Source organism: Tenuifilum sp. (genome assembly GCF_037481895.1).
Lineage (GTDB): Bacteria > Bacteroidota > Bacteroidia > Bacteroidales > Tenuifilaceae > Tenuifilum > Tenuifilum osseticum.
On the sequence record NZ_JBBFKU010000027.1, the window covers coordinates 1 to 48,127 of the forward strand.

The following is a 48,127-nucleotide window of genomic DNA, read 5'->3' on the forward strand; positions in this document are numbered from 1 at the left end:
GTTGGCAGCAAAATAAAATCAGACCCGATTTTGTTGCTGCAAAAAAGACAGCCGATAATCATTTAGAATTGGTTTACATCATTGAAAGTAAAGGAGAACATCTTCTTGGAAACATTGATACGACCTACAAAAAGAAAGTTCTCGATATTATGACAGAGCAGAAACAACTCAAAAATATTAAAGCATACCAAACACAGATTCCATTTGAGGAATACGTGATTAATGACAAAGTTGAGTGCTATTTGATTGAGCAAGGAAAAGAGGAAGAAAAAATTAAGGAGATTTTGAAATAACCAGTTTATTATCAACTTAAATCCAATAATTATGGCACGTTGTACAAGAACCAGAAACTTAGAAGTCCATCATAAAAGAAGAGATGGCGGAAATGGCATAGACAATGCAGAAGTATTATGCTCAGACTGTCACACAAATACAAGTTCTTATGGTACTTCAGGACCATCTCCTGAACCTTTTAGTCAAGACACCAAAGACAGAGCATTAAAAAGAGCAGGTTATCAATGCGAATGTACAAGATATACATGTTCACATCATTAGAAAGCCGACACGCACCGTCCCTTCGCTTTCAGGCACATTTGGCATTCCCACAAAGCTTTCCCTCAATCCAAAAATGCCAAAAGAGCCTTCAAGCCCGTCCCACTCCTACGCACGGACAGAAAGACAGTGCAGCAAAAATTAAAGAATGAATAACGGAGGACAAGAACGGCCAGCTTGTAACAGGCGGTATATTTTATTGCCGAGATAGTGACTATTTCAGCGTTTTAGCATCTAATAAACGTTCGTTTAACTTGACAGGACAGTGCTTCGAAATCGGCAACAAAAACATACCGCCAATCCGTTAATTCAAAAAGCCGGCAACTCAGGCCGGCTTTCATCATTATAGAATTTCTCTTTACTTCAGGGCATTGGTCTTAATTATTTCGTTGGAGCGGAGCAGGATATCCACATACTGGGCACGGCGGTATGCAAATGGGTCGTGTAGGTTCTTTTTGGCCAGCTTTCCCCTGAAATCGTCAATGGACTTATACCCCTTTTTGTTCATCCAGCCCTCAATTTGGGCGAGCATCTCGGTAATGTGGTCAATGCCATTCCTGTAAAGCGTACTAACAACCTGGAAAGCATCGGCACCAGCCAGAATCATCTTAACGGCATCGTTACCATTCATAATGCCGGTGGCAGCACATATATCGGCAGCAATATTGCCGTAAAGCAATCCGGTAAACCGCAAGGGTAACCTGTGGTCGGAGGAGTCGCTGAGGATAATGGTTTGTACCAGCTCCTCCTTTTCGATATCGATATCGGGTTGAAATAGCCTGTTGAACAGAACAAAGCCATCAACTTCGGTCTCGTCGAACCGCCGAATAACATCCAGCGGGTTGGTATAGAATGGGCTAAGCTTAACGCTAATAGGAATTTTTATTTTCTCTTTTACGCTTTGCAGCACCTCAACCTGCGATTGGATGATTGTTTTTCCCTCAACCTCAAAATCCTTGGGGGTGGTGTAAAAGTTTAGCTCAAGGGCATCGACACCGGTATCGGCAATGGCCTGAGCATACTCAGCCCATGTATCGGGGTGCATGGCGTTAAGGCTCCCTATAACCGGAATTCCAAGCGTTTCTTTTGCTTTTTTAAGCTTGGCCAGATGTTCGGCCGGGCCTGCATGCTTAAGGGTTGGAAATAGCTTAACCATTTCGGCATGACGCTCGTTGTATTCCTCAAGCTCATTCTCCAGCTCCAACTCCTCAAGCTGGATTTGTTCCTCAAAAAGCGATTTAAAAACAACGGCACCCGCTCCGGCCTTCTCAATGGCCTTCAGGGTATCGATGTTTGACGTGAGCGACGATGCACCCACTATCAGCGGGTTCCGCAGCTCTATTCCTAGATAATTAGTTTTGAGTTTTGACATAACGATTGGTATTAGGGGTTACTTTTTTCAAATTGAGGTTGCAATTGCTCTGGCAATATCAATAACCGGTTTTGGCCATTGGTAATCGGAAAAGTTTTGCGCGTTTATTGCAATCACTATCTCTTTTTCCGGAACAACAAACACGTACTGGTCGCCGTAGCCTGCCGCATAGTACATTAAAGGCTCGCCGGTTTGATGCTCAACCCACCAGTGTAGGCCATAACCCGTGTTCTGATTATATACTGATTGAATGGTTATGGAATTGTTTATCCAGCTTGCTGAAACTATCTGCATGTTCCTGTACCTTCCGTTGTTGAGCATCAATAGGCCAATCTTGGCCATATCGAGGGTGGTTAGGGATATCCCTCCCCATGCAGGGAATCGATTATTGGGGTATTCATCCCAACGGTATTGGTCAATGCCTAACGGTTTAAAGATATTTTCCACGACAAACTGGTTGAATGACATGCCACTAACCCTGCTTACCACCTCAGCAATTACCTGCGACGATAGGCTGTTATAGTTAAACCTTACACCCGCCAAGGTATCGACAGGCAGGTTGAAAAAATGGTCAATCCAATTCGCTTTACTCTCCAAAAGGGCTATCAGGCTGTTCGACGCATAGTTGTATGGGAAAAACCATTCATCCCACTTTAATCCTGTGGTTTGGTTAAGCAAGTGTTTTAGAGTGATATTTTTCTTGGCCGGATACTCATTGAACTGCTTGTTATATTCAGGAAAATACTTAACAACCGGCTCATCAACTGAGGGTATTAAACCCCTATCGATACAAATTCCTAAGGCTAGCGATGTGATGCTCTTGGTAACTGAGCTAATCTGATTTAGGCTATTCCTGCTGTTAAAACCATAGTATTGCTCAAAAATAGGTTTGCCTCTCATGTTAAGCACAACTACTGAGCTTACCTTACCGTAATGCTCTTGCCTAATCTGTTCATTCAGCTCCACAATTTTAGATGATATTCCTGTAATATCAGTAATACCGGCAACTCCATCCCCTAACGATGAAATAAAAAGTAGTATCGATATAAATACAATCCGCATATAAGTTCCGATTACAGTATAAATATATTCAAAAAAAGGGATAAAGGCAAGAGGATTTACATCATAAACCGATGTAAACGCCTTTTGGTTCAATGAAACGATTAAATATTTTTAACTCTGATTAACGGTTGGCCTTCTACTCTAGGTATCGTGCTATTTTAGCAAGCCTTTTTAAAGCCAACTCAATGGTTTGATTTGGGCAAGCTATGTTGATTCGTTGAAAGCCCTTTCCCTCCGCACCATACTCAGTTCCCGGGCTAAAACCCAACCCGGCCTCATAAACTAAAAGCCTATTTAGCTCGTCATCGGGTAGGTTGGTGTTACGGAAATCGGCCCAAACAAGGTATGTGGCATCGGGTTTACGAACCTTAACCTTGCCATACTTAGCAAGCCCCAGGCTGAGCAGTTCCCAGTTTGAGTTAAGGTGTTGCATGAGTCCGCTTAGCCACTCCTCACCTTGCGGTGTAAATGCCGCTTTTAATGCCTCAAACCCAAAAATATTTCCCATGCCTGCTCCGCTTGCCTCCAGCTCAGCAGCAAACCTTGCCTTGAGCGTAGGGTTAGGAATAATAACAAAGCCGCTGGCTAGCCCTGCAAGGTTAAAAGTTTTGCTCATGGATGCAAACGTAATAGTAATGCTGGCAAGCTGCTCCGATAACGAAGCAATTGAGAAATGCTTTTTACCATCAAAAACCAAATCGGAGTGTATCTCGTCCGATACAATAATCAGGTTGTACTTGGTACAGATTTCACCAAGCTTAAGGAGTTCCTCCTTGCTCCAAAGCCTTCCAACCGGGTTATGGGGATTGGATAGGATTAGCATCCTGGCACCCTGTGAGGCTTGCTTTTCAAGTAAATCGTAATTAAAGGTGTATTCACCATCGTTCTCAACCAAGGGGTTAAAAGCAAGTTCCCTTCCATTACCTGTTACGGTTGTAAAAAATGGACGATAAACCGGTGGCTGAATGATTACTTTGTCGCCTGGGCTTGTGAACGCCCTTATAGCGTGGCTTAATCCTGAAACCACACCGGGACAAAAATCAATCCATTCCGCTTTTAAATCCCAACTGTGGCGATGCTTATACCACCAAGTTATTGCATTATGGTATTCGGTATCGCGGAAGGTGTAACCCAAAACGGGATGGTTTAGCCTTTCACGGATAGCATCAATAATAAAATCAGGGGTTGGAATATCCATATCGGCTACCCACATGGGTAAAACGTGGGGGTTTCCAAAAATAGCCTGCCTTAAATCGTACTTCACACACGATGTGTTTTCCCTGCTGATGAACCGATTGAAATCAAAAGCCATGTTTAAAGATTTAGAAGATGATTTGCAAACCTACCCGAACCCCAAAGGGCTGGATGTTTGGATTATCCAAATGGGTTAGGCGCCAAAGGGCATCGACCCGTATTACCTTGAAAATATTTTCAACTCCCACGCTTACCTCCATGTAAGGTTTTGAAACCTCACCCAAGCCTGCCGGGAATTGAAGAACCTGCATGTTCTGGTTGCTAATGCTCCCTATCAAGTACTTGGCAGTAGCCACCTCGCGCCACTTTAACCTCCGGAGTATCGGGAAATGGTTAAGGAATATCCCCTGAAAATGGTGCTCATAGTAAAGGCTTACATACTGGTCGGAAGCAAACTCGTAGTAGTTCATCATGTTAAAGGCATACCGGTCAAATGCATAGGTCTCGTTACCCTCATGAAGCTGAAGCAGAGGGTAAGGTACTTTCCCGAAAATTTTGCCTGCATCAAGAATAAATCGGGCATACCCAATGGGGTTGACATTGAATTTATGGTAGTAGTTCAAGTGCAACTTCCAGAAATCGTAGTCGGATCCGGCAAAACCTTTAATTGACCTGGTTATATCAAAGTTGACCTCCGGCCAATTGCTACCCAGGCTAACTTTCTCAAACTCGCCCGAAACATAGCGCTCATCTTTAATCCAACGGGTATTTAGGGTGAATGTGGCATTGGTAATGCTTTTTAAATCGTTACCTCCTAAAACAGGCGTAAATGGGATAAACTCAGTTGGGTAAATGGTACGGTGGCTAAAAGTGAGCTTATTGGATAGGCCAACAAACCACTCTTTCTCATAGTAAGCCGTAAAGTCCTTTACAAGGGTCAGCTTATTGTTAGGGTTACGCCTTAGGAACGATGTAAGAATGTTATCCTCCGTGAGCGCATAGGGGCTTTGCCCTAGCTGTTCAATATCGCTTCTGTAGCTTACACCAACGGCTTCACGTGGGTTTTTATTAATCATGTAAAGTGAGCCCAACCCCCACTTAAAGCGCTCATCCTTATCGCCGTATGCCAAAAAGGCATCGAACATAATCTTTTTACTAAACTTATTGCTTGTTCGTCCCGAAACCTTAAACCGGTTCCCTTCAATCTCATTGAAGCTATAGGTTTGATAGTATGGCCCTATTTCCCAGTAACCAACCGTATAGTAGTAGTTTACAAACATATCGATAATGTCGATAAATGTTTTGTACATTGGAACCTGCTGTATGGAATCGACCATTTGGTAAATTCCTGCCTCGCGTGGGGTAAGCTCAAATGGACGCGCCTGATTCCAAAACTCGTCCTTCTGGTCAAGCGCCCCCTCCTCTACTTTCAGGTTGGTGGGCATTTCAGCAATTTCCTTGGGAAAGTCAGCATTTAGCTTAACATCGCTGTACGATATTGTTTTATGGCCAAAAAATCCGGTTGTTTTATCGGTGAGGTTAAAATCGACAAAAAGGGTCATTTGCTTCGGGAACCAAAGGGTATCGTTAAGCGGCATGAACTCAGCAGTAGCCACCATATCGTTCACAAAGTTCAGGTTCACCATATCCGATAACCTAATCTGGGCTTTAACAATAGCCCACGTGCTATCGTTTACCCAGAAATCGCCCGTAAAGGTTGGTTCCATTTTGCGGCGGGGACGGAACGAAATCTGGTAGCACCAACGGTTATCAATATACATGCTGTCCAGCAGAATGTACTTATAGAAAAGCATCCCGGAGTTGGAAATAGGGCTCACCAGCCCCTGGTCAAAAATGTTGATGTAGTTATCGTAAATATTAACGCTTTGGTATATTTTGCCTGTAAACTGCGCTACGCTCTCGTTGTTAACACCTGACATTTTAGTAGCCCTGATGATTTCCTTTTCCATCTTTGGATTTGCGCGGTAGTAGTAATCCGATAACGACTCGGTAATGAATATTGGCAGGTAAGTTTTACCGGTTACCGCATTGGTATCAACATAGTCCCATATAAACTGAAACTGGTTGAATACCTTGCGTTTCTTAATATCCTCATCAATATTATTGATATCAACCTGAATCTTATTGTAGTTTTTACAGCTATAGCTAAAATTTGCAGGATTGTTTTTATCCTTGTTCGCGATGATATTCCGGATAATGCGATTTGCCTGACTCTCGCCTGGTTTAACAACCACTGCTTCAAGTTCAATGGCCTCTGGCTCAAGGTTTACCGATACCTCCTGGTAAACACCCTTTTTAACCCTGAGCATTGCGGGTTTATAACCCACAAAAGAAACTATAAGTGTATCGGTTGCTATGCGCGACTCAAGAAAAAATTCTCCTTTTTCGGATGTAATGGTACCCTGAGTGGTGTTCTTGAATGTAACATTAACGTATGGCAAAGGCTCGTTGGTTTGAGCATCTAAAACCTTGCCCCTAATCTTGGTTATTTGACCTTGACCGAGAGCAAAATTTGAGCAAAAAAATGCTATAAATAATACTGTTAAAAGGCGTTTCATAGCTAATCCTTAGTTTTAGCCCATTTTGTAGCAAAAATGCTTACCTCGTAAAGCAACCATAGCGGCACAGCTACAATTATCATACTAAATACATCGGGCGGTGTAATAATGGCAGCCAATGTAAGTAACACAACAATAGCTATGGGCCTATTTCGCTTTAAAACTTTAATCTCAATTATATGCCATTTAGTCAGGTGGAAAACTACTAAAGGCAATTCAAAACTTAACCCCATTGCAAAAACAGTTTGCGTAACTGTTCTAATGAACGATTGAACGGTTATTTGGTTCGCAATTGATTCGCTCAAGCTGTAATTAGCCAGGAAATGAACAGCTATGGGTGCAATAATAAAGTAGCCAAATGCCACACCAATAATGAAAAGAACTATGCTGTATATTAAAAATTTTATGGAAACCTTTCGTTCCTTCTCCTTTAAGGCAGGTAGAATAAACCTTGCAATGGCTGTTACGCTATAAGGTGCAATAAGTATTGCTCCTCCAAAAAAAGCAAGCCTGACATGCAGGGTAAATTGCCCGGCTAGTTCAATGTTGTTAAAACTTAGCCTATGGCTATTGATGCACAAATCGGGGGAGTTTAGAATGCCAGCCAGTTTGCATAACCATCGGTTTGTGATAAAGTTGGGATCACTAACCTGCGTAAGTAGCTCAAGAAGTTTATCGCCAAAAAGAAAGGCAACCACACTTGCCAGCACCACAGCCACAACTACTTTTAGCAAAACCAACCGAAGTTCCGCCAGGTGCTCAAGAATGGTCATCTCCGACCTGCTTTTCATGGCAATAAAGGATAGGTTAAACTATACCCTCGCGCAGTATATCGTGAATGTGAATAACTCCCAGGTATCTTTCATTCTCCATTACTAAAAGTTGGGTTATTTTGTGCTGCTCCATCAGGTGGAAGGCATTAATGGCCAGCTCATGTGGGTCGATAGTTTTTGGCGTTCTGGACATAATATCCTTGGCGGTTAACCCCTCAATGGTAGCGTTGTTCTGGAGCATACGACGCAGGTCGCCATCGGTTATTATACCCATGAGCTTTCCGTTATCGTCCAATACGGCTGTAGCGCCAAGTCTTTTCGACGAAATTTCAATAATAACTGAAGGTATTGGGTCGTTTGGGTGAACCCTCGGCACATTATTCTGCGAGAAGATGTCGGAAACCCTCATGTAAAGCTTTTTCCCAAGCGAGCCTCCGGGATGAAAACGGGCAAAATCGGCAGGAGTAAAACCACGTAGCTTTAAAAGGCACACAGCCAAAGCATCGCCAATTACCAGCTGAGCAGTGGTGCTCGATGTGGGAGCCAGGTTATTGGGGCAGGCCTCGCGCTCAACGGTTGCCCGCAAAACGTAGTCGGCCTTTTGGGCCAAATACGAATCAGTATTTGAAACAATGGCAACTACCTTATTCCCTAAATTCTTTATTAAAGGTACAAGCACCTTGATTTCAGGGGTGTTGCCACTCTTTGACAGGCAAATGATAATATCGTCGGGTTGGATAATTCCTAAATCGCCATGGATGGCATCGGCAGCATGCATGAATATGGCCGGAGTGCCTGTGGAGTTAAGGGTTGCAACAATTTTGCTTGCTATTATGGCGCTTTTGCCTATACCGGTAACAATAACCCTACCTTTTCCGTTAAATATTTCGTTAACCGTTTGCTCAAAGTTATCGTCAATGTACTCTGCAAGTTTCTCAATAGCAGCAGCTTCGGACTTAATGGTTTCAACAGCCAGACTTTTTATTTGTGAGTTCATTGTAAGTCAATTTTTACTACTTTTGTAATCCTTTGTTAAAAGACGCTAAACTAAACCTTAATTTAAATTTAATAGTATATCTTAGAGCAAAAGTATTGTTTTTTTATTTGATTGTTTAAACAAACCTATTAACAAAAGTTAAATACCTACCCAGAGGAAACGCAAGGAAATGAAAGTTGATGCATCGGAAATCTCGCTAAAAGAGTACCTGAACAAGTATTTCGGGTTTACCACCTTCAAAGGTAACCAGGAGGCTATCATTAGGAATGTTCTTGCCGGAAACGACACCTTTGTACTTATGCCTACAGGCGGAGGTAAATCGTTATGCTACCAGCTTCCGGCACTCATACTGGATGGTACGGCCATAATCATATCGCCACTCATCGCCCTGATGAAGAATCAGGTAGATAATATGCGTAGCTTTGTAGTTGAAGATGGTGTGGCGCATTTTCTTAACTCATCGCTAAACAAGGCGCAGATACAGAAGGTAAAGGACGATATAATGGCAGGAACCACCAAGATGCTTTACGTGGCTCCCGAGTCGCTCACCAAGGAGGAGAATGTTCAATTCCTCCGTCAGGTAAAAATATCGTTCTATGCCATTGACGAGGCTCACTGTATCTCGGAATGGGGGCACGATTTTAGGCCGGAATACCGCCGTATTCGTCCCATTATTAACGAGATAGGCCAAGCCCCATTAATTGCCCTAACCGCCACAGCAACACCAAAGGTTCAGCACGATATTCAGAAGAACCTGGGCATGCTGAATGCCACAGTTTTTAAATCGTCGTTCAACAGGCCAAACCTGTACTATGAGGTACGCCCCAAGGTTAACGCCGTTAAGGAGATAATCAAGTACATCAAGAATAACCCAGGAAAATCGGGCATTATATACTGCCTTAGCCGCAAAAAGGTTGAGGAGATGGCTGAGGTGCTCAAGGTTAACGGTATAAAGGCACTCCCCTACCATGCCGGTATGGATGCCAGCACCCGTTCCGAGAACCAGGATAAATTCCTGATGGAAGAGGTTGATGTTATTGTGGCTACCATTGCCTTTGGAATGGGTATCGATAAGCCAGATGTTCGATTTGTTATCCACTACGATATACCCAAAAGCCTTGAGGGTTACTACCAGGAAACCGGCCGCGCCGGTCGCGACGGCGGCGAGGGGCAATGTATCACCTTTTACAGCTACAAGGATATCCAGAAGCTGGAAAAGTTCATGCAGGGTAAACCGGTATCGGAACAGGAAATAGGCAAACAGCTACTACTCGAAACCGTATCGTACGCCGAGTCGTCGATGTGCCGCCGTAAAACCTTGCTAAACTACTTTGGCGAGGAGTTCACTGAGGATAATTGCAACTCATGCGATAACTGCCTTAACCCCAAAACCCAGTTCGACGGGCAGGATGAACTTCAAATGGTTCTGGAAACCATACTTGCCGTTAACCAAAAGTTCAAGGCCGACCATATAGTTAACATCCTTACCGGGAATGTTACCGCTGCCGTTAAATCGTATAAGCATAACCAGCTCGACACCTTTGGCGAAGGGGCTGACAAAGACCCCATGTTCTGGAACTCCATAATCCGCCAAGCCTTGGTAATGAAGTACATCGATAAGGACATTGAGAACTACGGTTTGCTAATGGTTACCCAAAAGGGTAAGGATTTCCTTGAGAAGCCTCAGGAGGTTATGTTTACCCTTGACCAGCGCTACGAGGAAGGCGACGACGAAGAGGCCATTGGACTATCGCCCGACAAGGCTGGTGGTGGAGCCGCCGACGATGAGCTGTTGAACATGCTCAAGGAACTCCGCAAGAAAATGGCCAAGAAGCTAAATCTTCCGCCATTCGTAATTTTCCAAGACCCTTCGCTGGAGGATATGGCTATTCAATACCCCATTACAATTGATGAACTGCAGAACATATCGGGTGTTGGAGCGGGTAAAGCGCGACGTTTCGGTAAAGAATTTGTTGAGCTTATTAAGGCATATGTTGAGGAAAAGGAAATTATCCGTCCTCAGGATATGGTTGTTAAATCGGTGGCAAACAAATCGCTCCTGAAAGTATTCATCATCCAAAGCATCGACCGCAAAATGGATTTTGAGGATATTGCTGAGGCTAAGAACCTAGAGATGGACGAGCTGCTCACTGAAATTGAGGCCATTGTAAATTCCGGAACACGCATCAATATCGACTACTACATCAACAAAGTAATTGACGAGGATAAGCAGGAGGAGATATTCGACTACTTCCGTAACGAGGCTCAGACCGAAAGTATTGAGGAAGCAATGGCTAACCTTGGCGATGATGATATCACCGAGGAGGAAATCCGATTGATGCGTATCAAGTTCATGTCGGAAATGGGTAACTAACCCAATTCCCAAGTGGGTATGCATACACTACTGTCAATAAACAACCTAACCAAGAACTACGGAACAACCGAAGCGCTATGTAACTTCACGCTCGAGGTTGTTGAAGGTCAGGTACTGGGAATTCTTGGCCCTAATGGTAGCGGTAAAACTACACTACTATCGATATTGATGGGCTTACGATACCCAACCTCAGGCCACTTCACATGGTTTAACACCCCACCAAACCATGTTCCAACCACCAGGATTGGGGCTCTTATTGAGGTTCCCACATTCTACCCTTACCTTTCCCTTTATGATAATATGCGTATCAGCGCACTGGCTAAGAATATCAGCTATAATGCGATTTTCCCTGCCGTTGAGCGGGTTGGCCTAACCCCCAACCTAAAAGCAAAGGTTGCTACCTTCTCTCTTGGAATGAAGCAACGCATGGCTATTGCACAAGCCTTGCTGGGTAACCCAAAAATTATTGTACTTGATGAACCCACAAACGGCTTAGACCCCGAGGGGATTGTTGAGGTTCGGAACCTAATTAAAGAGCTAAATGCCGGAGGTACATCCATCATAGTTGCAAGCCACAACCTCGATGAGGTTCAACGTACCTGTACTCATGTGGCAATACTTAAAAAAGGTCACCTGCAAGCTTTTGGTGGGGTCAACGAACTGCTCACATCGGCCAAGGTGGCAATTGTTGAGGTTCGGGATTCTGAAAATCTGATTGATTTCCTTAACAGCAACCCCGGTATAGAGGTTATTGAAAGAGTGGGTAATTCATTCAAATTACTGGTAAATAAAAGCGAGCATCAGGTAACCCTTATAACCGATTTTCAAAATCACGGAATAGCAGTTAACTCTTTCGAAATCCGCAACCTGAACCTTGAGGAGCTATTTATTACACTAGTTCGAAAGTAAAAAAACAGCCTATGATACGAGCAGTAAAAGCGGAGCTAATTAAAACCCTTGGTTATGCAACCTTTTGGGTACTAATTTCGCTCCATGCCCTCCTTTTCCTGCTGGTTCTAACAATTGCTAACAAGGCAACACTCAACTTCAATGGAGTAGAATCCAATATATTGCTTTCAAAGCCCTACACATGGGGTACAGTTGCCTGGTTGGCCAGCTGGTTTAACCTTGTATTAGCCCTTTTATTCATTATTCTGTGCGGTAACGATTTTCTGTTTGGCACTTACCGGCGCGGTTTACTCGACGGCTTTAGCCGCAATAACCTGTTTAAGGCAAAACTATCGCTCCTGATGCTAATTGCCATTTACGTGGTTGTTCTGGTAACGCTAATTGCGCTTTTTGCAACCCCTGTCCTAAGCTCTTGGGAAAACCTTTTAACCGGCTACGGTTACATTCTGGTACTTTTCATTCAAATGCTTGGCTACTTTTCCATAGCGCTCTTAATAATTGTACTTACCAGAAATATTGCCCTAACCATTATAGTTTACCTGCTTTACTTTGCGTTAATTGAGCCTATTATTCGCCTATTTCTACCCGACTCAGCAGCTCAGCTTATGCCTGTTAAAATAATTTCAAATCTTACCCCCATGCCCGATTTTTTGGGCATTATGGCAAAGCAGTTCAGCCAAACCGACTCAATAAATGCAAACACCCTGAACACCATTGATGCCATAAATAACAGCACATCGCTCACACAGAATATTTTAGTTGCTTGCCTGTATATTGCTATCTTCACTGTTCTATCGTACTTTGTTTTTAGAAAAAAAGATTTTTAAAGGTAAACGTACCGCAACGCGAAGGGGGATTCAGGGTTCAAGAGCCTGTCCCGCATTAGCGGGATTCAAGGTTTCGATTACTCACTTTCCTTCAGTCTTACTAATACACCAAATTAGGTTCATTCTGAATCATTCCGAGTCACTCCGAGTCATACCAAGTCATTCCACCACACTCACGTTTTACGGCTAACGGCTAACGCTTCACGAACCTATATTTTGTTACCTTCTCCCTTTACTATTCTTCTTGCCCATTTCATAAAATTTCCTATCTTTACTAAACCTTTTAACCACTTATGCATCAATATAAAAAAATGCTATGAAACGATATTTTTTCACATTAGTCCTGGCTATAGCAGTATTTCCCTTGGCTGCACAAACCGAGCAAAACCTTGATAGTAAGGTTGATAAGCTATTAAGAGAAAACGAGGAATTGAACCATAGAATAGATATTCTTGAGAAACAGATTGACGATGTGCTATGGTTTAACCGCCTTGGCGATGTTGCATTTATTGACAAAGTCTTTATATACGGCCCACCACCAGCACATATCCGAAACCCTGAGCAAACCGGTGCAAAAAATCCCTTGAAATTTTGGACCTATGTTTTTATACCCCGCAACATTGACCCATCGAAAAAATACCCGCTTATTGTGCTGCCACATGGGGGCGTTCATGCCGATTTTACCACATATCACACTCACATAGTTCGCGAAATGATAGCCCAGGGATACATTGTGGTTGCGCCCGAATACCGTGGCAGCACAGGCTATGGCCAATCGTTCTGGCGACAAATTGATTATGGCGGGTTGGAAAACGAGGATGTTTTTGCCAGCCGCAATTACATGGTTGAGAACTACGACTTTGTGGATGGGAACCGTGTAGGAATTGTGGGCTGGAGCCACGGGGGTATGATTGCCCTGCACAATATTTTTGACCACCCCGATAGCTACGCTTGCGCTTTTGCCGGTGTGCCTGTATCGGACATGATACTGCGCTATGGCTATGCCGAGGATGAGTACCGTAAGCTCTACGATGCCGATTACCACATTGGAAAAACTCCCCGGGAGGATATAAATGAGTACCGTCGTCGCTCACCTGCATGGCAGGCCCACAAGCTAAAAACCCCACTGCTCATTCACACCAACACCAACGATGACGATGTTTACGTAATTGAGGTGGAATCGCTCATTAAATCGCTTAAGGCTGTGGGGAAAAAATTTGAGTACGAAATATTCCAGGATATGCCCGGCGGCCACTCATTCGATAGGATTGATACAAAGGCTGCACGCCAAATCAGGGTGAAAATCTATAAGTTCCTGGCGCAGTACCTTAACCCGCCTAGACCCATAAAATCGGTTGAGGATATCAATAGAGCAGCGTACTTGCCTATAAAGTAAAAAAAAGGGTGTTTTTCACACCCTTTTTTTATTTTAGCATTCCCGCAACCTCCTCCATACTCCCATCGGTTTTAGCAGGGTTTAGCCCCAGAATATGGGCTAATATGGTGTAAACATTTACATTCAGGAACGACGGGTGAACATAACCGTTTTTGAAGGCGGGGCCTTTGGCATAGAATATCCCTTGCATGTCAGGGATTAGGTTATCGTAACCATGGGTGCCGCCGGAGTAGCTGTCCTTATCGTCGCTCCAGGTTACACTCCAGCCCAGCTCTGCCTCAACCAGAATATCGTTTACCCGTGGATTACTTCCATATACGTAGCGTTTGGGTATCTCGTTTCGCTCCCAAACCTTTAGGTGAGGAATTGATTTTAGCTTGGCAAGAACAGCCTGGTAATGTTCAGGTTGTGGTTGAAGGGTATAAACCGGGTTTCCGCCTGAAATGTACTTGAAATGTTGCTTATCGAGGTAATCGGAAAGGTTAACCACTCTTTGGGATGAAATTTCAGCCATGCCATGATCGGAAAGAATGATTATGTTGAGTTTCCCTGCTATTGGTAATTCCGAAAGACGGTTTAGGAAGTACCCTATTAGGCTATCGAGCTGTTCAACAACCTTTCGGGTTTGGGGCGAAACAGGGCCGTAATCGTGGCTAACCCAGTCTGGTTCGTGGTAGTAAAAAGTAACCAGTCGGGGGCGTTGCTCAACAGGTAGCGTGAACCATTTTAGAACCGTATCGACCCTTTGGGTAAAAGGTACCTTTTGGGCATAGCGTTTCCAGTATGTTGGTTGAATGCCCTGAATGGGAGCCTCGGAACCAACCCAGTAAAACGATGCAGTTTTAACGCCTTGCTTTTCAGCGGTCACCCAAATTGGCTCACCACCGTAAAATTTACCATTTTCAACACTTTTCCTATCGCCAAGTCTGTAGTATCCCAATTCCGGGTCATAGAATGAGTTGTTCACTATCCCATGGTGGTCGGGGTGCAATCCGGTTGCTATGCTGTAGTGGTTAGGAAAGGTTTTTGATGGGTAGCAGCTAATGAGCGACTGGGCCCTAACACCGCTCTGCCCAAAAGCATCGATATTGGGCGTGCTGTAAATATTGGGGTAGTCCCACCTGAATCCATCAAGGGAGATGAGTAAAACGTAGCTATCGGGCGATAGTTTATCCTGTGCCCTTAGCGTGTTGCTAAAAATAAGTAGGATACCTGATGCAATAATCGGGATAATGGCAAAAAATCGTTTCATAGGAATTGTGGTTTATTGTTAAACACCTTCTAGCTACAAAAGGTTTAACCAAGATTCATCCTGATATACTTTTCAACGTCGAACTTACGTTTACAGCCCTCAAAGTTCATATAGCGTATTTTGCCGAAAATTGGCCTCTCAGGCCAGGCCCTGTCGTGCACCCCTCCAATTGACCATGCAATTCCCGTATAGCCATTGGGATCGCGACCATCGAGGCTGTACTTGTCGTTCAGGTAAATGGCAAAACGCATGGCTTCCTCAGGGCAGGTAGTCCACTCCAGTATCTTTTTAGCCCAGTACATACGCATGTAGCCATGCATTTTCCCTTTATTTACCAGCTGCAGCTGCGCAGCATTCCAAAGTGGATCGTGCGTATGAGCAATTTCAAATTCGTTTAGGGTATAGAGGTATTCCCTAACATCGAAACGGTGAATGCGGTGCGATTCCTTAGCCCAATCGGGAAATCCGGCAAATCGGGAATAACCCGGGTTGTAAAAACAGAAATTATCGGAGAGTTCACGCCTAACAATCAACTCCTCCAGTAATGCCTGCTTATCGGTTTCAGGCGCGGGTGCCTTTAGCACCTCAATGGCAACTCGCTGGGCCGAAATTTGGCCAAAATGCAAATAGGGCGATAGGTTCGATTGCCACTCGAGAGTGGGGTCGTTACGTTTTTCGGCATAGCCCTTTAGCCTGAGCGAAATAAATTCGGAGAGCATTGCGTGGGCAGCGTTCTCGCCGGCCTCAAAAGCCTTAACAGGCTTAACCTCATCGGAAACATTGAGCCAAACCAGCACCTCGTGCCAACGCGTAAGATGAGGATTAGGTTCCGATTTACACTGCAACTTTACATCTGGGAAATCGGTCAGGAAGGTTGATAGGTGTTTCTTTATCTTGGGTCGAAGGGTGTACGCCCCAAACTCCAATTTAGGCGAAGCATACCAACAGGGAACCACATTGTGAGCATCAACCTCATGATGAGGTATGGTTATACGCTGGTTAAGCTGCGATTTCCAATCGCGTTTAACCCAAAGCGGGTCAAAATCACTTACAATAAGCGAAGCCTCAACCCTTTCGGCAAATTCCCAAAGCTGTTCAGCGGGTTCGCCCCTTAGGAGGTTGAAAGGGATTCCCTCAAGGGCAAGGCTTTTTTCAACCTCTGCAAGGCCTTTGAGCATGAAATCGTAATGACGGAGATTGGCAGCAGGGAATGCCGAAGCAAGGGTAAATACTACCCGGAGGGGAACCTTATGCTCATTTGCCTTTAGCTTGGCATAAATAAGCGCCCAGTTATCGGCAACGCGTTGGTCGCGCGACATCCAGTAGATAACCGGGCCCTTCCCTTTTACCTCGCCCGCCTTAAGTTCCCTTACCCTATGTTTATTAAAGCTATCCCTGTGGAACATCAATTTACAGCTTTAAGGTAAAAATAGCCAAAAACATTGAGTTCTTGAAATATGTTTAATAAATTTTAGGGAAATGGGTCAATATCATGCCCAAGAACCATGAATTAGCAAGTTCAACCATGCTGATTTTTGAGGAATGAGTCGGAATGAATCGGAATAGAAAGAATATGATGGAGTTAGAGGAAGTTAGAGGAATTGAGAAAAGTGAAAAGTGAAAAGTGAAAAGTGAAAAGTGAGAGGTGAACAGTGAATAGCAAAACCGAAGTACCATGAACTAACAAATTAAAATGGACTGAAAAGAATGGGGATGCGTAAACAATTTAGGGAATACTCACAATTGAATTTTTCGTTTGACGAATCCACTAACAAAATCTAATCGTTCCGAGATCTCGAAATGAAAGATTTTGATAAGTCGGGATTACCTCGATAAACAATTGAAACAAATTGTTTAAATGTATAATTATATTTCTACTTACTAGTCCTGGTTAAAATAAAAGCCGGGATTACCCGGCCTTCAATAAAGATATTTAACATCTATAACTCCAACAGCTTGCGTGTTTCCTCAATTTGACCAACCTTTAGCTTGAGTATGTAAGCACCACTGGTTAAGCCCAGGGACTTTGCTGAGAACTCATAGTGTTTTAGGCCAGAATCGAGGGTGTTGTTCTCAATTTCCTTTACCAGCTTGCCGCTCATATCGTAAATGCTAAGGTTAACCTGATCCCGTTGGGCCATGGTAAACTCAATTTTGACCCTATCGGTGTATGGATTAGGGTAAGCGCTTAAGCTGAGAGCTGATATTTGATTGGTTGGAATTGATGTGGTAGCATTCATCACATTGCTATTATACGCAGCACGTGTACTTACAACTGGTTCTGAGTTCTCGCCTTTGACCTCGCTACGGATTAGGACTAGTACTGGAAACCTATGCTGAGCCACATACCAACGGTAGGTTATATCGGTGATTAAAGCCGAACCGCTACTGAATACCTGCTTGGTGGTTCTAACCTCCTTAACACGAAGCACATTATTAAGAGTTTGACCGTTTGGAAGTATCAACTTTCCAAAGCCATCGCCCTCAACCTGGTAAGTGCCGGAGATTGTACCAATTACATTATCGTTTACAATATAATTACCCTCGTAATTGCCACTGTAAAAATCGCCATAGCTAAATGGGTAACGCATTTTAATAAAGGGTTTGCTATACTCAAAGCGGGTTACCCCATTTGCCGACATGTAACCAACCTGCTCAAGGCTTGCAGGGGTTGATTCAAAAACAAAGAAGTTTCCGAACTCCTCAAGTACCACATTACCCTTGGTAAACTTGCTGCAACACTTTGAAGTGTAAAAACCTTCAATGTTACCGGTAAAAGAATTCTGAACCTGCAACTTGCTGAAGTCCCATACCACGTTGCTTCCCGACTGTCCGGGTTCAACATAGCTAGTTAGAACCATTGGGTTCTTTAAATCGGCAAAGAAACCATGGGTTTCCTGCGTTAGCTTTACCTGGGCAGCTGTAATGGTTACGCCCGATGCAAAAATGGCAAATAGTAAAATCTTTTTCATACGATTACCCTTTTGTGTAAAAACAAATTTAATCATACAGCCAACTCAAATCAATAGATTAAGGCAAATAGTTCTAATTTCATTGTTAATTTTGCGATAATTCCTAAAAGAGATGAAAATTGTATTTATTCTTGTGGAACCTGCTGTACCCGAGAATGTTGGTGCAGCAGCCCGAGCCTTGAAAACAATGGGTTTCAACGACTTACGACTGGTAAACCCCTGCGATTACCTTTCGGTTGATGCTCGCAAGCTGGCACACGCCTCTAACGATATCCTTGAGAATGCTAGTGTTTATAATACACTAGAGGAAGCACTGCACGATATCGACTTTGCCTTTGCCACATCGGCCCGCGATAGGTGGATAAAGCTGGACATTATCGACAGCCATGAAATGCCAAAATTTATCGAGGGGAAAGGCGACACAATCAACAATGTGGCCGTTGTATTTGGCCGAGAGGAGTCGGGGCTTACCAACCACGAGATAAATCTTTGCCAAAGGGTTACTACTATTCCGCTTAAAACTAAATACCCATCGCTAAACCTGGCACAATCGGTGATGGTTTATGCCTATATTCTATCGGGAATTAACTTAGGCGAGAACCAAGCAGCCAAGGCCGACACCACCCAGTCGTTTCAGGCGCTTTCAAAAAAAGTTGATGCAGTGATGAAGGCTATTGACCTTGGACCCGATAAGCTAATATACGGTAGGCTCATGGAGCGCCTCAGCGAACTCGGTGAGCAGGATATTAAACTGCTGCACTCCATAACAACCGAGTTAATTCAGAAACTGAACAGGTAAATGGAAAAACAGGATGGAAAACAATAAATCAGAAGTCATTATCTCAATAATATAAAACCCATTCATCCTTCATCTTTATCCTTTATCCTTCAACTTTATCCTTTATCCTTTATCCTTTAACCTTAATCCCCTAACGTTCAGAATAACTGAGGTAACTAAAGCCACCATAAAACAAATTAGGGTGGCGCTATCAACCAGTGTATCGTCAACTCTTAGCTGTAAAAGCCTATTTAGCAAATAGGATATATACGATGTTTCTTGAGGTGCTCTGCCAAGTTCTTGGAGTACCCTGAAGTGCCAATCAGTTAAAGGACAATAGCCCCAACCGTAGAATATGCCAAGCCCAAACCAGCTGAGACCTGTAAGAATAAGCAAGGCCAGATTCCACCTCCGGAATCTGGCCCATATCCAACCAAAAAGATTAAATAGTACTATGAATGTATGCAAACCAACAAAAAAGTAGTCAAGGATTTGAAGGATTATTTGCATTGTTACTCGCTGGTCATGATGAACAGTGGTTGCATCTCAAAGCTCTTATAGAACGGACGTAAACGTTCAGTATTATAGTAACGCTCCACGTTCACAATCTTCTTCTTGCTGGTAACCACATCAATAGGCATATTATCGTAACGACCATTCTTAAGAACTACAAGCCTTCCGTGAACACCCTTCAGGATAAGATCGAGTGCAAGGTTGCCAAATGCCATGGGGACAATGGAATCAATAGCATCGGGCTCCCCGCCACGAACCAAATAGCCAAGGTTCTGACTTATAATGTTTATGGTTTTACCGTTGTTGAACTTGGGCGTTAGCTCTTTAATCTTTCGGGAAACAATATCACCAATACCGCCGAGTTTAGCATGACCAAATGCATCGCGTTCACTACTCTGGAAAACCATTTGCTCAAGCCCTTCAAAGGTAGCCCCCTCCGAAACCAAAACTGTTGAGTACTTACTTGGGTTTCGATTTCTATCCTCAACTAACAGCTCGGTAAGCCTTTCAATGTTGAATTTGTACTCAGGTATTACGCAGCGGTTAGCCACGCCAGCCATGGTAGGAAGCATGGCGGTAAATCCGGCATATCGGCCAAAAACCTCCATCACCAGTATTCGTTCATGCGAGCCTGCCGAGGTTCGTAACATATCGGTTAATGCAATAGTGCGTGTAACGCAAGTGCTAAACCCTATGCAGTAATCGGTTCCGGGAACATCGTTATCCATGGTTTTAGGGATAGCTATCACCTTAAACCCTTCCTGGTAAAGCCTAACGCCATAGCTGAGGGTATCGTCACCCCCAATGGGTATTAGGTAGTCGATGCCCAAAAAAGATAGATTTTTAATAACCTCAGGTGTTAAATCGTTTATATCCTTGTTATATTTTGCTTTTAGGTGTTCAGGTACATTATCCTTTGCAACCTTAGCAGGGTTTGTGCGCGAGGTGTGTAAAAATGTTCCACCGGTACGGAATGCTTTATTAACACGCTCCTCAGTTAAAACCTCAAAGCAATGGCTATTATCCACATGCTTATCGCGGATAATCTCAATCAAACCAGCCCAACCACGCCGTATTCCAATCACGCTAAAACCTTCGCGTAACGCCCTGATGGTTATAGCTCGTATGGCCGGGTTAAGTCCGGGCACATCGCCCCCGCCGGTAAGTATTGCAATAATTGGAGATTTCTTTTGCTGTTCCATAGCTTTAAATTTTAATTTAAAAACGATTAAATATAAGTTTATTCTGAGCTAAAGTCAATAGAAAAAAAGAGCTACCCATATTGGGCAGCCCCTAAAAATGCTTTAAATAAACTAACTTAAACCCAAGTTCGTCGATAGAAACAGGTAGTTTAACTATTTATTGTGTTCCTATCGATTAATCTTGGTCAAAACTGCAGCAAACTTTCGATATTTACTTTTTCGGCTATTTTATTGGAAAGGAAAACATCCTTGAGAGCCTCAATTGGGTAGAATTTTTCATAATGAACGGCGTAGAAAACAGCATACATGGCGCTATTCTTTGCCCCTACCCTCTCGCGGAAAGGAACTTTAACAATGCGAGCACCGGTTTCAGGCGCATCCAATGTTTCATCAATATAGATAACTCCTCCTTTCATTCTGCCAGCCGCTGCGCGGGCATAGCCCAAACCGTCGGTCGATGTGATTATAAGTACATCGGGAACAGGTGAGCCAGTGTAAAGAATCTGCTTAGGAGAAACAATTACCTCCGATGCCGAGAATCCAACACCAACCGTAACCGGGTAACTCCCTTTTTTGGTACTATTAAGACCCGATACTATGGCAGCCTTTGCCATGAATTCGGCAGCCGACTGAACACCCTCGCCAGCAGAACCCGACAACATTATGCTAACTGGCCTCTCAATACTGCTGGAGTACTTGGGTTTCACCTCAAATTTGTCCGAAATCAAACTCTTAGGTTCACTGTTAATAGGTGTTTTGAACGAATTACCCTTGCCATCGGCATAAACTTTAACGTTCCAACCGGCATCCTCAACGAGCTTGCTAAGCTTCATTCCCGGATTCGATTTTACGCCATAGCTTGGGCAAATCTCCATGACCTCAACAAGTGAGAATCCAGGGGCTGTAAATGCTTTGGCCAGCGAATCGGAATAATCGCCAATACCAATCACACGTTCAACGTACGATGCTCCAGCAGCAACCATTAACTCACAGATGTCATAGCCAGGTTTTGTGCTTCCCTCGGGGAGAGTAGGCGTTTTAAAACCGCACGGGGTAAACTCAGATGGTTGACCACCGGTCATACCGTAAAGCATGTTGTTGTGTACCACAACTGTCATGTCAAAGCCCAAGTGAGCTCCACCAATCAAATGCTGCATGCCAATGGTTGCACCACCATCGCCAGTGAAAACTATCACCTTTTTGCCGGGGTTATTTAAACCCGCAGTAATACCGGCAGCCAAAGCCGATGAGCGACCATGCAGCCCATGAACGGTATGGGTTAGAAAACTCTTATCCACAATTCCATGGCATCCAATATCGGTAACCAGTACCACGTCGAGGGGGTTGACATTAAGTTTTTGTAAGGCCTTCTCAGTATTTTGGGCTACCAACGCATGCCCACAACCCTTGCAAAACGGTAACTGGGCATCGGTTAAGAAACGGGTATTACTCATAGCGCATTACCTCCTCAACTATTTCGGTTGGACTTATCATTTTAGCAATTCCATTTACACCGCTAACGCCCTTACGGCCAGCAGCGCCAAACAGCAGGTGACGCAGTTGACCGGTAAGGTTTTCCTCAACCACCACCACTCTGGGATAGCGGTTAGCAATATCAACATAAATCTGTGGTATTGGAAGAAGAGTTTTTGCTACCAGAAGCGAAACCTTCTTGCCCTTCTCTCTAAGGTGAACAACAGCCTCGCGCGAAGCCTGCGAAGAAATGTCGTAGGTAATAATTAAGGTTTCAGAACCTTGCTGCTCATCAAGCTCATATGTGGTATATTCATCAATATGCCTACGCAACTTTTGCTCAAGGCGCTTGGTGTTTTCAATGGCTTCCGGAAGAACATTTTGTAGGATTCCCTTGGTATCGTGGGTTGATGCTGTAATACGAACCTGATGCTTGTTTTGGCTTACTGGTAAAAAGTCAGGCACCAGGGTTTCATCAGCCTTGTAAGGCAAGTAAGTCCCCTCACCTTTATAGTGCTTAACTTTTTTGGGCTGAATCTCAGGAAGGTTTGACCAGTCGAACGACTGAAGGGTCATCACCATCTCCTTTGAAGTAAGAAGCACAACCGGTGTACGAAGTTCAATTGCAGTATGCACGGCTTTAGCCGATAGTTCCCAGCAATCGTGATAGTTACTAATTGAAAAAGTGGGTATTGAGTAACCACCCGACATAGTACCATAAACCACATTCAAATCGCCCTGTGCGCCACAAGTTGCGGTTCCTGTTGCTGGTCCTAGACGTTGAACTAGCACTATTACCATTGGTAACTCCATCATGGCAGCCATGCCAATTGATTCAACCATCAGGGCATATCCGGGATAAGAGGTAGCTGTAACAGGCACATGACCAGCCACTGCAAAACCACTCATCCATTGTAGCGTGGTAATTTCGTCGGGGGCAGCCAGCATGGTGGGGAAACGCTTGCTAGCATAAAGGTAAAGCAAGTTGGCGGGTGTTATTGGATAGCCCACAAAGGTATCGGCGCCAGCCCGTACCAAGGCTTCGGTTATTAATCTCGAACCATCAATAAAAGCAAGGTTCTTTTTACTTTCGTGCATAAACCACCTTTTTTTCAATTAAACTATTAATTTCCTCAGCTGAGTAGCCCAGCATCTCCTTAAGAACAGACATGGTATGCTCACCGTAATGCGGGGGAGCCTGAAGTTTAATGGGCTTAGTGTTTTCACCCATGCTGAATGCTACTGTTCGTAATCCCTTTATTGGCATACCCGATGTTGTTTTGCTCTCCATCACTAAATCCTGCACCTCAGGGAGTTCAAAAACCTCCTTCATGTTGAACACCCCGCCAGCCGGAATAGCGCGTTTCTCAAACTCCGCCAATAAGTAATCGCGATTGAACTTTGAAATGTGCTCTTGCACAGCATTGTTACACTCCATGCGGTGCTTAACCCTATTGAAATTGGTTGAGAAACGTTCATCGGTAGCCAGTTCGGGTTTTCCGAGTACTGTGCAAAGCTCAGCAAACTGCTTATCGCTACCAATGGCAAGCACTAAGGGTTTTCCATCGGCTGTATAGAATATTTTACCGTAAGGTACAATATTGGGATGCTCAGAGCCCATTCGTTCAGGGATTTTGTTACCAACCAACCAGTTAGTAGCCTGATTGGCCAGAGCAGCAACACCTGATTTTATCAGGCTTGTTTCAATGAAAGCTCCTTCACCTTTTCTCTCCCGGTTAAGTAAAGCCAGCAAAATGGCCTCTTTAAGTTGATGTCCAGCCAGTAAATCCATAAGGGCTACGGGCATCTTAACGGGTTGGCCATCGGGCTCGCCATTCATGTATGTAAAACCGCTTTCGGCCTGAATGATAGCATCATAACCGGCACGTTTATTCTTAAGACCATAGCCTGTTATTTGGGCATAAATAATTGACTTGTTATGTTGCTTTAAGGTGTTGTAATCTACCTTGAGCTTTTCAGCATCGCCGGGCTTGTAGCTGGCTAAAACAATATCGCAAACCTTGGCTAGGCGGTAAACTACCTCAAGCCCTTCGGGCTTATTCAAATCGAGGGCTATTGATTTTTTGCCCCAGTTCACGCAGCTGAAGTAACCCGAAATATCAGTCTTAGGGTCTTCGGTGGTTAACTTCCAGGTTCGTGTAACATCGCCGCAAGTAACCGAGTTTTCAACTTTAATTACGCTTGCGCCCATCTCGGCTAAAGCCACTCCAACACTTGGCCCGGCCAAAACGTTGGCCAATTCAAGCACTTTTATCCCAAATAGTGGACCTCGTTGCATTATCTGCGAGTGTTAATTACTCCTTTACAAAAAACTTTCTGCGGATATATCCAAATACTAAGGCAGCTAAAGCGAAAAGAACTGCTCCATAGGTTTTATCGAGATGGAACCAGTTAAGCTTATCGGCTACAATACATAGGAATACGGCTATTGTACCACCGATAAATGCAAGTTTTACAGTAAAAACATCAATCCACCCTCTGAAATAAATACCGGCAATAATTACAATTGCACCAATAGCACGAATTGCATAGCTTATATAGGCTGAATCGAGCACTCCAGCCTTAAAGTAGTATGCCAGTGGAATAGTAATAAGACTAACAATGATAACCAGGCGACGAGCAATTTGCAGTACCTTTTGCTCATCGGCCTCAGGGTTAATAAAACCATGATAGATATCTTTAGTAGCAATGGTAACTACAGCAAAGTTAACAGGCCCAACAGTTGAGAGAATTGCTGCCAAAATACCTGCCAGGGCTAATCCACCCAAAATGGGATGAATGAACTGTGGGTTTACCAAAAGGTTAGTCATTGCAACTTTTGCTGAGAAAGAAGGAGCGCTAGCGCCAATTTCAAAAACACCAGTAGCTGCAATTAGACCCAGTATAGCAGTCATTACCCCAAACGGAGCAATATATGCACTGGATAGAATTGAAGCTTTCTTGGCAACTTCAGGGGTTCGGGCAGCAAAAATTGGCTGAATGCTTGCCTGAGCGGCCATTCCGCCAAGAACTCCTCCAAGAAGCAAACTGAAAGCCTCGTTAAAGCTAACACCAAAGGGGTTATAGATGCTTCCCACCGCACCTTTAGCGGCAAGCAATTCCTGTAGATGTGCAAAACCTCCAATTTTTACAACACCTATTACCATTGCTGTTCCAAGTCCAACAAACATAACAATTAGGTGAACTATTGAGGTAATGGCTAAAGCATGCATTCCTCCAATGTAGGTATAAAGGGTAATAACACCTGCCCCAATAATTACTGAGGTGAGCCAATCAATCTGGAAAATTGAGCTCATAACACTGGTTGCGGTTTGGAGCTGAACGTATGCCAACGTTATGTATGCAATTAGAAATGCAATTGCCGAAACCCTTTTAGCATGAATGCCAAAGAGATGCTCCAGCATTTCACTTACAGTATGAACATTGTTTTTGCGGTAATGCTTAGCTACGGTAAAACCAATGATTATCATACCTATTGAAGTAGCCACGTTGTAAAGGATAGGCTGAAACGATAGCTTCTGAAAGGCCTTTTCGCTAACGCCAATAGTGCTCATACCGCCTAGCCATTCAGCAGCAACAACCACTGAACATAGCATAATTCCAAGGTTCCGGCCCGCAACCAAGTAATCGGCAACCGAACGCGATGCCACTTTCCGGGTTAAAAACGATACCCCTACTACTATTGCAAAGTATGCAATAACAATCCAAAAGTAAATGTTACCAAGTAAAGCTTCCATAAGAAATTATCAGTTTTTTAGTATTTATGTTTTTAAAATTTGGCTGCCAAATTAATCAAATATTTATCACCCTATCATATATTTTTTAACATTTTTTTACCCATTCCTTAATTTTTGTTTCAAAATGTAACCAAAACTACCTGATATGGAAACTATTCCTAACTATCTAAACAAATGGTTGCTGAATTAAACAAATATTTGACTTGCACTCCTTTTTTCGTAAATTGCTTAAAATATTCATTTGGTATGAAAAGATTGCTTATTCTATTGACAATATTAGCCCTAAGCCTGAATTTGGGGTTTGCCATTCAAAAAGAGCATGTTAAAAACGATAGTTTATCACACAAGAGTCAAACTGAGGCTGTTCATGCAACCAATATGGCTTCTGAAATTGAGAACCAAGGTGAAGTAACAGAAGGCTCGCATGAAGGGCACGGCCTAAACCTTGCCCCTTTTCTTTTCATTATTCTATCGTTGTTTATTGGAACTGCTACTCGGCACCTGTTAAGCAAAGGGCTATTACCATACACCATTATGCTTTTAATTATTGGACTGATTTTAGGGTTGCTTACCCGATTTGATGTTCTACAGGCTGTTGGATTGGGTATTATTGGGCAAGCGGTTCAATGGGCAGGAAATATCGACCCGCACCTGATTCTTTACCTCTTCCTGCCAACCCTTATTTTCGAGGCAGCCTATGCCCTTCACATACACACCTTTAAAAAATCGTTGGTTAATGCGGTAATACTTGCCGTTCCCGGTATAATGGTTGCAATTGTGATAACAGCTTTTGCTCTTCTGCTCATCAAATCGATGGGCATTGGCTTAAACGAGTGGACAATACTACTTGCCTTCCTATTTGGCGCCATAATCAGCGCAACCGACCCAGTGGCTGTTGTGGCTATTCTTAAGGAAGTAGGAGCAAGCAAAAGGCTTTCAACCATTACCGAAAGCGAGTCGATGCTTAACGATGGTACCGCTATCGTATTCTTTATGACCATATTTGGCCTAATTACAGGCGAGGCTGGAGGCAATGCCTTTGTTGAGTTTTTGAAGGTTTCGTTGGGCGGTGTGCTTGTGGGTGCAGTCATCGGTTGGGGAATACTTTCGTGGCTTAAGAAAGTATTTAACGATGCGTTAATTGAGATAACTGTGGTGATTGGGGCTGCTTACCTGTCGTTCTACATTGCCGAATCGGTTTTGCACGTATCGGGTGTTATTGCTGTGGTAACATTGGGTATTTCCATGGCAGGGCCAGGAAAAACAAAAGTCAGCCCTGAGGTTACCCACTTCCTTCATGAGTTCTGGGAGTTGGCAGCATTTATTGCAAACACCCTAATTTTCATCATAGTTGGTGTAGTTATTGCGCAACAGGTTAACTACACTTTAAGCGACCTTAAAGTTTTGCTTCTGGTATATATTTCCATTCATATTGCACGCCTTGGAACCATCTACGTTTTTTACCCCCTGATGCGCCGAATTGGATATGGTATAGCCTTTAAAGATTCAATTGTTCTATGGTGGGGTGGACTAAGGGGCGCTGTAGCGCTTGCCTTAGCACTGATTGTTGCCATTGATAGCCGAATCCCCTTTGAACCCCGCAACCAGCTACTATCACTTACTGCCGGTATTGTTATTTTGACTTCACTTATAAACGCAACTACGGTTCGATGGCTTATTGATATGCTTGGCCTCTCCAAAATTGGCGATATCAAGGCAGGCCTTATGATGCAATCGTTACAACAAATTAGGCTAAGCGGCGAGAAGGAAATTGAAAAGCTCAAAGAAAATAGGTACATGTCCGGAGCCGATTGGGACAAAGTATCGAGTTTCCTTATTGATGCCAATGCGGTGGAGGAAAAACCTCAACACTTTAACCTGGAAGATGCCATTGCTGAAACCCGTAAACGTCTGCTCCAGAAGGAGAAGGAAAGTTACTGGCGACAGTTCAGCATGGGTATGCTTAGCTCCGAAGGGGTAAACCTACTCTCTGACCAAATTGATGCCCTGCTCGATTTTGGCGGAAAAATTCCCCTTTCGGAACGACAGGATATCGAAAATATTTGGACTACACCCAAAACAATAGCTAAGCTTCAGAATCTCCCGCTAGTTGGCAGAATTTGGAAACGTAAATTCCTGAACCGTTTAGCATTGAGTTATGATTGTGCCAGAGCCTTTGTGGCCGCTCAGGAAGAGAACCAAAAATCACTATCGAGCCTTATTATCGGCTTCTCATTAGGGGTAGCGGAGTCGTCAAAAGAAACTGAACTACTTAGCGCCCTTGAAGATGAGCTAAACGAGAACCGCATTACTGGGCAAACCTTCCTCCGAAATTTAAGGGAGAAATACCCAGATATTTGTAGGAGTATTGAAACCTTACTTGCTTCGCGCTCACTCCTGAACCAACAGGAAGAAATGTTAGAACGTTTAAAGAAACAGGGACGCCTGGAACCCGATGAGGTGGAACGAATTCAGGCATATATACACTCCTCAATGAAGCAACTAATTGACACCTCCCTAAAGGAGAACACAGAACTAAAGGTGGCTGCTGCTCTTAGGAATACTCCCGGCTTAAACAATCTATCAAAAGATGCCCAGCAGTTCCTAATCACTAAAGGGCAGCTAAAAATTTACCCCGAAGGAAGTGTCATAGCTAAACAGGACTCTGAGCCCGATGGTATTTATATAATCATCAATGGTACGGTAAATTACTATAAATCCGATACCCTAACCGGCGTAAAGGAGATTTCCGATGTTTTTGGGGCATACGAGTGGCTTATATCTTCTAAGCTACGTTACACCTTTACTGCTGAGACCCCTGTTACACTGATCAAAATAAACACTTCAACCATTAAGTTGCTTACCAGCAAGTTTCCTGAAACAAATCGTTTGCTGCAATTCAGCGCTTCTGCCGATATCGCTCTTGAGCTTCTTAAACAAAACGAAAAATTTAGTGAACAATCCATCCGTAAGCTCAGAACCCTTGTCCGAAATGCAGAGCTATTTGAGCTGAATGATGGTGAAAAACACCGTTTTTCAGGTTCAGCATGTATTCTGGTTAAGGGTCAGGCTATTACTGAAGAGCAGGATACCTTGTTCACTGCACCGGCAATACTTGACGAGTGTAACTTTAGAAGTAAAGGCGATGCTTTAGCCCTTATTTTACCTTAAGGCTTTTTAGCCTCAACCATGGGCTGAAAACGCTTGTATGTAGGCAAAGCAGCGGGGCCATACCAAAAGAAATACTCCGCATCGAACAATCCGAATTTTACTGCAGGATTGGCATTCATCAATTTTTGAGCCTCTTCTGTTTTGCTTGTGTTAAGAATGTAAAAGCTCCTGAAGTTTTTATCATTCTTACCCATTGGCCCTGTAACTATGAGCGTTCCGCTGTTTGTCATCTCATTTATTGCATCAACATGTCCCTTGTATAGCCACTGGAGCGAGTCGCGACTCTTTATCTGTTTTGAACCAGTCTTAAGCATAACCATCACATACCACTTCATACCATACTCATCGGCTCCAAGGGAGTCGGCAAGGGCTTTGTTGTAATTGGAAACAGGGGTTTGACCCTGTGCCTGAGTAGTGGTTGCAAAAAGAATTAGCAACGCCGAAAAGCAAAACAACCTCATTTTCTGCAACTTTATTCTTATCTGTATAAAAAATCAAGCCAAGTTAATTAAAAAATGTTAATTATGCAACCTGAAAGCTCGTATTTATTTATCAACAGTTTTTTTAAAAAAATTGCTATACTTACAACCGGTTTTAAAATCAATTTACAATGGCTCAAATTTTACTTGTTTTATTCTACTTATTAGTTCCGTTTGTTATTCTTCATCTATGTCATAAGTTTCCTTTTGTTAACAAATTAGGGGCTGTATTTATTGCATACCTGGTGGGGTTAATAGTAGGTAACATTGGTATTTTACCCGAATGGGCTGGAGGTATTCAGGATACCCTAACAACCATAACGGTTCCACTAGCCATTCCATTGTTGCTCTTCTCCTCAAACCTGAAGCAATGGAAAAGCATGGCAGGTAAAGCCATGGTATCGCTATTAATCGGAATAACATCGGTAGTAGCAATTGTAATTGCAGGTTACTTTATTTTCATGGGCAAAGGAATGGCTGATTTATGGAAAGTAAGCGGAATGCTTATTGGAGTATATACAGGAGGTACTCCCAACCTAGCATCGCTCAAAATGATGCTAAATGTTGATCCCGATGTTTATATCCTTACCCATACCTACGACATGATAATTTCCACAGTTTTCCTTGCGTTTTTAATGACTGTTGGGAAAAAGTTCTTCTCGCTATTCCTGCCAGCCTTCAAGGATGATAACATGGAGGAAGTTGAGTACACTAACGGCAGCGACCCATTCTGGGGAATTTTCAAGCGTGAAATATTTTACCCCTTGCTAAAAGCATACGGATTAACTATACTTATTTTCGCCATTGCTGGTGGTTTATCGCTTTTGGTGCCTAAAAATAGCCAGGTTGTGGTTGTTATACTTACCATTACCACTTTAAGTATCGTTGCATCAACCTTTAAAAAGATAAACGCCATTGAGAAAACCTTTGAATCGGGGATGTACCTTATACTTATATTTAGTGTGGTTGTAGCCTCCATGGCCGATATAAGCCGGTTTGCCGGCTTAACACCCGGGTTATTTGGATACATTACCCTTGCAGTATTTGGTTCGCTATTCCTTCAGGTTGTACTAGGAAAAATATTCAAGGTAGATGCCGATACCACCATAATCACCTCCACAGCTCTAATCTGTTCTCCTCCATTTGTTCCGGTTGTTGCTGCAGCAATTAACAATCGAAAAGTAATTCTATCGGGGATAACGATTGGAATTATTGGCTATGCTGTAGGAAATTACCTTGGGTTTGCCATAGCCGAGCTTCTAAAAACCATTCAATAAAAAAGCCGGCCTTTGGCCGGCTTTAAAATTTCAGTTAGCAGCTAGAATAAAAAGTTAAGTCCAATGTAGGTTCCTGACAGTCCATCGTCCTTGGTCATAGCGCGACCATGGTCAACTGCAATTACAAAGTTTTGGTTCATCACAACACGCAAGCCAAGTCCCCAACTGGTATGCAATTTCTCTTTGTCATTGCTAAAGTAATCCGATGGGGAGTATGGAACCTCAATAAAATTGGGTACCTCAACATCAACTTTACGTACCACCTGACCACCATCTACAAAAGCGTTAAGCGATAGGTAAAAGTTTTGGTTGATGAAGTGAAAGCGAGCGAACTTCCAACGCATTTCAAAGTTACCATAGGCAATTCCATCGCCCACTACCCGGTTACGAATTATACCACGCAAGCTTTTAGCACCACCAAGCCCCTCGTTGGTTGCGCCCCTTAAGAAAATTGTTGTCATGTTGGGTTGTAGGTAGAACGGGCATGTCCCGAAAAGGGTTCCCTGATAACCCAGCCTGTAAACAAACGATAGCCTCTCAGGAACTAATGTGAAATACTGGCGGTGAATAATACTTAGCTTTGCATGCTGGTACTTACTTCCAATGCCTAAAAACGACGGAGCATAGGTTATAACCGCCTCGGTCCACATCCCTTTCATGGGATTGGGTTCGTTATCGCGAGTATCGTAAACCGCACCAACTTTCAGGTAGGTAACAAATCCACCATTCTTTTCATCTTCACCAATCAATCCCCAGTTAATGTAGCGCTGGTAAAGTCCGCCACCTACATAGGGTAACTTATCGGCTTCATCTTTCCCCCTATTCAGCTTGTCAACATCAACCGTATCAATTTTAAAATCATACAGGCCTATACCGGCAACCCAACCAAACTTTTCGTTTTTTAGTTTCCCTTGCAGGTCGGTAGTAAACCTCAACAGTTTCCTATCGTACTTATAGAATGCACGGCTTCGGTAATCGGCGCTTTCATCATCAGCCCAGTCCAAATTGAATACCGATTCGTATCCGTTAAAACCATAAAAGTCGTACATCTTATCAGTTAAATACGAAAGGTCAGCAGTTACCCTGAGCCCGGGGATAACATACTTTGAATCGTAAAACAATCGGTTTATACCACTACCCTTAGTGAAGCGCGAAACCTCAGCATAAACGTTATGCTTGTACTTGGGGTAAATTGTACCATCGCCGTAGTGGAAAAGGTTTACCAATGCTCCATACTCAAAACCCAGGTCGGTATCGTAGGCTACCACGGGTAACCCTCCAACATTCCAACCCGATTTTACTTTTTCAGCTTTTTTGTCATCGCTGGTTTGCTGGGCAAATAGTCCCGTAACGGTAAATAGTATCGCAGCAAGTAGTATTAACTTCCTCATAGGTTTAGTTTTAAGGTTTTCTCAAAACTAAGGATTTTTTTAATAGGTAGATACAACTAATAGAATGAATAGAAATATTTAAACCGAAGTTCCATGAATTAACAAATTCAAATGGGCTAATTTTAGAGGAATGAGTTGGAATGAACCTGAATGAGTCGGAATGAGTCGGAATAGATAGAATGTGAGGAAGTTAGAGGGAGTTAGAGGAATAGTGAAAAGTGAACAGCTAAACCGAAGTTCCATGAATTAACAAAATAATTTGGGCTGATGAAAATGGAGAGGCGGTAACATTTTTACAGGAAATAAGATGGATTGGGTATGAACATGGAATAAAAAGTTACCGCCCCGCATTGCAGGTTTTTAATGTTCATCACACCTGTTTCAGAATTTCACAGTAATTCCTGACCACTTCTTCTAGAATCCGCTAAGCGGAACGAACAGAGTTGGTAGAAGTAGTAGGAATCCGGTAATAATAAGTATTATCATTAAAGGAAGGAACCACCTAAACCACTTGTTGTAAGGAATACGGGCAATGCTAAGCACTCCAACCATTACCCCCGATGTTGGAGTTATCAGGTTTGTGAAACCTCCACCTAGCTGGTAAACCGTTACCGTGGTTTGACGGCTTATCCCAATTAAATCGGAAAACTGCGACATCAATGGAATGGTAAGCGCAGCCTTAGCCGAACCCGATGCAATTATGAGGTTCAATAGGTTGTAAAATACATACATAATGGCAATTGACGTAACCTTACCATAACCCATCATAGCTTCGGCCGAGTAGTTCAGCAATGAATCGATTATACGCCCTTGCTCCAGTATTACAACAATACCACTTGCCAAACCAACAACAAGTGCTGCCGACATGATATCCTTTGCTCCAGCAATAAACGAACGTGCAAGGTCGTTTGCATTTTTCCCAAATGCAATCCCAGCCAGCAAACCCATCACCAGGAAGAGTGTTGCTATCTCCTTGATATACCAGCCATATCCCATTACACCCACTATCAAAAATAGAATGGTGAAAAGCAGTATATTAACTATGAAAAGCTGAACCGAATGTCTTAGCGCCAAAATTCCAACTAAAATCCATACAACCGTAGCAATCGGAATAATTGGTACAGAGATGATGCTTTGCCCCACAACCAAATGGCTTATTGGGTAATAGTATGAAAAAATGGCAAAAACTACCGCTAGCCCAATAAATGTAGCCCATGCGCTCTTGCCAGGTTTTGATTTGGTTCCGTTCTCCTCATGAGCTGCTTTGTGCCTCCAGTACTCATCAATTTCATAAACGGGCGATAGTTTTGGATTCTTTTTAATCCTACGGGCATACCAAATCACATAGCCAATGCCTATAGTGTTGATAACCAACCATATAACAAACCTGTACTCAATGCCCGAAAATAGCTGAATCCCCGACAAACCCTGAGCAATACCAATGGTAAAAGGATTTAGTAAGGCGCTTGCAAAGCCTAAACCCGCACCCAGGAAACATAAGCTTATTCCCACAATGGAATCATAGCCCATACTTATGGCAAGTGGTACAAAAATCACAACAAAAGCAATGGTTTCCTCGCTCATACCAATTACCGCCCCAAAAAAGCTGAAGCAAATCATAATTAGAGCTATAACCAGGTTATCGACTCCAATCACCTTTAGCGGTTTAAACCGCTCAATACGTTTGGTAAAGTTTAGGAACGAAAGAATAGCAACATCAAGCGCCTTACTCTCATTGAGCAACCAAAATGCCCCACCAATCATTAGAATGTAAAAAATGATATCGTAAGTCCGCTTCATTCCCTGAAAAATAGATGTAAACACTTGCCAGGTCTGTGGTTGATTATCAACCTGGTGGAAGGAACCCGGGACAATTACCTCACGGTCGATACCATTAACGTTCTTTACCTCCCTGGCAAATTCTCCCCCCGGTACAAACCAGGTCAAAACCGCAGCAAAAACAATAAGAGCAAAAATAATTACATAGGTATGCGGAAATTCGCGCTTTTTCTTTTCCTGTTCCATGTTCATAGTGTTTTGATGTAATACGGTTTCAAGGCTAATTGCCCCTAATCCGTACAAAACTAATGTTTAACTTTTAATTGCCCAATTATAGAAGGGAAATCGCTTGGGGTTATAATTCCAACCAGTAAACTGTCGGGTTTACCGTTCTGCGTCACTAAAGCCGCTTGCAGGTAAGCACCATTTCGGACTGAATTATTGAAAAGGCCTATCAACGATACAACATCGGTATTTTCCGATACTATGCAGTAATCGTCATCATCGATATAATTTAAAAGTTGACTAACCTGAGTGTTATCAATTATTCCAGAACTATTAACCAACCATCGCGCAATGGTTTTGGCTGTAATAAGTCCGATTATTTTGCCGTTTTCCACTACCGGGCATCGCATGAATCCCTTTTCGGCGAAGGTGGTTAAAACCTCCTTTACCGAAGCACTGGGTGATACACTATAGGGATTTAACTTCATTACTGTTTTCACAACCGGCGGGTTTTGCAGCAGGTTTTTGATGTGAATAACTTCCCGCACAACATCCGGGTGGGGCTCAGCAATTATAAAATTCTGCCTGCGGGTATGAACTATTGCATTCCTAAGCTGCGAGAATTCCTTTAAATCCGATGCATAGTAATTCACAACCTGGTTTAAGCTACGAGCTTTGCGCAGCAAGTCCGAAAAATTGGTAGTATACTCATCCTTGCATATTTCCTTCAGGCTCCGCTCAATTTCAGTGAAAACCTCAAGGAATATTTCGGAATTGCGCTTATTAGCTAGTTCTTCGTTCTGCATAACCTTTCGATATATTCTATTATTTCGGTTTGATTATCGGGGTTAAACCAACAAATCTCGTTGTCCCTAGCCCACCATGTCAACTGCCGTTTGGCATACCGACGTGTATTCCGCTTAATAAGTTCTATAGCCTGTTCAAGGGTTATTTCACCGTCGAGATATTGAAATATCTCCTTGTAACCAACTGTATTAAGGGCATTATAATTTCTAAAACCTACAAGTTGCTTTACCTCATCAACCAAACCCTGCTCAATCATTTGGTCAACCCTTTTATTTATTCGCTCATACAACTCTTCGCGGGGTCGGGTTAAACCAATTTTTATGGGTATGAATGGTCGCTCCTTTTTGGGTGCGGTTAAAAATGAGCTAAAGGTTTTGCCTGTTTGCAGGCAAACCTCAACAGCCTTTAATACCCTTTGAGGATTCTTCAAATCAACCTGATTGTAGTATTCTGGGTCAAGTATTTTAAGCTGATGCCTTAAGCTCTCAATACCCTCGGTTTTTAGCTGTTGCTGTAACATCTTTCTCAGTTCAGGGTCAGGTGTAGGAAAATCGTCAATTCCATTTAGAAGCGCATCAATGTAAAGTCCTGAACCGCCTACAAGTATTGCAAAATCGTTGCTAAGGTAGATTTGCTTGAGCAAGTCGAGTGCCTCGAGCTCAAACATGCCACAGCTGTAACGTTCAGTAACTGACTTGTGCCCAATAAAGTAATGCTGCGCCTGCGATAATTCCCACTCCGTGGGAAAGGCTGTACCTATTCGCATCTCCCGGTAAAACTGACGGGAATCGCACGAAATGATTGGTGTATTGAAGTGTTTAGCCAATTTAAGGCTCAACTCCGTTTTCCCCACTCCGGTTGGTCCCAAAAGAACAATCAGATATTTATCGGGTAAGGACATTAATCAACCCAGGTTAAAATAAAGGAATAAATGAAGTAGGTTACCACTCATCCTTATCCTCAAAACCTAAATTGCCCAACCCATCTTCATCGTTATACTCATCAAAAATATCATCTATTTCATTGGGCTCTTCGAGTGGGATATCTTCCTCAAAGGCAAAATCCTCAGCAAGCTGAATAGGTGCATCGCCAACCGATGCGGTGCAAACCGGATATTTCACAGCAGGATTGGGTTCAAGTATGTCAATTAGCTCAATGAAAAGGCTTCGGTCAGTAAAAATATCGTACACGTAAAGCAAACGCTCCCTACGGTTGCACATCAACTCCTTAATTTTTACCTTATCCATGGGTATGGCAGCCATCTCGGTATCGTTCTGCATGTCAATCAGCGTAAGCTCCATCCCCTTGTTCCATTGCTCATCGGCCAAAAAGAACGAGGCTAGCTGACCAGGGTCAAAACCTAGGTTTTCCTGTATGGCCTTATGGAAAGTGTAAAAAGTACTATCTGCATCTACCTCAAAATCGCGCAGGAATAGCTCATCCTCGTCCGATAGCATTCTAAACTTGTAAATCATCGCAATAAGTTTATTAATACAAAAATAGCATCAATATTGAACATTTCTAAAAAATTCGAGGAAAAAACCATTTACCCTAATGTTCCTAAGAACTCAATGGTATCTATTCCGTCGGAGTAATCGTTCAGCTTAGGTTTTTGGGTATCGCCTAATTGAACTCTCCGGCTATGGTCTATACTTAGCTGCGTAGCAACGCATTGAATTTTTGAATCGTTTACTTTTATATAATCAATAGCCGAATTAATTCCCGAATACTCCTGGTAGTTAACCGTAGCAACCTGAGCATCGAGTTTCTCATTTGGTACAATTAGGGCAAAACCTGTATCGAGGTGGGGTGTTTGGTTCATTAACAGTATCGTTCTATTATACTCGTAATTATTGGCATACCTATGGTGATTTACAAGATTTTTCCACCTACTCATACTACCAATTAGCCTGTTAAAATTATACCCTTCAGGGACAAGTAGTTTTGACACATTTCTGCATCCTAGGCCAAAATAGGTAAAAATATCGTTGGAAAGTAGTGCTAATTCATCGTCGGTTTCATTGCCCGACAGTACCGCCAATCCATTCCTATGCCCACGTATCAACGATGGGTAGTTCCTGAAGTAAAAGTCAAAGTAGCGCGCTGAGCTGTCGCTACCCGTTGCTATAACCGCATCGTAACCCTTAATAGGGCCTTCGGAAATTTGGATGCAATCGCCAAATGCAGGTTCAATGTCAATCAGCATTTTAGCAACAGCACCCATTAAATCCCCATCCTTTGACGAAAGTTTGATTATGATTTTATGGCCAGCAATGAGGACACAAAGAAAATCGTGGAATCCAACCAGGGGAATATTCCCTGCCATTATTACCCCAACGTTTTTTTTAAGGTCTGGGTTAAAGTATTGTTCCGGGTATGTTTCTATCCACTCTTCAAGTTTATTGGTATGTAGCCATTCATGGGCAATTGAGTCAACCGCACAAATCACATTTTCAGGAGTAAACCACGGGTTAATATGTTGAGCAGCAAGGGCATTATGTCCTAACGGTTGATTTGGATCACGAACCGCAACGGGTAGCTGTTGCCCGAGCCTAACAAACGCGTTAATCCTTTTTCCTAATTTCATGTCGAATGTTTATTGAACTGCAAACCTAATCGATTTTTTGTTTCAGTTTGTATGATTTAGCTTTTAGTGAACCAGAAAGTTTAAACTTATACCTAAATTTGAAAAAGAAATATTCAATAACATGAAGCGGATTTTAACCCTATACGGCGAAATTTTTCGAATTTCAATAAACTCAATTCTAGCCACAAAGCTTAGGTCCATTCTTACCATTCTAATAATCTCATTAGGAATAATGGCTTTAGTTGGCATCCTAACCGCAATTGAATCAATTGAGGGTAGCTTGACCAGCTCTTTCACCAGTATGGGTGCAAATACTTTTACCATTCAGAGTCGTGGAATGAACGTAAATATTGCTGGAAGTAGATACAGGAAGAAAAACTATTCATACATCTCCCTACAACAGGCCCGACAGTTCAAGGAGGATTACCGATTCCCTGCCGATGTGTCAATCTCGGTGTATGCTTCAGGCGCAAGCACCATTAAGTACATGTCCAAAAAAACTAATCCCAACATTGCTGTTCGGGGTGTTGATGAGGAATTTATAAAAGTATCGGGTGTTGAAATTGAACGAGGGCGAAATTTCTCATCAATTGATATACTGGATAGCCGACACGTTGCTATTATTGGCCAAGAAGTAGCTAACAAGCTATTTATGAAGAACGAAAACCCAATCGATAAGTTTATAAATGTAGGAAGTGGTAAGTACAGGGTGATTGGGGTGCTCAAAAATAAGGGTTCAGGATTTGGTGGCGGTCCAAACCGTTCGGTTTACCTGCCATACACTAACGTTGCCGCATTCTTTTCGCGCCCAAACATGAACTATTCAATTAGCATACAACCCTACGATCCTAAACTGCTTGAGGCTGCAGTAAGCGAAGCCGAAGGTATTTTTCGAATTGTACGGAATCTCTCGGCAACCGATGAGAGCGATTTTAACATTGAGAAAAGCGACAACCTTGCCAAGCTTCTAATTGAGAATCTAAAGTTTGTTTCAATTGCAGCCACAGTCATTGGCATCATTACGCTTATAGGTGCAGCGGTTGGACTTATGAATATTATGCTAGTAGCGGTAGCAGAGCGCACCCGTGAAATAGGCACCCGTAAAGCAATCGGCGCTAAATCGTCGGAGATTAAACAGCAGTTCCTCTTTGAGGCAATTCTTATTTGTCAGCTTGGTGGTTTGCTTGGTGTATTCCTTGGGATTCTGATTGGAAACCTCGTATCCATACTTACCAGTAGCCCTTTCATAATTCCATGGGGTTGGATTCTAGGCGGTTTGGTAATTTCATTTTTGGTTGGCTTGGCCTCGGGTTATTTCCCTGCCGTAAAGGCCTCGAAACTCGATCCCATTGAAGCACTTAGGTATGAATAGGTCAGAGCCTGTGGAGTGCTGCTGAAACCAACATTACGAATTAAAGATGTTAAAACTATAGGCGTCATTTGAAAATCAAATGATGAATCAGTGTCGTTTAGTTAAGGCTATTTGTCATATTGTGTGGTAGCAAGATATCCCTTTGCTATGCTGATCGCTGCCGAAGTATCTTTTTTTACCTTAAATCTGTTAATTATATTTTGATTGGTTTTCAGGTAATCGCTCTCTACCATACTTTTCCGTTGCGATGTAAAGCTTCACCCTTGCTTTTTGGAATTCAATAGCGTGCATCGCTATACATGTGGGAGTAGCCATGGAGTTACAAATGTTTAGCCCCTACGGGGCTGGAAACGGCGTTCGTTGTTCGTTGTTCGTGTATCGTTGTTCGTGATTGCCTCGTCATACAATCTGTGTAACACCGTATTACACTGTGTAACTCTGTGATACTTGCTGTGGCTCGATTCGTGAAACTGTTGTCATACTAAGCCCAGCCGAAACATCTCTTTTCTCTTCTACACCCACTTGCCGTTGCCCCGATATCCTTCGCTACAACATTATGACAAAAAGAGGGTCTGTTTTTTATCTAAATGATATTGACTGATTATGTCAGAATTTTAACTATCAACTATCAATAAAAAAGGCTGCTTGAAGGCAGCCTTTTCAAATCTTATAGCGCTTATTATTTAAATAGCTTATGAATTAGATCTACCACACGGTTTGAGTATCCCCATTCGTTATCGTACCATGAAAGTACTTTAACCATGTTGCCAATAACCATTGTGCTCTGAGCATCGAAAATTGATGAGTGGGGGTTGTGGATAATATCAACCGATACAATAGGATCCTCAGTGTACTCAAGAATACCCTTCATAGGACCTTCGGCAGCCTTTTTCATAGCAGCATTAACCTCTTCCTTGGTCACCTCTTTTTTCAGCACAGCTACAAAATCAACAAGTGAACCGGTTGGGGTTGGAACGCGAACAGCAAGACCATCGAGTTTACCCTTCAGCTCTGGAATAACTTTTCCTACAGCCTTTGCAGCACCAGTAGTGGTAGGAATCTGTGAAACGGCTGCTGAACGAGCACGACGCAAATCGCTGTGTGGGGCATCAAGAATACGTTGATCGTTGGTATATGAGTGGATGGTGTTCATGAAACCACGCTCAACACCAAAAGCATCGTTCAATACCTTTACAACGGGAGCCAAGCAGTTGGTTGTACAGCTGGCATTGGATACGCATTGGTCAGTTGGCTGTAATGCCTCATCATTTACGCCAAGCACAATCATCCTATCAATTTCATCCTTTGCAGGTACGCAAAGAATTACCTTTTTAGCGCCATTCTTGATATGGTCGCCATAGCCGCCTTTCTCGCTTTCGCGCTTGGTAAAAATACCAGTCGATTCAATAACTACATCGGGAGTTTCGCTCCACTTGATGTTAAGGGGCGAACGCTCAGCTGTTACCCTGTACTTTTTACCGTTTACAATTAGGTTTTCGGCATCAAACTCTACCTTACCCTCATAGCGACCCTGGGTAGAATCGTACTTTAACAGGTGGGCAAGAGTTTTAGTATCGGTTAAATCGTTGATACCTACAACTTCAAGTTCGGGACGCTCAAGCGCAATCTTAAAAACGTTGCGGCCAATTCGTCCAAATCCATTGATTGCAACTTTAATTTTTGTCATAGCTAGTTAAAGTTAGTTATTATGAATTGTGAGCATAAAATTCAGCCAAACAAAGGTACTTAAAATTGAACAATTTGTTAATGTAAAATTTGAATATTCAACAAATTTTAACGCAAACGGTTGAGAACCAAAGGTTGTTTGCAGGTTACAAATTATAGCTCTAAGGCCTTTAGGTCATCGGGGGTATTAATATTATAAAACCACATTCGTGTCTGAAAATCGTCAGGTAACTCAAGGTATTGTGTGTTTGACTGGCTTAAAAGTTCTGTTATTGGATGTCCTTGTTTGTCGGAAAGTATACTGTTAATTCTTGAAACAAGTGTTTTGCTATACAACCCAAACAAGGGTTCCAGAAAATCGCCATGTTTGGGGACTACAACCTCGGCATTACTTTGCTGGTAGATGTTCAGTAGCTGCTGAAATATATCCTTACTGGCAAATGGCATATCAACAGAGACTATTAAAACCAAGCTGCTAGCAGCATTGGTTAAAGCACTATGGATACCGCCAAGGGGCCCACAATTTAGAATTTTATCAGGGAAAATGGGTGCATCAACGGGATAGGTCCTGTTACTGTTTGAAATTACAATTACCTCCGAAACCTCAGCTCTAAATGTATTGTAAATTCTGCTTATTAAGGGAATCCCGTCAACCGTAATAAGAGCTTTATCAATTCCCCCTAAACGGCTCGACTTGCCGCCAGCTAAAATTGCAAGGGATACCTTTTGCATGATGATCTAGAAAACCAGTTCGCCAAGCCCTTCACGAAGAATTACAGGCTCATCGCCTGAGCAATCAACAATGGTTGAAGGGATATTTCCTCCAATACCTCCATCGATAACAACATCTACAAGGTTCTTGTAATTTTCATAAATGAGCTCAGGGTCGGTGGTGTACTCTACAACCTCATCGCTATCCTTAAGCGATGTTGTCAGGATAGGATTGCCTAACCTATCAACCAACTCCAAGGGTATTTGGTGATTGGGTATTCTTATGCCAACTGTTTTCCGTTTACTCAAAAAGTAATCGGGAACCCTATGCAAACCCGGTAAGATAAATGTAAATGGACCGGGTAAATTCTTTTTCATCAATTTAAATGTAGGGTTGCTAACCTTTGCAAAGTCGGCAATGTTACTTAAATCCTTACATATAAATGAAAAATGGGCATCCTTGGGCTTAAGCCCTTTAAGCTTAATAACCCGTTCAACTGACTTTACATTTGTAATATCGCAACCTATACCGTAAACCGTGTCGGTGGGATAGATAACAACACCACCCCGTTGCAGAACCGCAACCACTCGGTCAATATCCCGTGGGTTGGGGTTCTGGGGGTGCATTGTTATGTAGAGGCATTCAGGCATTAGCCATTCACCTTTTTATAGTCATCTAAAAACTTTTGTAAACCAATATCGGTTAATGGGTGGTTAAGTAAACCAAGAATTGCACTAAGCGGACAAGTAGCAACATCGGCGCCAGCCTCAAGACACTGGATAATATGCATGGTATGACGGATTGATGCGGCTAAAACCTGGGTGCTAAACTCGTAGTAATTGTAAACATCAACAATTTTGCGGATTAGCTCAACCCCATCGGTCGATACATCATCGAGTCTACCAATAAATGGTGAAACATATGTTGCTCCTGCTTTGGCTGCAAGTAAGGCCTGTCCAACTGAAAACACAAGAGTACAGTTAGTACGTATTCCATTATCGGTGAAATACTTGATGGCCTTAATGCCATCCTTGGTACACGGAACCTTTACCACTATTTGAGGATGCAAGGCAGCCAACTCCTTACCCTCACGTATCATCCCCTCATAATCGGTTGCAATTACCTCAGCGCTTACATCGCCCTTTACAATGTTGCAAATGTCTACGTAATGCTTTTTGATGTTCTCAGCACCACGAATATTCTCCTTTGCCATCAACGATGGGTTGGTAGTAACGCCATCAAGAACGCCAAGATCATTTGCCTCGCGAATTTGATCAAGGTTTGCTGTGTCAATAAAAAACTTCATATACTATTCTGTTTTAGCTTGATTTTGTGATGCAAAACTAATCAATTTAGTCGGATGTGGCAATTTAAAATGGGATTTTACTAGATATTGAATTTAAGGAAAAACTAGGGGAGGTTCGTGAGCTGTGAACCGTGAACCGTGAACCGTGAACCGTAAAACGGAATCGGTCAACCATCAACTTACCCTGTCATCCTGAGCGCAGCGAAGGATATGTTGAATAGGGTGCAGTGTACAGGGTGCAGTGTACAGGGGTTTTTAGTGTTTGGTGTTTAGTGTTTTCACTATCAACTATCAACTATCAACCATCAACTATCAACCATCAACTAAAAAAATCTGCTACTATCCTTGTTTATATTCCAAAAATGTTTTATATCTTTGATTAAAGGGTTGTTAATTTAAAAAACATAACAGAAAAATAACCTGAAATGCCAAGTGCCATTACAACTATAATCGTTGATGACGAGCCCAACTCGAGGGATATGATTGATTTCCTACTTAAAAGTAGCGATGATGTAAAGGTTTTAGACAAATGCGAAAACATTACACAAGCCTTTGAATCAATTAAACAACATAATCCCGATATTATTTTTCTGGATATAGAAATGCCCGGGGGTTCAGGGTTTGATCTTATTCAAATGCTACGCAATACCCCTTACAACCCTACAGTTGTATTTGTAACTGCCTACAATCAGTTTGCCATCAAAGCCATTAAGCATGCTGCTTTTGATTATCTGCTTAAACCCATCGATATTGACGATATAAATGATACCCTTGCCCGTTACCGTGAAAAAAAACGTAATGGCATCAAAACCGATAAGTCAAAAGCAGAGCTTCTGCTTGAGCACCTTGAGGAGTTTCCTAAACTTAAGTTTAACATGCGCAACGGGGTTCTTTTTGTTGATCCCGATGATATTATCTGGTGCGAGGCAAGCGGTAGCTATACTGTTCTTCACTTACATTCCCGAAAGGATGAGGTTGTCTCGGTTTCTCTTAAAGATGTGGAGCAGCAGTTACTTCAGTATCCCTTTTTCCGTGTAAGCCGCTCAGCAATAATAAATCTGAAGTATCTAACTAAAATTGACCGTAGGAACAAGGCATGTATTGTTCAAAAAAACGACCTGGTTTTCAAAATCACTGGCTCCCCTCAACAGCTCAAGGCACTGGAAAATCGATAATTGCTTCAAAAATTTTAACTTCAACCCCGAAATAAGCATTTTCGTAAACCAAAACACGCATTTCATACATTAACCGCAATTCTCTATTCCACATCTTATTTCAAAAATTTAACTTGAGCCTGGTTTACAAATACAACAAAATGGGCTCGTTTGAACAATTCAACTGGAAAGGGAAACAAATTTTAATAGTAGAAGACGACAAACCTAGTTCCATTCTACTTACTGCCCTTTTAGGCCGAACAGGTGCTAAGCTTTACTTTGCCACTAATGGGCAACAGGCTGTTGATATTGTCAAAACCAATAACTCAATTGATCTAATCCTAATGGATATCAAGCTTGAAGGCATGAATGGCATTCAGGCATCAACAATCATACACGAACACAATCCCAATATTCCAATTATTGCACAAACCGCCTGCGTAATGGCCGGCGATAGGGAGAATTGCATGGCGGCTGGCTGTGTGGCATATGTTTCAAAACCAATTGATGCCTACGAGCTGCTTCAAGTAATTGATAAGTATATCAACGCCATTAAAATTGAAAACACGGTAAAAACCCTCTCCTAATCAATTGGAATATAATTTGTAAATAGGAATCAAAAATCAGGTGTCAAAAAACATAATAATCCCACATCATGGGAGACGCTCTTGAATAATCTTGAATCTTGAATCTAAAATCCCTTTTCCCTAGGCAAGTCCTTTATCCTTTATCCTTTATCCTTTGTCCTTTAGCTTTTATCCTGCTTTTCGATACTACTGCTGCTCTTTGCATTGATTTCCTGTTGCGATGCAACGATTCCTCCTTGCTCTTTGGCATTTGCATAGCGTGCATCGCTTTTCACGTAGGCTAAGCCTTTGTGTTACAAATGTTTCGCCCCTACGGGGCTGGAAACGTTGCTCGTTGTTCGTTTTTCGTTGTTCGTGAAAAACGACCTCACCCCCACCCCTCTCCTGACAGGAGAGGGGTGAAGCAATTAGGAGACCTAATTGCAGGGCTAAAGTCTCCCCTCTCAGGGGAGATTTAGAGGGGTCATCTAGGTTATTCCTGAAACTATTGTCATGTTGAGCGTTAGCGAAACATCTCATTAGGCCGGTCCAAGATCCTTCGCTCCCCGCTAGGGCGGGACAGGCCGCTCAGGATGACAAATGAAAGTTGATGTTTGTTCGTGATTGCCATTCTGAGAAACAACGTGTTACATTATGTAACTCTGTGATACCAGTTTAGTTGATAGTTGATGGTTGTTGGTTGTTAGCAGAAGAGAATTTAGCCCTGATGTCATGCTGAGCTCATCGAAGCATCTCTTTGTGTCTACATCCCTTATTTAATGAGATTCCTCGGCACTGTCTATCCCGACATATCATGACTAGACACCGTTTAACGTTTAACGGTTCACGGCTCACGGTTCACGGTTCACCAGCCTCCTTTAACCATTTACTTCTATCTTCACTCTCTTTTCATCTCCCGTGTAACCTTTTCCACCTAAACCTAGTATAAATTTAAAAGAAATTTGCATTAAACTGTAATAATTTGTATTATTGCATTAATGTTTAACCACCCAAAACCATTTGCCTATCGATAGAAGCTCTACACGCTAACCAAATTTAAGGAGGTAGCCGTGAATACTACTAGTCGTTCCGACTGCGAGCTTCTGTCGGATTTTGTTGCGGGCAATAACTCAGCCCTTGAAGTATTATATAAAAGGTATGAACGTAAGGTATATACCTATATACTGCTAATGGTACGAAAACCCCAGTTGGCCGAGGACATACTTCAGGAGACCTTTATAAAGGCCATTAAATCGGTTAAGGAAGGTAAGTACTCCGAGACTAACCGTTTTGGCTCGTGGCTGATGCGCATTGCGCATAATCTGGTTATTGACCAGTTCCGGCAAAACAAGCAGTACCGCGTAGTGTCCAACAACGATTTCCCGATGGATATTTTTAGCACACCGCGTTTTGCCGAAGCCACGGTTGAACAACGCTTGGTGTATGAACGCGTGTTGTACGAAGTACGAGCACTTATCGACTTTTTGCCCGATGACCAGCGAGAGGTAGTCATGCTACGCTTTTATGGCGACCTTAGCTTTAAGGAGATTGCTGAGATTACCAATGTTAGCATTAACACAGCATTAGGGCGTATGCGTTACGCGCTAATCAATTTGAGGAAAATGGTAAAAGAGAAAAACCTTAGCCTTGAGTTCGAAATGGCTTGGTAAGTAAAGCTGATAGTTGGCGGTTGATGGTTGATAGTTGATGGTTGATAGTTGATAGTGAATCCTAAACCTTTATCCTTTATCCTTTATCCTTTATCCTTTATCCTTTATCCTTAAATTCCCTCTTAACACTGCACACGGAACACTGAATACTACTTAAAATGGGCAAGAGCAAGCTAAAACCCAAAGAACTTTACTTCCTGAAAACGAAAGGGAGTTTCGATATTGCTGCTATTTGCCGTGAAGCCAACATAATACTCCGTAGCCAACGTGTTACAAAGGGTGAACTGCTGCAATACATCATTAACGCTGTTGAAACTCCCGAAGTGATTGATACCGACAATCGGTTTAAAACACTTACCCAGTACCTTAAGGCTAAGAATATTACCAGTGTCGATTCAAAAAGCAATGAACTTCATGGTGAGGTTTCATTGCATAAGCCCATTGGCTACACCATTTATGGAGCCGATGGCATAGAACCCGGAGCAATTGAACAAATGGAAAATGCCATGAGTTTGCCCATTGCCCTGGCAGGAGCACTTATGGCAGATGCCCACGAGGGATACGGATTACCAATTGGCGGAGTGCTTGCCACCACAGGGAATGTTGTAATCCCCTATGCTGTAGGAGTTGATATTGCCTGCCGGATGTGTATGTCGATTTTTCCGATTAAACCTGAGGTTTTAGGTACTAAAAGTGAAATGTTAAACCAAATCCTACTCCGAACTACCATTTTTGGTGTGGGAAGTAAGAATAAAAACCATATTGACACTTCACTTTTTGACAAAAAGGAATGGTCGGCAACAAAGGTAATAAAGCAGTTCCGCGACCTGGCTTACAGCCAGCTAGGAACATCGGGTGGCGGTAACCACTTTGTGGAATGGGGCGAATTGCGCATTACAGAGTTCGACCCGTTGCTTGGATTTGAACCCGGTAAGTACCTGGCATTGCTATCGCATTCAGGTTCGCGGGGATTTGGTAGCGAAATAGCTCTTTACTATTCAAAACTTGCCATGGAAAAGGTGAAGCTACCCGGCAAAGCCCGCCATTTGGCCTGGCTCGATTTGAACAGCCAGGAAGGGCAGGAATACTGGCTTGCCATGAATTTGGCTGGCGATTACGCATCGGCTAACCACCATGAGATCCATGCAAAGGTTGCCCGTGAACTGAATGTACGTCCCATAAGAATGATTGAAAATCACCATAACTTTGCATGGTTTGAGAGCCTCCCTGATGGCCGTAAGGCCATCGTTCACCGGAAAGGCGCTACGCCTGCACATCCGAATTCACTGGGAATTATTCCAGGTTCAATGGTTCATCCGGCCTTTGTGATAAAAGGCAAGGGTAATCCGGCTTCGCTTTCATCGGCATCGCATGGGGCAGGCCGAAAAATGTCCAGAAGCAAAGCGCTACAAACGTTTACTCAGGCTGATCTTAACTACATTCTGGAGAAATGGGGAGTGGAACTTATAGGTGCTGGGCTCGATGAGGCGCCAATGGCATACAAGGATATTGATACTGTTATGGCACACCAATCTGACCTTGTAGGTGTGCTTGCCAAGTTCTACCCCAAAATTGTAAGAATGGCTAACCCGGAACGGAAACATCGCTGGGAATAATCCAGAACTCGCTAGTTTGAAAAAAATTTTACCATGTTGTTTAGTTTGGATTATTTGGCATGCTGTTAGCGAAACATCTCTCTGTCATGCAGAGTTTCGACTTATCGGGATAGACTCCGTCAAAGCGTCTCTTTGTTTCTTCATTCCTTTATTCCATTTTTGATTGGTTTTCTGCATCGCTCTTTGCCATTCTTTTCTGTTGCGATGCAACGTTTCAGTGTTGCTCTTTGGAATGTCATAGCGTGCATCGCTTTAGAGTTGGAGTAGCCATGGAGTTACAAATATTACGCCCCTACGGGGCTGGAAGCGGTCTTCGTTGCTCGTTGTTCGAGAATCTATTGTCATG

General features: G+C 42.8%; 39 protein-coding genes. 13 read left to right on the plus strand and 26 right to left on the minus strand.

The features are described from left to right. On the plus strand, positions 1 to 293 hold a 293-nt coding region (locus tag WHS63_RS09065; protein ID WP_445204829.1), incomplete at its 5' end, for a hypothetical protein. A gap of 617 nt (positions 294 to 910) precedes the next feature. Here the strand turns inward: WHS63_RS09065 and WHS63_RS09070 are convergent. The 6 genes from WHS63_RS09070 to WHS63_RS09095 form a co-directional block, all read right to left on the minus strand. After that, entirely contained in the window at positions 911 to 1,924 is a 1,014-nt protein-coding gene (locus tag WHS63_RS09070; protein WP_445204830.1) for a dihydroorotate dehydrogenase-like protein, read from the minus strand. A 27-nt stretch (positions 1,925 to 1,951) separates the two neighbouring features. Further along, positions 1,952 to 2,986 carry a serine hydrolase domain-containing protein gene (locus WHS63_RS09075; RefSeq protein ID WP_445204831.1) on the minus strand — a complete coding sequence of 345 codons (1,035 nt, stop codon included), beginning with the start codon at positions 2,984 to 2,986 and terminating at the stop codon, positions 1,952 to 1,954. A 136-nt stretch (positions 2,987 to 3,122) separates the two neighbouring features. Beyond that, positions 3,123 to 4,298 (minus strand): MalY/PatB family protein, encoded by a 1,176-nt coding sequence (locus WHS63_RS09080; protein ID WP_445204832.1) that lies wholly within the window; start codon positions 4,296 to 4,298, stop codon positions 3,123 to 3,125. A 10-nt stretch (positions 4,299 to 4,308) separates the two neighbouring features. Beyond that, entirely contained in the window at positions 4,309 to 6,759 is a 2,451-nt protein-coding gene (locus WHS63_RS09085; RefSeq protein ID WP_445204833.1) for a DUF5686 family protein, read from the minus strand. A 2-nt stretch (positions 6,760 to 6,761) separates the two neighbouring features. Further along, a complete protein-coding gene (gene tatC / locus WHS63_RS09090; protein ID WP_445204834.1) occupies positions 6,762 to 7,550 on the minus strand; it encodes a twin-arginine translocase subunit TatC in 789 nt (262 codons plus the stop codon). A 16-nt stretch (positions 7,551 to 7,566) separates the two neighbouring features. Beyond that, positions 7,567 to 8,529, minus strand: coding sequence for a KpsF/GutQ family sugar-phosphate isomerase (locus WHS63_RS09095; protein ID WP_445204835.1), 963 nt, complete (start codon positions 8,527 to 8,529; stop codon positions 7,567 to 7,569). Between the two features lie 169 nt (positions 8,530 to 8,698). Here WHS63_RS09095 and recQ point away from each other — a divergent pair, with 169 nt between their 5' ends. The 4 genes from recQ (at position 8,699) to WHS63_RS09115 (ending at position 14,035) form a co-directional block, all read left to right on the plus strand. After that, positions 8,699 to 10,903 (plus strand): DNA helicase RecQ, encoded by a 2,205-nt coding sequence (gene recQ / locus WHS63_RS09100; RefSeq protein WP_445204836.1) that lies wholly within the window; start codon positions 8,699 to 8,701, stop codon positions 10,901 to 10,903. 18 nt (positions 10,904 to 10,921) lie between these two features. Beyond that, the gene (locus WHS63_RS09105; RefSeq protein WP_445204837.1) at positions 10,922 to 11,812 is read left to right on the plus strand and encodes an ATP-binding cassette domain-containing protein; all 891 of its coding nucleotides are present in this window, start codon (positions 10,922 to 10,924) and stop codon (positions 11,810 to 11,812) included. 11 nt (positions 11,813 to 11,823) lie between these two features. Then, the gene (locus WHS63_RS09110) at positions 11,824 to 12,639 is read left to right on the plus strand and encodes a hypothetical protein (RefSeq protein WP_445204838.1); all 816 of its coding nucleotides are present in this window, start codon (positions 11,824 to 11,826) and stop codon (positions 12,637 to 12,639) included. A 316-nt stretch (positions 12,640 to 12,955) separates the two neighbouring features. Then, positions 12,956 to 14,035 (plus strand): alpha/beta hydrolase family protein, encoded by a 1,080-nt coding sequence (locus WHS63_RS09115; RefSeq protein WP_445204839.1) that lies wholly within the window; start codon positions 12,956 to 12,958, stop codon positions 14,033 to 14,035. Positions 14,036 to 14,063: 28 nt separating this feature from the next. Here WHS63_RS09115 and WHS63_RS09120 read toward each other — a convergent pair whose 3' ends face one another. The 3 genes from WHS63_RS09120 to WHS63_RS09130 all read right to left on the minus strand — a co-directional run bounded on the left by WHS63_RS09120 (position 14,064) and on the right by WHS63_RS09130 (position 18,259). Continuing rightward, on the minus strand, positions 14,064 to 15,287 hold the full coding sequence (locus WHS63_RS09120) for an alkaline phosphatase family protein (protein ID WP_445204840.1): 1,224 nt from the start codon (positions 15,285 to 15,287) through the stop codon (positions 14,064 to 14,066). Positions 15,288 to 15,331: 44 nt separating this feature from the next. Continuing rightward, positions 15,332 to 16,693 (minus strand): deoxyribodipyrimidine photo-lyase, encoded by a 1,362-nt coding sequence (locus tag WHS63_RS09125; protein ID WP_445204841.1) that lies wholly within the window; start codon positions 16,691 to 16,693, stop codon positions 15,332 to 15,334. A gap of 534 nt (positions 16,694 to 17,227) precedes the next feature. Continuing rightward, complete coding sequence (locus WHS63_RS09130) at positions 17,228 to 18,259, minus strand: T9SS type A sorting domain-containing protein (RefSeq protein ID WP_369489702.1); 1,032 nt, start codon at positions 18,257 to 18,259, stop codon at positions 17,228 to 17,230. 112 nt (positions 18,260 to 18,371) lie between these two features. Between WHS63_RS09130 and WHS63_RS09135 the strand changes: the two genes are divergently transcribed. Beyond that, complete coding sequence (locus tag WHS63_RS09135) at positions 18,372 to 19,058, plus strand: tRNA/rRNA methyltransferase (protein ID WP_445204842.1); 687 nt, start codon at positions 18,372 to 18,374, stop codon at positions 19,056 to 19,058. 102 nt (positions 19,059 to 19,160) lie between these two features. On the opposite strand, the gene WHS63_RS09140 is transcribed toward WHS63_RS09135, so the two are convergent. From WHS63_RS09140 to WHS63_RS09165, 6 genes are all read right to left on the minus strand, one after another. Beyond that, complete coding sequence (locus WHS63_RS09140; protein WP_445204843.1) at positions 19,161 to 19,547, minus strand: DUF2784 domain-containing protein; 387 nt, start codon at positions 19,545 to 19,547, stop codon at positions 19,161 to 19,163. Between the two features lie 2 nt (positions 19,548 to 19,549). Next, on the minus strand, positions 19,550 to 20,752 hold the full coding sequence (locus tag WHS63_RS09145) for a 6-phosphofructokinase (RefSeq protein WP_445204844.1): 1,203 nt from the start codon (positions 20,750 to 20,752) through the stop codon (positions 19,550 to 19,552). A 185-nt stretch (positions 20,753 to 20,937) separates the two neighbouring features. Then, positions 20,938 to 22,206 carry a thiamine pyrophosphate-dependent enzyme gene (locus WHS63_RS09150; protein ID WP_445204845.1) on the minus strand — a complete coding sequence of 423 codons (1,269 nt, stop codon included), beginning with the start codon at positions 22,204 to 22,206 and terminating at the stop codon, positions 20,938 to 20,940. Further along, positions 22,199 to 23,323, minus strand: a complete 1,125-nt coding sequence (locus tag WHS63_RS09155; RefSeq protein ID WP_445204846.1) for a hypothetical protein — start codon at positions 23,321 to 23,323, stop codon at positions 22,199 to 22,201. Before WHS63_RS09155 ends, WHS63_RS09150 begins: the two co-directional genes overlap by 8 nt. Continuing rightward, positions 23,310 to 24,524 carry a CaiB/BaiF CoA transferase family protein gene (locus WHS63_RS09160; protein ID WP_445204847.1) on the minus strand — a complete coding sequence of 405 codons (1,215 nt, stop codon included), beginning with the start codon at positions 24,522 to 24,524 and terminating at the stop codon, positions 23,310 to 23,312. Before WHS63_RS09160 ends, WHS63_RS09155 begins: the two co-directional genes overlap by 14 nt. A 16-nt stretch (positions 24,525 to 24,540) precedes the next feature. Further along, a complete protein-coding gene (locus tag WHS63_RS09165; RefSeq protein ID WP_445204848.1) occupies positions 24,541 to 25,983 on the minus strand; it encodes a sodium:solute symporter family protein in 1,443 nt (480 codons plus the stop codon). Positions 25,984 to 26,229: 246 nt separating this feature from the next. Between WHS63_RS09165 and WHS63_RS09170 the strand changes: the two genes are divergently transcribed. Continuing rightward, positions 26,230 to 29,154, plus strand: a complete 2,925-nt coding sequence (locus WHS63_RS09170; protein ID WP_445204849.1) for a cation:proton antiporter — start codon at positions 26,230 to 26,232, stop codon at positions 29,152 to 29,154. On the opposite strand, the gene WHS63_RS09175 is transcribed toward WHS63_RS09170, so the two are convergent. Then, positions 29,151 to 29,615 (minus strand): YciI family protein, encoded by a 465-nt coding sequence (locus tag WHS63_RS09175; protein ID WP_445204850.1) that lies wholly within the window; start codon positions 29,613 to 29,615, stop codon positions 29,151 to 29,153. The genes WHS63_RS09170 and WHS63_RS09175 overlap by 4 nt on opposite strands. 149 nt (positions 29,616 to 29,764) lie before the next feature. Here WHS63_RS09175 and WHS63_RS09180 point away from each other — a divergent pair, with 149 nt between their 5' ends. After that, complete coding sequence (locus WHS63_RS09180) at positions 29,765 to 30,910, plus strand: DUF819 family protein (protein WP_445204851.1); 1,146 nt, start codon at positions 29,765 to 29,767, stop codon at positions 30,908 to 30,910. Positions 30,911 to 30,951: 41 nt separating this feature from the next. Here the strand turns inward: WHS63_RS09180 and omp85 are convergent, their stop codons facing one another. From omp85 to WHS63_RS09210, 6 genes are all read right to left on the minus strand, one after another. Beyond that, positions 30,952 to 32,301, minus strand: a complete 1,350-nt coding sequence (omp85, locus tag WHS63_RS09185; protein ID WP_445204852.1) for an Omp85 family outer membrane protein — start codon at positions 32,299 to 32,301, stop codon at positions 30,952 to 30,954. A 414-nt stretch (positions 32,302 to 32,715) separates the two neighbouring features. Continuing rightward, on the minus strand, positions 32,716 to 34,326 hold the full coding sequence (locus WHS63_RS09190; protein ID WP_445204853.1) for a YfcC family protein: 1,611 nt from the start codon (positions 34,324 to 34,326) through the stop codon (positions 32,716 to 32,718). 59 nt (positions 34,327 to 34,385) lie between these two features. Beyond that, positions 34,386 to 35,111: a CBS domain-containing protein gene (locus tag WHS63_RS09195; RefSeq protein WP_445204854.1), complete on the minus strand. Its 726-nt coding sequence runs from the start codon at positions 35,109 to 35,111 to the stop codon at positions 34,386 to 34,388. Beyond that, positions 35,093 to 36,013 carry a tRNA (adenosine(37)-N6)-dimethylallyltransferase MiaA gene (miaA, locus tag WHS63_RS09200; protein WP_445204855.1) on the minus strand — a complete coding sequence of 307 codons (921 nt, stop codon included), beginning with the start codon at positions 36,011 to 36,013 and terminating at the stop codon, positions 35,093 to 35,095. The genes WHS63_RS09195 and miaA overlap by 19 nt, the downstream gene beginning before the upstream one ends. Before the next feature lie 40 nt (positions 36,014 to 36,053). Beyond that, complete coding sequence (locus WHS63_RS09205) at positions 36,054 to 36,587, minus strand: IS1096 element passenger TnpR family protein (protein ID WP_369489687.1); 534 nt, start codon at positions 36,585 to 36,587, stop codon at positions 36,054 to 36,056. Between the two features lie 71 nt (positions 36,588 to 36,658). Continuing rightward, complete coding sequence (locus WHS63_RS09210) at positions 36,659 to 37,699, minus strand: aldehyde dehydrogenase (RefSeq protein ID WP_445204856.1); 1,041 nt, start codon at positions 37,697 to 37,699, stop codon at positions 36,659 to 36,661. A gap of 121 nt (positions 37,700 to 37,820) precedes the next feature. Here WHS63_RS09210 and WHS63_RS09215 point away from each other — a divergent pair, with 121 nt between their 5' ends. Further along, on the plus strand, positions 37,821 to 39,071 hold the full coding sequence (locus tag WHS63_RS09215) for an ABC transporter permease (RefSeq protein ID WP_445204857.1): 1,251 nt from the start codon (positions 37,821 to 37,823) through the stop codon (positions 39,069 to 39,071). Positions 39,072 to 39,750: 679 nt separating this feature from the next. Here the strand turns inward: WHS63_RS09215 and gap are convergent. The 4 genes from gap to fsa form a co-directional block, all read right to left on the minus strand. Beyond that, positions 39,751 to 40,758, minus strand: coding sequence for a type I glyceraldehyde-3-phosphate dehydrogenase (gene gap, locus WHS63_RS09220; RefSeq protein WP_445204858.1), 1,008 nt, complete (start codon positions 40,756 to 40,758; stop codon positions 39,751 to 39,753). A gap of 152 nt (positions 40,759 to 40,910) precedes the next feature. Further along, entirely contained in the window at positions 40,911 to 41,489 is a 579-nt protein-coding gene (gene mobA / locus WHS63_RS09225) for a molybdenum cofactor guanylyltransferase (RefSeq protein ID WP_445204859.1), read from the minus strand. Positions 41,490 to 41,495: 6 nt separating this feature from the next. Continuing rightward, on the minus strand, positions 41,496 to 42,095 hold the full coding sequence (locus WHS63_RS09230; RefSeq protein ID WP_445204860.1) for an L-threonylcarbamoyladenylate synthase: 600 nt from the start codon (positions 42,093 to 42,095) through the stop codon (positions 41,496 to 41,498). A 23-nt stretch (positions 42,096 to 42,118) separates the two neighbouring features. Continuing rightward, positions 42,119 to 42,775, minus strand: a complete 657-nt coding sequence (gene fsa / locus WHS63_RS09235) for a fructose-6-phosphate aldolase (RefSeq protein ID WP_369489680.1) — start codon at positions 42,773 to 42,775, stop codon at positions 42,119 to 42,121. A gap of 425 nt (positions 42,776 to 43,200) precedes the next feature. On the opposite strand from fsa, the gene WHS63_RS09240 reads away from it, so the two are divergent. The 4 genes from WHS63_RS09240 (at position 43,201) to WHS63_RS09255 (ending at position 47,781) form a co-directional block, all read left to right on the plus strand. Then, a complete protein-coding gene (locus tag WHS63_RS09240) occupies positions 43,201 to 43,950 on the plus strand; it encodes a LytR/AlgR family response regulator transcription factor (protein ID WP_445204861.1) in 750 nt (249 codons plus the stop codon). A gap of 140 nt (positions 43,951 to 44,090) precedes the next feature. Further along, entirely contained in the window at positions 44,091 to 44,516 is a 426-nt protein-coding gene (locus WHS63_RS09245) for a response regulator (RefSeq protein ID WP_445204862.1), read from the plus strand. 1,049 nt (positions 44,517 to 45,565) lie between these two features. Then, positions 45,566 to 46,165: an RNA polymerase sigma factor gene (locus WHS63_RS09250; RefSeq protein WP_445204863.1), complete on the plus strand. Its 600-nt coding sequence runs from the start codon at positions 45,566 to 45,568 to the stop codon at positions 46,163 to 46,165. Between the two features lie 158 nt (positions 46,166 to 46,323). After that, a complete protein-coding gene (locus tag WHS63_RS09255; RefSeq protein ID WP_445204864.1) occupies positions 46,324 to 47,781 on the plus strand; it encodes an RtcB family protein in 1,458 nt (485 codons plus the stop codon). Positions 47,782 to 48,127: the final 346 nt, after the last annotated feature.

Coding starts and splice junctions, on each gene's coding strand:
- WHS63_RS09120 (WP_445204840.1), bottom strand. CDS start 15,287: ATGAAACGATTTTTTGCCATTATCCCGATTATTGCATCAGGTATCCTA.
- WHS63_RS09105 (WP_445204837.1), top strand. CDS start 10,922: ATGCATACACTACTGTCAATAAACAACCTAACCAAGAACTACGGAACA.
- WHS63_RS09125 (WP_445204841.1), bottom strand. CDS start 16,693: ATGTTCCACAGGGATAGCTTTAATAAACATAGGGTAAGGGAACTTAAG.
- tatC (WP_445204834.1), bottom strand. CDS start 7,550: ATGAAAAGCAGGTCGGAGATGACCATTCTTGAGCACCTGGCGGAACTT.
- mobA (WP_445204859.1), bottom strand. CDS start 41,489: ATGCAAAAGGTATCCCTTGCAATTTTAGCTGGCGGCAAGTCGAGCCGT.
- fsa (WP_369489680.1), bottom strand. CDS start 42,775: ATGAAGTTTTTTATTGACACAGCAAACCTTGATCAAATTCGCGAGGCA.
- WHS63_RS09130 (WP_369489702.1), bottom strand. CDS start 18,259: ATGAAAAAGATTTTACTATTTGCCATTTTTGCATCGGGCGTAACCATT.
- WHS63_RS09240 (WP_445204861.1), top strand. CDS start 43,201: ATGCCAAGTGCCATTACAACTATAATCGTTGATGACGAGCCCAACTCG.
- WHS63_RS09230 (WP_445204860.1), bottom strand. CDS start 42,095: ATGCACCCCCAGAACCCCAACCCACGGGATATTGACCGAGTGGTTGCG.
- WHS63_RS09180 (WP_445204851.1), top strand. CDS start 29,765: ATGGCTCAAATTTTACTTGTTTTATTCTACTTATTAGTTCCGTTTGTT.
- omp85 (WP_445204852.1), bottom strand. CDS start 32,301: ATGAGGAAGTTAATACTACTTGCTGCGATACTATTTACCGTTACGGGA.
- WHS63_RS09205 (WP_369489687.1), bottom strand. CDS start 36,587: ATGATTTACAAGTTTAGAATGCTATCGGACGAGGATGAGCTATTCCTG.
- WHS63_RS09085 (WP_445204833.1), bottom strand. CDS start 6,759: ATGAAACGCCTTTTAACAGTATTATTTATAGCATTTTTTTGCTCAAAT.
- WHS63_RS09160 (WP_445204847.1), bottom strand. CDS start 24,524: ATGCAACGAGGTCCACTATTTGGGATAAAAGTGCTTGAATTGGCCAAC.
- WHS63_RS09145 (WP_445204844.1), bottom strand. CDS start 20,752: ATGGAACAGCAAAAGAAATCTCCAATTATTGCAATACTTACCGGCGGG.
- WHS63_RS09140 (WP_445204843.1), bottom strand. CDS start 19,547: ATGCAAATAATCCTTCAAATCCTTGACTACTTTTTTGTTGGTTTGCAT.
- WHS63_RS09165 (WP_445204848.1), bottom strand. CDS start 25,983: ATGGAAGCTTTACTTGGTAACATTTACTTTTGGATTGTTATTGCATAC.
- WHS63_RS09095 (WP_445204835.1), bottom strand. CDS start 8,529: ATGAACTCACAAATAAAAAGTCTGGCTGTTGAAACCATTAAGTCCGAA.
- miaA (WP_445204855.1), bottom strand. CDS start 36,013: ATGTCCTTACCCGATAAATATCTGATTGTTCTTTTGGGACCAACCGGA.
- WHS63_RS09210 (WP_445204856.1), bottom strand. CDS start 37,699: ATGAAATTAGGAAAAAGGATTAACGCGTTTGTTAGGCTCGGGCAACAG.
- WHS63_RS09075 (WP_445204831.1), bottom strand. CDS start 2,986: ATGCGGATTGTATTTATATCGATACTACTTTTTATTTCATCGTTAGGG.
- WHS63_RS09170 (WP_445204849.1), top strand. CDS start 26,230: ATGAAAAGATTGCTTATTCTATTGACAATATTAGCCCTAAGCCTGAAT.
- WHS63_RS09135 (WP_445204842.1), top strand. CDS start 18,372: ATGAAAATTGTATTTATTCTTGTGGAACCTGCTGTACCCGAGAATGTT.
- WHS63_RS09080 (WP_445204832.1), bottom strand. CDS start 4,298: ATGGCTTTTGATTTCAATCGGTTCATCAGCAGGGAAAACACATCGTGT.
- WHS63_RS09070 (WP_445204830.1), bottom strand. CDS start 1,924: ATGTCAAAACTCAAAACTAATTATCTAGGAATAGAGCTGCGGAACCCG.
- WHS63_RS09190 (WP_445204853.1), bottom strand. CDS start 34,326: ATGGAACAGGAAAAGAAAAAGCGCGAATTTCCGCATACCTATGTAATT.
- WHS63_RS09215 (WP_445204857.1), top strand. CDS start 37,821: ATGAAGCGGATTTTAACCCTATACGGCGAAATTTTTCGAATTTCAATA.
- WHS63_RS09245 (WP_445204862.1), top strand. CDS start 44,091: ATGGGCTCGTTTGAACAATTCAACTGGAAAGGGAAACAAATTTTAATA.
- WHS63_RS09115 (WP_445204839.1), top strand. CDS start 12,956: ATGAAACGATATTTTTTCACATTAGTCCTGGCTATAGCAGTATTTCCC.
- WHS63_RS09150 (WP_445204845.1), bottom strand. CDS start 22,206: ATGAGTAATACCCGTTTCTTAACCGATGCCCAGTTACCGTTTTGCAAG.
- gap (WP_445204858.1), bottom strand. CDS start 40,758: ATGACAAAAATTAAAGTTGCAATCAATGGATTTGGACGAATTGGCCGC.
- WHS63_RS09110 (WP_445204838.1), top strand. CDS start 11,824: ATGATACGAGCAGTAAAAGCGGAGCTAATTAAAACCCTTGGTTATGCA.
- WHS63_RS09175 (WP_445204850.1), bottom strand. CDS start 29,615: ATGAGGTTGTTTTGCTTTTCGGCGTTGCTAATTCTTTTTGCAACCACT.
- WHS63_RS09255 (WP_445204864.1), top strand. CDS start 46,324: ATGGGCAAGAGCAAGCTAAAACCCAAAGAACTTTACTTCCTGAAAACG.
- recQ (WP_445204836.1), top strand. CDS start 8,699: ATGAAAGTTGATGCATCGGAAATCTCGCTAAAAGAGTACCTGAACAAG.
- WHS63_RS09195 (WP_445204854.1), bottom strand. CDS start 35,111: ATGCAGAACGAAGAACTAGCTAATAAGCGCAATTCCGAAATATTCCTT.
- WHS63_RS09155 (WP_445204846.1), bottom strand. CDS start 23,323: ATGCACGAAAGTAAAAAGAACCTTGCTTTTATTGATGGTTCGAGATTA.